The organism is Caulobacter sp. AVps18, assembly GCF_058681425.1.
Genome location: NZ_CM178737.1, coordinates 1234157 through 1290745 on the forward strand (window position 1 = coordinate 1234157; position 56589 = coordinate 1290745).

Here is a 56589-nt window from a genome sequence, read left to right on the forward strand (position 1 = left end):
GCGTGTCCCAGGCCCAGCGGGGCCATCTGGCGCACGAAGCTCATCTCGCCCGGCTTGGGCAGTTCGGCGCGCAGCTGGGCCAGGATGTCCAGCTTGCCCTTGGCTTCCAGCTGGTATTCCAGTTCGATCTGGTGATCGAAATAGTCCTCGATGGCACCCTTGCCGCGCCCGGTTACGAAGACGAAGTGCTCGATGCCCGCCGCCCGGCCTTCCTCGACGACATAGGACAGGATGGGCCGGTCCACGACATTGAGAAGTTCTTTCGGCGTCGTCTTGGTGCCCGGCAGTACGCGGGTGCCGAGACCGGCGACGGGAAGGACGGCCTTGCGAACAGGTTTCATGAAGCGCCTCTAAGCTTGATCTCAAAGTGGTCTAGGCGAGACCGGGCCCGCGCTCCACCACTGTTCGGTGAAAAATGCCCGATACGGCTGCACCGATCCTTAACGCGGCGATGATTTCCCGGCGACGCGAAATAGTCTAGCACTCCCGCACCCTCCGTTCGGAAGCTTCCCCATGTTTCGCGCTCTCGGCATCGTCATCGCCCTCCTCGCCACCCTCGGCCTTGCGGGCTGCGGGCCCAGCGAGAAGATGAAGGCCCGCGCCGCCAATCTGACGGCGGCCGAAGCCTTCCTGGCCAAGAATGCCAAGCTTCCGGGCGTGGTCACTCTACCCAGCGGCCTGCAATACAAGGTCGTGCGCTCGGGACCCGCCGAAGGCCGCAAGCCCACCCGCGCCGACGAGGTGAAGGTGCACTATGAGGGCAAGCTGCTGAACGGCGAGGTGTTCGACAGTTCCTACGAGCGCGGCGCGCCGGCCTCGTTCCCGCTGGACGGCCTGATCACGGCCTGGATCGAAGCCTTGCAACTGATGCGTCCGGGCGATGAATGGACACTCTATGTGCCGCCGGGCCTGGGCTATGGCGAGCGCGACAAGGGCCCGATCCCCGGCAACAGCGTGATGATCTTCCGCATCGAGCTGCTGGATGTGCTGCGCGCGACGCCGACGCCCAAGTAGGTGGCGGCCTAGTCGGTAAAGACGACGGTCTTGCGGCCGTTCAGCAAGACGCGGTCTTCCAGGCGATAGCGCAGGGCGCGGGCCAGCACCCGGCGCTCGATGTCGCGGCCCTTGCGGATCAGATCCTCGGGGGTATCGCGGTGGCTGATGCGCTCGACGTCCTGCTCGATGATCGGGCCTTCATCGAGATCGCCGGTCACATAGTGGGCGCTGGCCCCGATCACCTTCACGCCACGCGCATGGGCCTGATGATAGGGCTTGGCGCCCTTGAAGCCGGGCAGGAACGAGTGGTGGATGTTGATGCAGCGTCCGGCCAGCTTGGCTGAGAGGCCGTCCGACAATACCTGCATGTAGCGCGCCAGCACGACGATGTCGGTCTTTGTGTCCTGGATCAGCTTCCAGAGCGCGGCTTCTTGCTCGAACTTGGTCTCCTTGGTCACCGGCAGGTGATGGAACGGCAGGCCCGTCAGATCGACATTGGCGTAGGTCTCGGCCGGGTGGTTGGCCACGACGGCGGCGATCTCCATCGGCAGTTCGCCGATCTTCCAGCGATAGACCAGGTCGGCCAGGCAGTGGTCGAACTTGCTGGCCAGGATCATCACCCGGTAGCGGTCCGAGCGGTCGCGCAGGGTCCACTTCATCGACAGGGCGGTCGCCACCACCGTGAAGTCGGCGCGCAGGGCGACATGGTCGGCGTCGTCGGCGTCGAACACCACCCGCATGAAGAACTGACCGGTCTCCTGGTCGTCGAACTGCTGTGCGTCGAGAATGTTGCAGCCGCGCTCGAACAGGAAGGCGGAAACCTTGGCGACGATGCCGCGCTGGTCGGGACAGGAAAGGGTCAGGATCATGGTCCGCCTCGTCTAGAGGCTTGGCCGGTGGAAGAAAAGCGCCTCGCCACGCGCTCCGCGCATGAAATCGCTCTGAGACGGCAGAAATCCACCGGGTTTAGGCACGTTCGTGCCTTCCGCCTCGCCCGGCCGGACGATCTCCAGGGGGCCATCTAGGCGAGGCCGGGAAAACGGCGCTAGGCTGGGGTCATGGCATCCTCTTCCGAAGCGCTTTCCGCGCGCGCGATCGACATTCTGGCCAGGCTGGTGGCGTTCGACACCACCTCGCGCCTGTCCAACCTGGCCCTGATCGAATGGGTCGAGGCCTATCTGTCTGCTCTGGGCGTGGCCTCGCGGCGGGTGCCCAATGTCGATGGGACCAAGAGCAACCTGATCGCCACCATCGGCCCGGCGGTTCCGGGCGGGGTGGTGCTGTCGGGCCATACCGACGTGGTGCCGGTTGATGGACAGCCCTGGTCCACCGATCCGTTTGTGCTGACCGAGAAGGACGGCCGGCTCTATGGCCGGGGAACCTGCGACATGAAGGGCTTCCTGGCCCTGGCCCTGGCCGCCGCGCCGGACCTGGCGGCCGCGACGCTGAGCAAACCCGTTCACCTGGCCCTGTCCTATGACGAGGAGGTCGGCTGCCTGGGCGCGCCGGACATGATCGCAGTGATCGCCCGCGACCTGCCGCGTCCTGCCCTTGTGGTCGTGGGCGAACCCACCGACATGGTCGCCGTCAACGGCCACAAGGGCATAGCCAGTTTCCGCGTCACCGTTTCGGGCCGCGAGGCCCATTCCAGCCTGACCCATCTGGGCGTGTCGGCCAATATGGCGGCGATCAAGCTGATGGCCGGGCTGGTTGAGCTTTCGGAAAAACTGGCCCGCGAGGCCGATCCCGCCTCGCCGTTCACCCCCAAGGGCGCGACCCTGACCATCGGTCAGGTCAATGGCGGCACGGCGGTCAATATCCTGGCCCGCGAATGCGTGTTCATCTTCGACCTGCGGACACCGCCTGGGCTGGATCCCGTGGCGATCCTGGCCGGGTTCTTCGCGGCGGCGACGGCGATGGACGCCGAGCTGAAGGCCCGCGCGCCCGAGGCGGGGGTTAGGGTCGAGCGCCGCTCGCTGACGCCGTCCTTTGCACCCGAGACTGACGGCGCCGCCGAGGCCTTCGCCCGCCGCATGGCCGGCGACAACGGCCCGTCCCGCGTCGTGCCCTATGCCGCCGAGGCGGGGCAGTTCCAGGGGGCAGGCTTCTCCACCGTGATCTGCGGTCCTGGCTCCATCGACCAGGCCCACCAGCCCGACGAGTTTGTCGAGATCAGTCAGATGCAGCGCGGCGCGGCCTTCATGGCGCGGTTGGTCGAGGATCTTTCGGCTTACGGATGATGAACCGTCGCCCGATGAAGGCGGCCGGATCAATCGACATCACCCGCAAAATGGCCAGCGAGCCGACCCTGCGGGTCGCCTGCACGGCGCGGCGGTCGGCCAGCACGGCGGCCAGGGCGTTGCGCTCAAGCGCCGCGCCAATGCCCCGCACCACCGGCGCGGCGTCGCCCCGGCGCAGGTGCAGAAGCAGCAGCGCCGCGGTCACCGCCACGTGCAGCGGCGTGGTCAGCCACAGCAACACCGGCGGGGTGTTCTTCACGAAGGTCCAGACCCGATTGCGTGAGCCGTGGAAGATGGCGAACTCCGAGCGCACCCCGGTGCTGGCCGAGCCGACATGGGCCACGCGGGCCTTGGGCAAGAGCCGGGTCTGCCGGCCGGTCAGGCGCAGGCGGTAGCCCAGATCGACGTCCTCGCAATAGCAGAAGAACCGCGCATCGAAGCCGCCCAGCGCCAGGAACAGGGCCCTGTCGATGAACATCGCCGCGCCACAGGCCGAGAACACCTCACCCTCGCGCAACGACGATGGAAGGCGGCGCCGATAGCCGCCCCGGAACGGGATGCCCGCCGAAGTCATGTTGTCACCGGCCCCGTCCAGCAGTCCGGGGTCCTCGACCGTGGTCTGCAACGAGGCGAAGCTCTCCACGCCAGGGTGGCGCGCCGCGCCATCGACCAGGGCCGCCAGCCAGTCCGGCTCGGGATAGGCGTCGGGATTGAGCAAGGCCAGCCAGCGACCTCGCGCCCGTCCCGCCGCCAGGTTGTTGCCCACTGCAAAGCCGAGATTCTCGCCCGGCTCGATGAAGATCAGGGAGGGGTCTGCGGCCGCCGCCGCCTGCGCTGCCCCATCGGTCGAGGCGTTGTCGATCAGGATGACCTCGAAGTCGCTGAAGGTCTGGGCCTTCAGCCCGGCCAGACAACGCTCCAGAGTCGGGCCGCTCTGGTACGCGACGATGATCACACTGACCGTCGGGACGGGCTTGTCATCCTGCGTCACAGGCGGCATCGGTGGTCGGCTCATTCCAGCAGGGTTCCCGTCATGAAAATCACGCCCCTGGCGATTCCCGAGGTCCTGCTTATCACGCCCGCCCGTCATGGCGACGAGCGCGGCTGGTTTTCGGAGACCTTCCGCCAGTCGGCCCTGGACGAAGCCGGATTCACGGGCGGCCAGTTCGTGCAGGACAACCACGTGCGTTCGACCAGGCGGGGCATCCAGCGTGGCCTGCACTTTCAGCGTCCGCCCAAGGCCCAGGACAAGCTGCTGCGCTGCACGGTCGGCGCGATCTATGACGTGGCGGTCGATATCCGCAAGGGCTCGCCGACCTACGGTCAATGGGTGGGGGCAGAACTGTCGGCTGAGAACCACCAGCAGCTGCTGGTGCCCAAGGGCTTCGCCCACGGCTACACGACCCTGACCGACGCGTGCGAGGTGCTCTACAAGGTCACCGACTACTACGCGCCCGAGTTTGAAGGCGCAGTGCGCTGGAACGATCCGGCCATCGGCATCGACTGGACACTCCCCAATAGCGAGATCGGCGCCAATGCGCGCGACGAGGCGGCCACCCTGCTGGGCGATCTCGATTCACCCTTCACCTACGGCATGCGATGACCGGCTTCACCGACCTCTACTGGACCTCGGGCGAAGGCCTGCCGCTGCACGCCCGGGACTACGCGCCAATTGGCGAAGCGACGGGTCTGCCGGTGATCTGCATTCACGGCCTGACCCGCAACGCCCGGGATTTCGAGGACCTGGCGCCGCTGATCGCGGCCAGGGGGCGGCGGGTTCTGGCGGTGGATGTGCGCGGTCGGGGCCTGTCGGCGCGCGATCCGCAACCGCTGAACTATCATCCGGGAACCTATGCCGGCGACATCAGCGCCCTGCTGGACGCGACGGGGATTGATCGCGCCGTCTTCATCGGCACCAGCATGGGCGGGCTGATCACCCTGGTCCTGGCCGCTTTCAGGCCGCAGGCGATCGCCGGCGCCGTGCTCAATGACGTCGGGCCCGAACTCTCGCCTGTGGGTCTGGCCCGCATCGCCGCCTATGCCGGCGGCGCCAGCCGGTTCGAGACCTGGGCCGAGGCGGTCGGCTATGCCCGCGCGATCAATGAAGCGGCCTTCCCCGCCTATGGCGACGCCGACTGGGACCGCTTCACCCGCCGCCTGTTCGACGAGACCGACGGCGGCTTCGTGCTGGCCTGTGACCCGGACATCTCGGCACCGATCAAGGCCGCCGCCGCCGCCCAGAAGGACGGCGCCTCGGCCCTGCCACCCGACATGTATCCGCTGTTTCGCGCCCTGACCAAGGACCGCCCGGTGCTGCTGGTGCGTGGCGCGATCTCCGACCTGGTCGATCTGCCGATTGTCGAGCGTATGCAGGCGGTCGCGCCGGAGATGACGGTGGCCGAGGTTCCGGGCGTGGGCCATGCGCCGATGCTGACCGAACCCGAGGCCTGGGCGGCTATCGCCGACCTGCTGGACAGCGCGCCCTAGGGCGTTGCCCACTCGGCCAGGACCCCGGGATCGGTCTCTGGAAAGCTCGCCCGCAGGCTCTCGATCCGCTCGGGCACCAGCTGCCGCACCGCCCACACCGCTGCGCCCCGTACGACCGGCGAAGGATCGGCCAGCAGCGGCTCGACCACGTCCATCAGGCCCACCTCACCGCTGTTGCCGATGGCGTAGAGCACGTTGCGGACAAAGCGGTCGCGGCCGATGCGCTTGATCGGGCTTTTCGAGAACAGGGCGCGGAACGCAGGGTCGTCCAGCTGCGCCAGATCCGCCAGCCGCGGGCTTTTCAGGCTGTCGCGGGCGTGAAACTTCACTTCGCCGGACACCTGGGCGAACTTGTTCCACGGGCATACGGCCAGGCAGTCGTCGCAGCCATAGATGCGGTTGCCCAGGGCGGGGCGGAACTCGACCGGGATCGGGCCGGCCAGCTCGATGGTCAGGTAAGAGATGCAGCGCCGCGCATCCAGCCGGTGGGGGGCCGGAAAGGCGTTGGTCGGACAGATGTCCAGGCAGGCGCGGCACGAGCCGCAATGATCCACCTCGGCGGCGTCGGGCGGCAGGGGCAGGGTGGTCAGCACCGAACCGAGAAAGAACCACGAGCCCAGAGACCGCGAGACCAGGTTGGTGTGCTTGCCCTGCCAGCCCAGACCGGCGCGCTGGGCCAGGGGCTTTTCCATCAGGGGGGCGGTATCGACGAACACCTTCACCTCGTGACCGAAGCGGCGGTGCATCCAGCCGGCCAGCAGCTTCAGCCGCTTCTTGACCACCTCGTGATAGTCGTCGCCCTGGGCATAGACCGAGATGGCGGCCCGGTCCGTGTGCTCCAGGGCGGCCAGCGGGTCGTGCTCGGGGCCATAGTTCAGGCCCAGCACCACAGCCGATTTCGCGTCGGTCCACATGGCGGTGGGATGGCTGCGACGCTCCAGGGTCTCTTCCATCCAGCCCATCTCGCCGTGGAAGCCCTCGGCCACGAAATCGGCCAGCCAGGCGCTGTTGGGCCAGGCGGCGGCCGCGTCGGCAAAGCCGCAGGACGAGAAGCCCAGGCGCAGGGCCTCGGCGCGGATCTCTGCCTTCAGGCTTTCGGGGGAGGTGTCAGAAATCGAGGTCGTCATAGTGGCCGGCCGGCGCGAGGCCGGGCCAGCGGTCGGCCAGGATCGGCCGGAAGCACGGCCTCGACTTCAGCTTCATGTACCAGGTCTTGGCCGCCGGGAAGTCCTTCCACGGCACGTCGCCGAAATAGTCGATCACCGACAGGTGGGCGGCGGCGGCGAAGTCGGCCAGGCTCATGCGGCGGCCGGCCAGCCAGTCGCGGGTCTGCAGCAGGCTGTCGACATAGGCCATGTGCTGGCGCAGGGCGTCGCGGCCGCGCCGCAGGGCCGAGAGGTCCGGTGCGCCCAGCCGCAGCAGGCGCTTCTCCATCTTCTCGTGCAGCAGGAAGCCATTGACCTCGTTGTCGAACTTGCGGTCGAACCATTGCAGCAGCCGGCGGGCCTCGGCGCGGTCGCCGGCCTCACGGCCCAGCAGGGCCGGTTCGGGCTCCTGTTCCTCGATATGCTCGAGGATGGCGCGGGTCTCGCAGACGATGGTCTTGCGCTCGTTGCGGATCTCGACCAGTACCGGGGTCACGCCCGACGGGTTGAGGGCCAGGAATTCCGGCGCGCCTTCCCAATAGCGAACCTGAACCTCGGTGAAGGCCAGACGCTTTTCGCCCAAGGCCAGGCGCACCTGCCGCGAGGCGGGGTCCAGGGGGAAATGGTGAAGGGTTCGCTCGACGCTCATGCCCACGCGCATTCAGGCTGCATCATCAGATCGATGCGCCGGTTTGTTTAACAAGAGATTGCTGAACGCTGGTCACACTGGGGAGACCGGGCCCGGCGCGACGTTTTGGCCGGGTTCGACGGCTATTGCGTGGCGTTCATCCGACCTATCAGGGCGGTGGTGCTCTGGCCCGCCTTCAGATCGGCCAGCACGACCCGGCCGCCATAGCCCAGCACGAGGTCGGCGCCGACCACAGTCTCGACCGTATAGTCGGCGCCCTTGACCAGCACGTCGGGCCGGAAGGCCTCGATCAGGTTCAGAGGCGTGTCCTCGCCAAACAGCACCACCAGATCCACCGACGACAGCGAGGCCAGCACCGTGGCGCGGCCGGTTTCCTTTTGCACGGGGCGGGTGGGGCCTTTCAGCTTGGAGACCGAGGCGTCGGTATTGAGGCCGACGATCAGCCGGTCGCAGGCGGCCCTGGCCTGATCCAGCAGCGAGACGTGGCCGGGGTGCAGCAGGTCAAAGCAGCCGTTGGTGAAGCCCACTTTCAGGCCACGCGCTCGCCAGCCGGCGACGATGTCGCGGGCCTGATCGAGACCCGCGACCTTGACCTCGGCCGGCTGGCCGGCGGCAGAGCGGGCCAGGGCGGTCAGTTCGGCGGCGGTGACCACATCGGTGCCCAGCTTAGCCACGACGAGGCCGGCCGCCAGATTGGCCAGTCGCGCGGCGTTGCTGAGCGAGGCACCGGCCGCCAGGGCCAGGGCCAGGGTCGCGGCCACGGTGTCGCCGGCCCCGGAGACGTCGAACACCTCCACGGCGGTGGCCGGCAGGTGGACCGGCGCCTCGCCGCGCACGTTCAGCGTCATGCCCGCCCCGCCCCGGGTGATCAGGGCGGCAGCCAGGCCGGGGGCCTGGGCCAGGATGGCGGCCCCGGCCTCTTCGGAGGCTTCGTCGCTGGCACCGCTGACGCCCGTCGCCTCGGCGGCTTCCTTGCGATTGGGCTTGACCAGGGTCGCGCCGTCATAGCGGGCCAGGTCGCGGCTCTTGGGGTCGACGATGACGGGCTTGCCGGCGGCGCGGGCCGCATCGATGGCGGCGCGGGTCACGGCGTCGGTCAGCACGCCCTTGGCATAGTCGGACAGCACCACGACGTCGGCAGCCGCCAGGCGGCGGTTGAAGGCGGTCAGTAAGGCACCGGGCTCGGCAGGGCCGCGATCCTCGCGGTCCACCCGCAGCATCTGGTGCGAGCCGGAAATGTAGCGGACCTTTTCGGTGGTGCGGCGCGCGGGATCGATGACGAGCTCGGCGTCCAGCCCGGCTTCGTCCTGCAGCATGGCGGTCAGGGCGCGGCCGGCGTCGTCGTTGCCGATCAGGCCGATCAGCACAGCCCGGCCCCCCAGGGCCGCGACATTGCGTGCCACATTGCCGGCCCCGCCCAGCATGGCCATCTCGCGCTCGACGGCGATCACCGGCACCGGCGCCTCGGGCGAGATCCGCTCGACCGCGCCATAGATGAAGCGGTCCAGCATCACGTCACCCAGCACCAGCACGGTCTTGCCGGCGAAGGCGTGGGGCAGTTGGGCCAGGGTGTCGTCCATGAAGCGGCGGCTCGTGTCTGAGAAGGTCCGGCGCTTACTAGCCGTGATGGGCTTCTGCGAACAGCCCGCCATGGCTCTCGGCCTTGCCGCGCGGGTCGGGGTGAATGATGATATCGGCGGCCGGAAAGGCTTCCAGCAGCCGGTTTTCGGCTGCCACCATGATCGCATGGGCCTCGGCCAGCGAGATGCCGGCCTCCAGGTCGGCATGCATCTGCATGTGCACATAGGGGCCTGAGGCGCGGGTGCGCAGCTGGTGGATCCCCAGCAGGCGTGGGTCTTCGCTTGCCAGGGCAATGATCCGCCGGCGGTCTTCTTCGGGCAGTTCGCGGTCCATCAGCTGGTGCGAGGCCTCGCGGAACACGCCGATCGCGCCCCAGATCAGCCACAGGGCGACGATCAGACCCGCGGCGGCGTCGATCCAGTAGAGACCCAGCCACGAGGCCGCGCCGATCCCGATCAGGGCCACGGCGTTGGAGCCGAGGTCGGCGGCGTAGTGGGCCCGGTCGCCGGAGACGGCGATCGAGCCGGTCGATTTCAGCACCTTCGACTGGGCGATGATCAGGCCCAGGGTCAAGACGATGGAGACCCCCATCACCGCCATGGCGATCAGGCCCTGCTCGACCGGGCGAGGGTTCAGCATGGCGCGGATGGCTTCCTGACCGATCAGGGCCCCGGAAGCGAACACCAGGCCGCCCTGCATCAAGCTTGAGAAAGCCTCGGCCTTGCCGTGCCCGAAGCGGTGCTCGGCATCCGGCGGCTCGGCCGCGTAGCGCACCGCGAAGAAGGTGATCAGCGAGGCGACCAGATCCAGGCCCGAGTCCGACAGTGAGGCCAGCATCGCCACCGAGCCGCTGGCCAGCCAGGCCAGGGTCTTGACCACGATCAGCACCGCCGCCACCGCCACCGACAGGGCGGTGACGCGGCGGGTCAGGGCCTGGGTTTCGGGCGAGAGGGCGGACAGGGTCATGGCGCTTCCTTAACAAGCGGAGGCGCCTCGCCCCAGCGAGAACGACTCGCGCGAGTCGTTCTCGAAGGTGTCGAGCGTCAGGCCGCTTCCCGCACCCCCGGTCCGACATAGACCGACTGCGGCCGGATCAGCTTGCCGCCGGCCACTTGCTCGCGGGCATGGGCGATCCAGCCGGCCGTGCGACCCATGGCGAAGATGCAGGTGAAGCTGAACGGGGGCAGGCCCAGGGCTTCCAGCAGCAGGGCGGTGTAGAACTCGACATTGGTGTCCAGCGGCCGGTCGGGCTTGCGCTCGCGCAGGATCTGCAGGGCCGCCTGCTCGACGGCCTCGGCGAAGGCGACCCGGCCGGGCAGGGCTCCGGCGGCGTCCGACAGCCGGCGCACGGCAGCCTTCAGGGCGTCGGCGCGGGGATCGCGGACGCGATAGATGCGGTGGCCAAAACCCATCAGCCGGTCGCCGCGCGCCAGGGCTTTTTCAAGCCAGGGGCGAGCATTTTCCGGGGTTCCAATGGCGTCCAGCATGTCGATTACCGGACCCGGCGCGCCGCCGTGCAGCGGGCCCTTCAGGGCCGACAGCCCGCCCAGCACCGCCGAGGTCAGGCCCGCGCGGGTCGAGGCGATGACCCGGGCTGCGAAGGTCGAGGCGTTGAGGCCATGGTCGCAGACGGTGACGAGATAGGCGTCCAGCGCCCGGGTTTCTGCGTCGCTGGCCGGCTGGCTCCGGGTCATCCGCAGGATGTCGGCGGCGTGCGACAGGGCCGGATCGGGGGCGACCGGCGCCTGTCCGGCGGCGACGCGCAGCACGGCGGGGGTGAAGACGGCCGGGGCGGCCAGCAGCAGCAGGGCGGTGGCCAGGTCATCGCCGTCGGGCAGACGGGCCAGCAGGGCGCGCATCGCCTCGACCGGATCGCGCTTGGCCAGGCCCTCGTCCAGCGCCCCGACCTGCGCGAACACCTCGACCCGGGCCGCGCCCAGGGCCGGGGCCAGATCGGCCGGCAGGTCATCGAAGAAGCCGTCGAACAGCAGGTGAGCGGCGTCCTCGAAGCGGACGGCGCCGGCCAGATCCTCGACGGCATAGCCGCGAATGACCAGCCGGCCGTGGGCGCCATCGACATCGGACAGAACGGTATGGGCGGCGATCACGCCTTCCAGCCCCTGGGCAAGACCTTGCGACATTGGAGGTCTCCTTTCGCCGGGCAATTCGCGCTGCCAAACCTTGATCGTCAATCTTGATCAATATAATCAATCTATATGGCGAGTGACTGGCTGGATGCGGAACAGGTGCTGGAACGGCTGGGGATCCGGCCCCAGACCCTCTACGCCTATGTCAGCCGGGGCCGGATCGAGGCCGCCGCCCATCCGCACGACCCGCGCCGCAGCCTCTATCGCGCCTCTGACGTGGCGGCCCTGGCCCAGCGCAAGGCGAGGGGTCGGCGCGCCGCCGATGTTGCCGCCGAGGCCATCGCCTGGGGCGAGCCGGTGCTGGCCTCGGCCATCACCACTGTGGCGGGCGGCCGGCTCTGGTATCGCGGCCGCGACGCAGCGGTGCTGGCGAGGGATCACACGCTGGAGCAGACGGCGCGGCTGCTGCGTGGCGGTCACGGCGCGGCCCTGAAAGGGGCGCGGACCGGCGCGGTGGTGGCCGGAGACACGGCGCGGGCCCGGCTGTTCACGACCCTAGCCCTCCGGGCCGGTCAGGAAGCTCCGGCCCGGGGCCGTGCGCCGCTCGCCCTGGCCCTGGAAGCGGCGGCCCTACTGGACCAGGTGGTCGATGCGGCGGCGGGCGCGAACACCGAAGGGCCGGCGCATCAGCGTCTGGCCAGGGCCTGGGGCGTCGATGCAGCGGGTGCTGACGTGCTGCGCATGGCGCTGGTGCTGCTGGCCGATCACGAGCTGAACGCCTCGACCTTCGCGGCGCGGGTCGCGGCCTCGACGGGGGCGTCGCTGTCGGCGGCGGCTTTGGCGGGGCTTTGCGCCCTTTCGGGACCGCTGCACGGCGGTATGGCTGCGCGGGTCGAGGCCTTCGTCGCCGAGGCCGATCGGACGGGCGCCGCCAAGGCCGTGAGCGCGCGCCTGGCGCAGGGATCATCGATGCCGGGCTTTGGGCATCCGCTCTATCCGGACGGCGATCCGAGGGCGCGGGCCTTGCTGGGGGCGTTCACGCCGCCGGCGCTGCTGGTCGATCTGCGACGGGAGACCGAGGCCGCGACCGGTCTCCTGCCCAATATCGATCTGGCCCTGGTTGGCCTGTCGCGGGCGCTCACCCTGCCGGCCGACGCCCCCTTCATCCTGTTCGCCGTGGCCCGCACGGCGGGGTGGCTGGCCCATGCGATTGAGCAGGGTCAGACGGGGCGCCTGATCCGGCCGAGGGCGCGGTATGTGGGCGAGGCGCTGGTGGTAGAGGGCGGCGGGGGTTGAGGTTGGGATTGAAGACGGCGGGGGTGGGGATGCAAAGGGTGAAGGCGCCGAAAGCGGACGGGCTGAAGATCTGAGAAGGGTGGGAAGCTGCCGGTACGCGGAGCGACCGGCCAACTAAGCTCGCATCGCGACTAGCGCTCTCGGTAGGCTCTAAACTTTCCTTTGTTCTTTACGGAGGCGCGCCCCGCATCGGCATCTACCACTATGTTGCGGCAGGAGCAGGCGGTTGCGTTTTCAGGCCGCGATGGCACGCTGTCGCCGCAAACCCCGCACTCGTAGAGGATGTTTGAGGCCGCCGGATACCCGAACAGCATCTCGATGGTCAGATAACGTCTCGACACGGCAAGCCCCCGAACAGGTTCAACTTTCGCCCGAGGTCGACGCGAGATCAATGTCAGCTCAGGGTGGGTTTCCACAAAGTGATCGAAGGGAGTGCGGCACGATGGCAAAAATATTCTCTGGCTTCGGGATCGACATTTTTCTGGAAGGTGGAAGGTTCTTTATCGAGTTCGATGATGGGCGTTCGGCAAGCCGTACCAGACGGATTGAGGTGAGCGATGCTGAAGCACAACGAGCACGCCTGGGTCGTGTCCCGGGACGTGGTGTAGCTCGTTGGCGATAGCGTAGCCGCTCGCGACGCGCGCCTTCCCCATGGCGCCGTAGCGAGCGAGCGGCGTAGCGGTGGTCATCCACGATCTTCGGTAGGGTTGGGTTGCGAAGCTCAACCTGAACCAAGGACCGAAGATGACCGAAGACACAATCGCCCTTCGCGGGCTGATGGAGAAGAGCGGCGACAGCGATTTTCTACGCGAGATGATCGGGTTCGCCGCCCAACGCCTTATGGAGCTGGAGGTGGGCGGCCTGACTGGGGCTGCGCACGGCGAGAAGAGCCCCGAGCGGCTGGCGCAGCGCAACGGCTACCGCGATCGCGACTGGGAGACGCGGGCGGGCACGGTGGAACTACGGATCCCAAAGCTTCGCAAGGGCTCCTACTTTCCGGGCTTCTTGGAGCCGCGGCGGCTGGCCGAGAAGGCACTGACCGCGGTGATCCAGGAGGCCTACATCCAGGGGATCTCGACCCGCTCGGTGGATGACCTGGTCAAGGCGATGGGCATGAGCGGCATCTCCAAGAGCCAGGTCTCGCGGCTCTGCGAGGAGATCGACGAGCGCGTCCAGGCCTTCCTGACCCGGCCGATCGAGGGCGACTGGCCCTACCTGTGGATCGACGCCACCTATGTGAAAGACCGCACCGCCGGGCGTATCGTGTCCAAGGCCGTCATCGTCGCCGTGGGCGTCAACGCCGATGGCCGGCGCGAGGTGCTGGGCCTGGCGGTGGGCCCTTCCGAGGCCGAGACGTTCTGGACGGACTTCCTCAGAAGCCTGGCCCGGCGCGGCCTGCGGGGCGTCAAGCTGGTGACCTCCGACGCCCACGAGGGTATCAAGGCGTCGGTCTCCAAAATCATGAACTGCACTTGGCAGCGTTGCCGCGTCCACTTCATGCGCAATGTCATGGCTCACGCCGGCAAGAGCGGTCGCGCCATGGTCTCGGCCTTCATCGGCACGGCCTTCGCCCAGGACGACGCCCAGGCCGCCAAGACCCAATGGCGCGGCGTCGCCGACCAACTGCGGCCCAAACTCCCCAAGCTGGCCGGCTTCCTCGACCAGGCCGAGACCGATGTCCTGGCCTACATGACCTTCCCCGCCGCCCACCGCACCAAGTTGCACTCCACAAACTCCCTGGAGCGGCTCAATGGCGAGATCAAACGCCGGACAGAGGTCGTAGGCATCTTCCCCAACGAGGCCGCCATCATCCGGCTCGTCGGCGCCATTCTGCTCGAGCAGAACGACGAATGGGCCGTCCAACGATGCCGCTACATGACCCTGGAAAGTGTCGCTCCCTTGAGCGATGATCCCATCGTCAGCCTGCCCATCATGGCGGCCTGACCAATCCGGCTCAGCCGGAGAGCGCGGTGATCACGCCGACGCAGTTACACCACGCGATGGGACACGACCCACGCCTGAGCGAACGCGATGCCTACGAAGTCCTGTTGGGCAGAACCCGAAGGTCCGACTAGGGTGTGAAAGCATGCTTTGCCTTCCCTCCGACAAACGGACGCACAGCGTCCCGCTCATCCCTAAATCTCTTGGAGGCTGCAGCGTGCTGGTCTGGAAAGGTCAGTCCGCCGACACCGCCTTCGGCGGCCGCGTCGCGGCGACGCGCAGCGTCGTGCTTGAGTGACCTTTCCAGACCAGCGATCGTCTCGCCGTGAGATTTAAGGATGGCTCCCTTCGGCGCGAAGGGGGGGCGGGACGCGCGCTCCCAAGTCCTCCCCCTGAAGGGGGAGGCGGCCGGAGGCCGGTGGGGGAAGACCGCAAGGCGTCAGCAGCACTTCCCCCTCCGTCGGCCCGAAGGGGCCGACACCTCCCCCGCTAGGGGGAGGACTTGAGGGGATTGAACGCCCTCCATCCCCGTTCTTCCCAGAACAAACCCCAGCCTAATCAATAACCTGTAAAAAACTTGATCGCGCCAATCCTCGGCGCTCAAACCACCCCCATACTCAATCTCACCTGACAGCACGGGAAGGGCGCACGTACGGCGACCGTTGCGGCTGTCAGGGGTGGTCGAGCGGGAAGCGCCCGTCGGCCGTCGTCTGAAGGCCCGGCAGGGTCTGGTGGAGCGGATCGGTCCTTGCGGGGGCCGGACGCGTTGAAGCCGGACCGGGACCGCCGGGAACGCTCTTTGGCGACGCCCGCACGATGCGCAACAGGCATGGGCTGAAATCGCCCATGCGGTCTGGACGGGGTCGCTATCCCCTCCACCCGTCGGGGGCCTAACGTCGGAAGCGGGTTAAAACCCCGCGCCCCGAGGGCTCACCGGATAACGGCTGCGCGGAGCGTTCGTCTTCGTCGAAACGGTATTCAACTATCCTATCCTCCGGGCGAGGCCCGGACGCTCCGCGACCCTTCCCACACCTTCAGCGGCGATCCGCGTGAGGCGGCGAAGCCGTGTCCGCCAGACTTGCCCCCTACGGACCGCTATAGCGGTCGTCTTCCCCCGGAGGGGGAAGATGGGATCCGCGCCTCTTCATCTTCCCCCTCCGGGGGAGGAGCGCGAAGCGCGGAGGGGGCCAGTCCTCCGCGCTCACGAGTGCCTAGGCCGCGACCTCTTCCGCCACCAGCGGCTGCGGCAGACGGCTGACCATCTCCTTGGGGCACACCTGCCAGAACAGGTCGCGCACCCGGTCCCAGTCGCGCAGCAAGGACCCTGCGAAGGCCGAGTCGGTTTCGCGAGCATGTTCGGCGACCAGCGACCTCAGCACGCCTTCCCAATAGGGCGAGGCCAGGCGCTGGACGACGATGCTCTCGGGGTTGATCCGCGCCTCGAACCGGCTGTGCTGGTCGAGGACGAAGGCCATTCCACCGGTCATGCCGGCCCCGAAGTTGCCGCCCGTCGGGCCCAGGATCACCACCTGGCCGCCGGTCATGTATTCGCAGCCATTGGCACCGCAGCCCTCGACCACCGTGGTGGCGCCCGAGTTACGGACCGCGAAGCGCTCACCGGCCTGCCCTGCCGCGAACAGTCGGCCCGAGGTGGCGCCGAACAGCACGGTGTTGCCCAAGAGGGCGTTGCTTTCCGGGGCCGCCAGATGGCGCGAGGGCTTGATGACGATGGTGGCACCCGACAGGCCCTTGCCGACATAGTCATTGGCCTCGCCGGTCAGTTCGATGCGCAGGCCCTGGACCGCGAAGGCCCCCAGGCTCTGGCCGGCCGAACCCTTGAGCTGAACGGTCAGGTGGCCGGCGGGCAGGCCCTTCATGCCGAACTTGCGCACGATATGGCTGGAGGTGCGCGAGCCGATCGAGCGGGCGGTGCTGCGAACCGTATAGGTCAGCTGCATCTTCTCGCCGCGTTCCAGCAGGGGCGCGGCGTCGCGGACGATCTGGGCGTCGAGTGTGTCGGGCACTTCATTGCGGCCGACCACGGTGTTGTAGGGCTTGTTCTGGCCGGGATCGGCGCGAACCAGCAGGGGGTTGAGGTCGAGGTCGTCGAGGTGCTCGCCGCCCCGGCTGACCTGGGCCAGCAGGTCGGTGCGGCCGACGATTTCCTGCAGGCTCTTGAAGCCCAGCCCGGCCAGGATCTCGCGGACCTCTTCAGCGATGAAGCTGAACAGGTTGATGACCTTTTCCGGCGTGCCGGTGAACTTGGCGCGCAGGGCCTCGTCCTGGGTGCAGACCCCCACCGGGCAGGTGTTGGAATGGCACTGGCGCACCATGATGCAGCCCATGGCCACCAGGGAGGCAGTGCCGATGCCGAACTCCTCGGCCCCCAGCATGGCGGCGATGACGATGTCACGACCCGTGCGCATGCCGCCGTCGGCCCGCAGGACGACAGAGTGGCGCAGGTTGTTGAGTGTCAGGACCTGGTTGGCCTCCGACAGGCCCATTTCCCACGGACCGCCGGCATATTTCACCGAGGTCTGGGGCGAGGCGCCCGTGCCGCCGACGCCGCCGGCGACCAGGATCACGTCGGCTTTCGCCTTCGCAACGCCGGCCGCGATGGCGCCGATACCGGTCATGGCCACCAGCTTGACCGTCACCCGGGCGACCGGGTTGATCTGCTTGAGGTCATAGATCAGCTGGGCCAGGTCTTCGATCGAGTAGATATCGTGGTGCGGCGGCGGGCTGATCAGCATGACGCCGGGGGTCGCGTGGCGCAGCCTTGCGATCATCTCGGTGACCTTGAAGCCGGGCAGCTGGCCGCCCTCGCCGGGCTTGGCGCCCTGGGCGACCTTGATCTCCAGCTCGACGCACTGGTTCAGATATTCAGCGGTGACGCCAAACCGACCCGAGGCCACCTGCTTGATGGCGCTGTTGGGGTTGTCGCCGTTGGGCAGGGGCTTGTAGCGGGCGCTGTCCTCGCCGCCCTCGCCGGAGACCGACTTGGCCCCGATGCGGTTCATGGCGATGTTCAGCATGCCGTGGGCTTCTGGGCCGAGGGCCCCGAGGCTCATGCCGGGCGTGACGAAGCGCTTGCGGATCTCGTTGACGCTCTCGACGTCGTCGGTCGAGATCGGGTTGCGGTCCGAGCGCCAGTCCAGCAGGTCGCGCAGCTGGATCGGCTTCTGGGTGCGCAGGCCGTTGGACCAGCGGCGATAGAGTTCATAGTCGCCAGTGTCGCAGGCGCTCTGCAGGGTGTGGATCAGGCGGGCTTCAAAGGCGTGGGCCTCGCCCGACTTGCGCAGCTTGTAGAGACCGCCGACCGGCAGGGTGACGGCGGCGCTGTCCCAGGCCTTGCGGTGCAGCTCGACGGCCTTGCTCTCGATGCCGGCCAGGCCGATGCCCGAGATGCGCGAGGGCATGCCGGGGAAGAACTCGGCGGCCAGGGCCCGCGACAGGCCGACGGCTTCGAAATTGTAGCCGCCGCGATAGGACGAGATGACGCTGATGCCCATCTTGGAGATGATCTTCAGCAGGCCCGCCTCGATGGCACCCTTGAAGTTCAGGCACACGTCACGCAGCGTCTTGTCGCCGATCAGGCCGCGCTCGAGGCGATCCTGGAAGGTTTCCTGGGCCAGATAGGCGTTGACCGCCGTGGCCCCCACCCCGACCAGCACCGCGAAATAGTGGGTGTCGAGGCACTCGGCCGAGCGGACGATGATCGAGACGTAGGAGCGCAGGCCCTTGCCGACCAGGTGGGCGTGAACGCCGCCGGTGGCCAGGATCATCGGCAGGGCGACGCGGCCCTCATTGCTGGCCTCGTCGGTCAGGACGATGGCGCCGCAGCCGCGCAGGACGGCGTCCTCGGCCTCGGCCCGGATGCGGTCGAGGTTGGCGCGCAGGGCGTCGCCGGCCCGGGCCTCGGGGGCGGGCAGGGGCATGGTGCAGTCGATGACCGCGACGTTCTTCTCGCCCAGCAGCTCGTGGATGCGCACATACATGCCGGTGGTCAGCACCGGGCTCTGCAGCACATACACATCCGCTTGCGCGGCATCCTGGGCCAGAATGTTGCCCAGGTTCTTGAACCTGGTTTTCAGGCTCATGACGTTGGTTTCCCGCAGCGGATCGATCGGCGGGTTGGTCACCTGGCTGAAGTTCTGGCGGAAGAAGTGGCTGAGCGGGCGATACTTTTCCGACAGCACGGCCAGCGGGCTGTCATCGCCCATCGAGCCGACAGCTTCCTTGCCGTCCTCGACCATGGGGGCGAGGATCATTTCCAGGTCTTCGAGGCTGAAGCCCGCGGCGGCCTGGCGGCGGGTCAGTTCCTCGCGGCCATAGGCGCGGGGTTCGGGACCGGGGGCGATCTCCTTTTCGAGATCGACCATGTTGCCCAGCCATTCCGTATAGGGATGGCGGCCGGCCAGTTCGTCGATGATCTCGTCTTCGCCATAGAGGCGGCCTTCCAGCAGGTCGATGGCGATCATCCGGCCCGGCGCGATGGCCAGCTTGCGGGTGATGCGGCTCTCGGCGACGCCGCACATGCCGGCTTCCGAACCCATGATCACCAGGCCATCGTCGGTATAGGTCACGCGCAGCGGACGCAGGCCCGAGCGGTCCTTGCCGGCCACGACCCAGCGGCCGTCGGTGGCGCACAGGGCGGCGGGGCCGTCCCACGGCTCCATCACGGCGTTGCAATAGCTGTAGAGCGCCTGGTGCGAGGCGCTCAGGCTGGGACCCGAGGCTTCCGGCGCCAGCAGGGCCTTGGCCATCGGCGCGTCGCGACCGGCGCGGACCAGCACCTCGAAGGTGTTGTCCAGCGAGGCCGAGTCGGACCCGCCCGGCTGGATCACGGGCTTCACGTCATCCCCGAACTCGCCGAAGGCCTGGGCGGCCATCTTGATCTCGTGGGACTTCATCCAGTTGATGTTGCCCTTGATGGTGTTGATCTCGCCATTGTGAGCCAGCATCCGGAACGGCTGGGCCAGACGCCATTCGGGGAAGGTGTTGGTCGAATAGCGCTGGTGGAAGATCGCCACATTGGCAGCGAAGCGCTCGTCCTTGAGGTCGGGATAGAATTCGTCGATGGCCTCGGCCAGGAACATGCCCTTGTAGATCAGCGACTTGGCCGACAGCGAGCAGATATAGAAGCCCGACAGGTTCTGGGCGTGGACGCGCTTTTCGATCCGCTTGCGGCACAGGAACAGGGCGCGCTCCAGCGCCTCGCCTTCCAGGCCGGCCGGGGCGGCCAGCATGATCTGCTCGATTTCCGGACGGGTGGCATTGGCCTTCTCGCCGATCACGGCGGTGTTCACCGGCACCTGGCGCCAGCCATAGATGTAGAAGCCGAAACGCAGGGCCTCGGCCTCGACGATCGTGCGGCAGGCCTCCTGGGCCCCGAGATCGGTGCGCGGCAGGAAGATCTGGCCGACAGCGATGGCCCCGGCCCGCAGGGCGTGGCCGGTGCGGCGCACCTGGTCGGTGAAGAAGTCCTGCGGGACCGACAGCAGGATGCCGGCGCCGTCGCCGGTCTTGCCGTCGGCGTCGACCGCGCCGCGGTGCCAGAGGGCCTTCAGGGCCTTGATCGCCAGTTCGACCACTTCGCGGCGCGGTGTGCCGTCGATGGCGCAGACCAGGCCCACGCCGCAGGCGTCGCGCTCGGTGGTCGGGTCATAGGCGTGACCGTCGATCAGGGCCTGGCGGTTCTTCAGATAGAGGTCGATCTGGCTCATCGTCTGGTCTCTCGTTCCTTCCCCCCATGCGGGAGAAGGTGGCGCGAAGCGCCGGATGAGGGGTCGAAAATCCGATCGGATAAGCCGGTGTGACCCCTCACCCGGCTGCTCCGCAGCCACCCTCTCCCACAGGGGGAGAGGGGTTTATTCCGCCGCGATCAGGGTCGCGGAAACCTTGGCCGCCAGATAGCGGTGGATGGCGTCGGCGGCGTCGCGGCCGTCCTTGATCGCCCAGACCACCAGGGAGGCGCCGCGCACGATGTCACCGGCGGCGAACACGCCGTCCAGATTGGTCATCTGGTTGCGGACATCGGCCTTCACCGTGCCCCAGCGGGTGGTCTTCAGGTCGGGGGCCGACCAGCTTTCCGGCAGGTTCTCGGGCTCAAAGCCCAGGGCCTTGACCACCAGTTGGGCCGGACGGTCGAAATCCCCGCCCTCGATTTCTTCGGGGCTCTGACGGCCCGAGGCGTCCGGGGCGCCCAGGCGCATGCGGATGGCCCGCACGCCCGTAGCGCCGCCGGCCTCGCCCATGACGGCGCGCGGGGCGGCCAGCCATTCGAAGGTCACGCCCTCTTCCTCGGCATTGGCCACTTCGCGCAGCGAGCCGGGCATGTTGGCCTTGTCGCGACGATAGAGGCAGGTGACCGAGGTCGCGCCCTGGCGGATGGCGGTGCGCACGCAGTCCATGGCGGTGTCGCCGCCACCGACCACGACCACGTCCTTGCCCGACGCGTTCAGAACACCACTCTCATAGTCCGGTACGCTGTCGCCCAGGCTCGTGCGGTTCGACGCGATCAGATAGTCGAGGGCCGGAACCACGCCCTGGTTGCCCGATCCGGGCACCACCAGGTCGCGGGCTGCATAGACGCCGACGGCGATCAGAACCGCGTCGTGCTGGTCGCGCAACTCCTGCAGGCTGGCATCGCGGCCGACCTCGAAGCCGAGTTTGAACACCACGCCGCCGTCGGCGAGGCGCGAGGTGCGCCGCTCGACGACGTCCTTTTCCAGCTTGAAGCCGGGGATGCCGTAGATCAGCAGGCCGCCGGCCCGGTCGTGGCGATCATAGACGGTGACGTCGTAGCCGGCTTCGCGCAGCATCTCGGCGGCGGCCAGGCCTGCCGGGCCCGCGCCGATCACGCCGACCGACTGACCGCGCGCCGCGCCGGCCACCAGCGGCTTGACCCAGCCCATCTCCCAGGCCTTGTCAGTCAGGTAGCGTTCGACCGAGCCGATCGTCACGGTGCCGTGACCCGACTGCTCTATGACGCAGTTGCCTTCGCACAGTCGGTCCTGGGGGCAGATTCTACCGCACACCTCCGGCATGGAATTGGTGGCTTGCGACAGCTGGTAGGCTTCTTCCAGACGGCCCTCGGCGGTCATCCGCAGCCAGTCGGGAATGTTGTTTTGCAGGGGGCAGTGGGTTTGGCAGAACGGGACGCCGCATTGCGAGCAACGCGAGGCCTGCTCGGTCGCTTTGGCATCGATGAAGTCGGCGTAGATCTCGTGGAAGTCGCCGCTGCGAGCGTCCGCCGCCCGCTTTTCAGGCGTGCGACGCGCGACCGTCGTGAATTTCAGCATGCGCTCGGCCATGCGACTTCCCTCGTTCCCGCACTTGGGGGAAAAATTGCGTATAGCGGGCTCATAAGGACTCTTTTCCGCAAGAAGAATGCGGTGGTCCTAAAAATAGACAAATATATACAGGATGCGGTGCCTGCTCTTGCGAGCGGATCGCAGTGCGTCGGCTATATGGTCCACTTTGTGGATGAACTTGGTATTTACCGTGTCGAGCGCACCCGAGTGGGCTGCGCTACAGAGGGATTACGATGTCGGACTGGCTGATCGCGATCATATTGGGCCTGATCGAGGGCCTGACGGAATTCATTCCCGTCTCCTCGACCGGCCACCTGCTGCTGGTGGGCCATTTCCTGGGCTTCCACAGCCCGGGCAACACCTTTCAGGTGCTGATCCAGCTGGGCGCGATCCTGGCGATCACCGGGGCCTATTTCGGGCGACTCTGGAACCTGCTGACCACGGCACCGAGCAGTCCGGCGTCACGGCGGTTCATCCTGGGGGTCTTCCTGGCCTTCCTGCCGGCGGTTGCCGTGGGCGTGCTGGCCCACGATTTCATCAAGACGGTGCTCTACGAGTCGCCGCTTCTGGTCTGCACCACCCTGATCCTCGGCGGCTTCGCCCTGCTGGCCCTGGACCGCATGAAGCTTGAGCCCCGCTACACCGACGTGGCCGATTATCCGCTGAAGACCGCCTTCATCATCGGCCTCTTCCAGTGCCTGGCCCTGGTGCCCGGCGTCTCGCGCTCGGGCGCAACCATCGCCGGCGCCCTGCTGCTGAAGTGCGACAAGCGCTCGGCCGCCGAGTTCAGCTTCTTCCTGGCCATGCCGACCATGGCCGGCGCCTTCGCCTACGACCTCTACAAGAACATCGACAAGCTCAGCACCAACGACCTGGGCCTGATCGGCCTGGGCTTCGTGGCGGCCCTGATCTCGGGCGTCTTCGTGGTCAAGACGGTGCTGGACTTCATCAGCAAGCACGGTTTCGCGCCGTTCGCCTGGTGGCGCATCGCCGTCGGTGTAGTGGGCCTCGGGCTGCTCTACATCCCGCGCTGATCACCCGGCGCTCGGTCAAAAAAGAAGGGGCGGACGCTGCGGCGTCCGCCCCTTTTTCGTCGGAGTGACAGGAGCGCTAGAACGCCCCCGCCGGGGTCGGGGCGTACTGGCCGCCCTTGCGGTAGCGGTAGAGGTAGGACGGCACGATCGCCTCGATGCTGGTCGGCACGATCCCGGCCTGCGCCAGGCCCGGCAGGCCATGGTCGGCGACGTTGTCGCTCTTCAGCATCTCGACCTGGTCGGTGGTCAGCGGCGGGGCGATGGGCAGGATGCCTGCCATCAGGTCGCCGACCTGGCCGATCAGCGAGGCGGCGAACCACGGCACCGGCAGCAGCAGGCGGTCGCGGCCGGTCTCGGTCAGGATCAGCTGCAGGATTTCGCGCATCGTATAGACGCCAGGGCCGCCCAGTTCATAGGTCACGCCCTCGGCCGCCGGGCTGCTGGCCGCCTGGGCGATCAGGGCGGCCACGTCGCCGACAAACACCGGCTGAAACCGCGTGTCGGCACCGACCAGCGGCAGGGCCGGGCTGATCGCGGCCATCTGGCCAAACTTGTTGAAGAAATTGTCCTCGGGACCAAACACCACCGACGGGCGGACGATCACGGCGCCGGGGAATACGGCGCGAACCGCCTCTTCGCCCTCGGCCTTGGTGCGGGCGTACTTGGCTTCGGACGCCACGTCGGCGCCGATGGCGCTGATCTGCACGAAGCGGGTGACGCCGGCCACCTTGGCGCGCTCGGCGATGGTCCTGGCGCCCATCACATGGACGGCCTGGAATTTCTGCCGGCCCGACTCGTAGAGAAGCCCCACCAGGTTGACGCAGGCCTCGGCGCCTTCCAGCGCCCGCGTCACCGAGGCGACGTTGCGGACATTGGCCTGGACCACCTCGATCTGGCCGACATCGCCCAGCATCCGCATCTTGTAGGCGAGGTTGGGCTGGCGCACAGCCACGCGAACGCGGTGGCCCGCCTTGGCGAGCTGCCGCACGACCTGGCTGCCGACGAAGCCGGAGCCGCCGAACACCGTGACCAGACCTTGCATCTTCAATCCCCGTCGCTTGCGATGACGCGGGGGATAGACGACCACGAGGGGCTTCGCAACGAAATGCGCAATTAGTCCGTATTTGTCGATTGACGAGGTCAGAAGCTTTCCCTAAACGTCCCGGCCTCGCGGCGATCTACGGATTGCTCTGCGGGCCCAGGTGGCGGAATTGGTAGACGCGCTGGCTTCAGGTGCCAGTGACTGAAAGGTCGTGGAGGTTCGAGTCCTCTCCTGGGCACCACCCCTTACCAACCCTCGAAAGAGGTGCGGGGTGGAGCCGATACTTCCTTCCGATAGAATTCTGTTTCATCGTGACTATAGTGTCGCGCGCCCTGACGGGTGCGCCGGCCTGACCGGCGTCTGTCGCGGTTTCGCGCTGCCGGAGAGCTCAGAAGACCTTGGCCAATTTTGTTCATGAGGGCGACCTGCCCGACGGCGTTTTCGCCGGCGCCGATGCCATCGCCATCGATTCGGAGACCATGGGCCTGCGCCTGGGTCGTGACCCCCTGTGCGTGGTGCAGCTGTCGGACGGCAAGGGCGACGCCCATCTGGTCAAGCTGGACCGGGCGACCTACGACGCGCCCAATCTCAAGCGGGTGCTGACCGATCCGGCGATCCTGAAGCTGTTCCACTTCGGCCGCTTTGATATCGCCATGTTCCTGCTGCACCTGGGGGTGATGACCGCCCCCGTCTATTGCACCAAGATCGCCTCGAAGCTGGCCCGCACCTATACCGACCGGCACGGTCTCAAGGACGTGACCCGCGAATTGATGGGCGTGGAGCTGTCCAAGGTCCAGCAGAGCTCTGACTGGGGCGCGGCCAGCCTCAGTCCCGACCAGGTGGCCTATGCCGCTTCGGACGTGCTGCACCTGCATGGCCTGCGCCTGAAGCTGAACGCCATGCTGGAACGCGAGGGCCGCATGGCCCTGGCCCAGGCCTCCTTCGATTTTCTACCCCACCGCGCCGCCCTCGACCTGGCCGGCTGGGAAGATGTCGATATCTTCGCTCACAGCTAGGATCCTCCGATGGTCGCGGCCGCAGCCACCACCGGACGTCACGTCGCCCGGGACCTGCAGAAATGGCGGCGGCGCTCGCGGCTGATCCATCTGCTGCGCGTCGTGTTGCCGGCCGGGGTGGCAGCCATCCTGCTGGGCGTGGCCGGCCAGGTGGCCTGGCGCTCGATCGAAGCGGCCAAGCGCGCGCCAGCCGAGTCGCCCACCCAGATCCGCATGATCGCGCCGCGCTTCTATGGCCAGTCCAGCGATGGGCGCAGCTTCATGATCACCGCCCGCGCAGCTGTGCGCGACGACAAGGACCTGATGAAGGTCTATCTGGAGTCGCCGACCCTGACCCTGGGCATCGACGAGCCCCAGCCCACCCGGGTGACGGCCAAGACCGGGATCTATCGCGAAGACACGCTGAAACTCTCGCTCAAGGGCGATGTTCGGCTGGACGACGGTGGCGGCTATCGCTTCGCGTCCGACCAGGCGCTGGTCGATACCATGACCGGTAACATCACCGGCGAGACCAGTCTGACGGGCGAAGGGCCAAAGGGGCAGGTGCAATCCAACGCCTACTCCGTATATGACAAGGGCGACCGGATCGTTTTCAGGGGTGGGGTTCGCACCCGGATTGATCGGCAGTAAGAGTACCCCCGACCAGGGTCGCTGCGGCGACAGATGAGGACTTCGACTTGATGCAGCGTTGGATGGCGGCGGCGGTGACCGCACTGATCCTGGTGAGCGGGGCGGCCCATGCCCAGATCGCCAACGACTCCAGCGCGCCCGTAGATGTGTCTGCGGACGAGCAGGAAGTCATCAACAGCCAGTGCAAGCAGATCTTCCGCGGCAATGTCGAGGTGCTGCAGGACAAGGCGCGCCTGCGTGCGGCGGTCATCAATGTCTATAACAAGCGCAAGCCTGGCGCGGGCGCGGGCGCATGCGGCGAAGTCGAGCGCCTGGAGGCCGACGGCGATGTATTCTACGTCACCGCCGATCAGACCGTGCGCGGTGACCATGCGGTCTATACCTATGTCAATGAAACGATCGTGATCACCGGCGATGTCATCGTGGTGCGCGGCCAGGACGTGGCCCGGGGCGACAAGATGACCGTCCTGACCAAGACCAACGACGTCAAGCTGGAGTCCAACGCCAAGGGCCGCGGCAAGACCGGCCGGGTGCGATCGGTGATCTATCCCGAAGAGTCCAAGACGCCCGCCGAACCCAAGCGCTAGGCCCAGCCCGATGAAGATGACGCCCCTCGGCAGCTATGCGGCTCCCGATTCAGACGGCCTGATGGTCGATTCCATCGGCAAGTCGTTTGGCGACCGTCCGGTGGTCAAGAGTGTCTCCCTGCGCCTCAAGCGTGGCGAGGTCGCCGGTCTGCTGGGCCCGAACGGGGCCGGCAAGACCACCTGTTTCTACATGATCACCGGCCTGATCGCCGCTGACTATGGCTCGATCTATCTGGACGGCGAGGACATCACGGCCCAGCCCATGTTCCAGCGCGCCCGGCTTGGCGTAGGCTATCTGCCGCAGGAAGCCTCGATCTTCCGGGGCATGACGGTCGAGCAAAACGTGATGGCCGTGGTCGAGATGCGCGAGAAGAACCAGCGCAAGGCCAATGAGGCTGTGACCAGCATCCTCGAAGAGCTGCACATCACCCATATTCGCAAGTCGCCGGCCGTGGCCCTCTCCGGCGGCGAGCGTCGGCGGGTGGAAATTGCCCGCGCCCTGGCCAGCGAACCCTCGTTCATGCTGCTGGACGAGCCCTTCGCCGGCATCGACCCGCTGGCCATCGCCGATATTCGCGAGGTGATCGGCTATCTGAAAAAGCGCGGCATCGGCATCCTGATCACCGACCACAATGTTCGCGAGACGCTGGATATCATTGATCGGGCATCAATCATTCATGCGGGCGAGGTGCTGTTCGAGGGCTCGCCGCAAGAGATCATCGATGATCCCGAAGTGCGTCGCGTCTATCTGGGCGACTATTTCGTCGAGCGAGCCTGACGGAAACTACAGTCTATTCAAAGGTTTGAAGGCTGGCCCATGGCCGAGGCCTTCGTCTTTGCGCGTCGCGAGTGTGGACGGAAAGTCGCACCGGCCCGTTTATTGCAGGCGTTGGCGAGCCGTTAACCAGCCCTACCGTTCAATGGTGGTCGAAGCTTCGTTCGATTTGCCAGGAGGGCGCATTGGCGCTCAGCCACAGACTAGAGCTCCGGCAGGGCCAGGGTCTCGTCATAACCCCGCAGTTGCAGCAGGCGATCAAGCTGCTGCAACTGTCCAACATCGAGCTGGACGCCTTTGTCGAGGCCGAGCTGGAGCGTAACCCGCTCCTGCAGCGCGACGAGGGTGAGAGCGAGGCTGCGCCCGAAATCGACCGTGAACCGGCGACCAGCGATGTGGGCGTCGATGCGGTGCAGGATTCATCGGCCAGCCGTGAGATGGACGCCACGCCCGACGACGTGTCGCCCGGCGAGCGCGCCTCGGGCGACGGCGAGCAGGCCGAGCAGGCCGGTGGTCAGATCGACTGGTCGCGGGCGGGCGGCGGCGGCTCATTCGAGGGCGACGAGGGTTATGAGAGCGCCTTGACGGCGGTTCCCACCCTGGCTGAACACCTCACCCGCCAGTTGGCCCAGGCCGGGCTGCCGGCAAGCGAACAACTGATCGCCAATGTGCTGATCGACGGCGTGGATGCCGGCGGCTATCTGCGCCTGGATCTCCCCGAAACCGCCGAGCGACTGGGCTGCGACCTGGCCCTGGTTGAGCGTGTGCTGGGCGTGGTGCAGGGCTTCGAGCCCACCGGCGTAGCGGCCCGCGACGTCGCCGAATGCCTGGCCCTGCAGCTTAAGGATCAAAATCGCTACGATCCTGCCATGGCTGCCCTGCTGGCCAATCTGGACATGCTGGCGCGTCGTGACATGGCCGGCCTGCGCCGCCTGTGCGGTGTGGACGAGGAAGACCTCAAGGAGATGGTCGCCGAGATCCGCGCGCTTACGCCGCGTCCCGGCGCGGCGTTCCATACCGAACCGGCCGAGACCCTGGTGCCCGATGTCCATGTCCGCGAGGGTCTGGGCGGCATGTGGCATGTCGAGCTGAACACCGACACCCTGCCCAGGGTTCTGGTCGACCAGCGCTACCACGCCCGGGTGTCGGGCGGCGCGCGCGGCGATCAGGAAAAGACGTTTGTCTCCGACTGCCTGGCCTCGGCCAACTGGCTGGTGAAAAGCCTGGACCAGCGCGCCAAGACCATCCTGAAGGTCTCCAGCGAGATCGTGCGTCAGCAGGACGGCTTCCTGGCCTATGGCGTCGAGCATCTGCGCCCGCTGAACCTGAAGACCGTCGCCGACGCCATCGGCATGCACGAGAGCACCGTCAGCCGGGTCACCTCCAACAAGTACGTCGCCACGCCGCGCGGGGTATTTGAGCTGAAGTTCTTCTTCACCTCGGCCATCCAGTCGTCCGAGGGCGGAGAGGCCCACTCGGCCGCCAGCGTCCGTCACAAGATCAAGGGTTTGGTCGAGGCCGAGCGTAGCGGGGCCGACGTGCATTCCGACGACGCCATCGTCGAGATCCTGAAAGGGGCCGGTGTCGATATCGCCCGTCGCACCGTGGCCAAATATCGCGAGGCCATGCGTATTCCGTCGTCTGTGGAACGTCGGCGGTTGATCAAGGAAACCTGCTGATCAATTCCACCTTCTGACACGGTCTTAACGACCTCTAAGCCCGCTCTGGCGTTATAGGATCGTCGACGAGGAGCGTGCATGACGACCAAAAGCCTGTCCGACGTGATTGCGGGGTTCGGCGAAGACGCACGTCCCAGTCTGACCGTCGGCCAGATGCTGGAATCGTTCGACAGCCGTGCCTTCGGTGCGACGCTGTTCATTTTCGGCCTGCTCAACACCCTGCCCCTGCCGCCGGGCTCCTCGACCCTGCTCAGCCTGCCCATCCTTTTGCTGGCCCCGCAGATCGCCTGGGGCGCAGACACGCCGTGGCTGCCGCGCAAGATGGTCGATCGACCCCTGAAACGGGACGACCTGAGGGGGCTGTTTCGCAAGCTGACCCCCATCGTAAAGCGCATGGAACTTGTCACCCGGCCGCGTCTGACCTGGATCTTCATGCCGCTGGGCGAGCGCATGATCGGCGTGGTCTGCACCTTGCTGGCGCTGGTGCTGGTTTTGCCGATCCCGCTGGGGAATATCGCCCCCGGTGCGACCGTGGCGATCCTGTCCCTGGCCCTGCTGCAGCGGGACGGTCTGCTGGCCCTGCTGGGCTATCTGATGGCCGCGCTCAGTGTTGGTCTGCTCTTCGTCAGTGCGGGCGTTGTAACGGCCGCCCTGAGCCGGCTGGTCTCGTTTTTTTCAACACTTTTTTGAGCATATTGAGGCGCTTGACACCGGCCTCGGACGGGCGCGTTGTAAGGGCATGCAAGTCCAAATCTCCGGCAAGCATGTCGACGTTGGCGAGGCTCTGCGAGCGCGAGTCTCCGACGAAATCACCCTGAGCATCGGCAAGTATTTTGACCGCGGCGGCAACGCCGACGTGGTCATCAGCAAGGAGGGCCATGCCTTCCGGGCCGACTGTTCGGTAAAGCTGGCTTCGGGTCAGCAACTGATCAGCCATGGAGCGGGGAATGACGCCCACGCGGCGTTTGACGCAGCCCTGGCCAAGATCGAGACGAGGATCAGGCGCTACAAGCGACGACTGAAAAGTCACTCTATCGCGGCCAGCGCCAAGCAGGCCGAAAACGCGGCGATGTACGTGCTTCGCGCACCGGAAAATGACGAACGCGAAGAGGACGACTGGGGAATTGAGGACGACCACCCCGCCGGTGCCCCTTCAGCGATGATCATCGCCGAGGGTGAAGCTTCCTTGAAGATTATGACCGTTTCGATGGCGGTCATGGAACTGGACTTGACCGAGTCCCAGGCAATCGTGTTTAGGAACGCCGCCCACGACGGATTGTCCGTGGTGTACCGGCGACCAGACGGAAATATCGGCTGGATCGACCCCGAACGCACGAAGTCGCTGAACGGGAACGGGTCAACCGGACGCTAACGGGATCATGTCATGATCCCGAACGCTAAGGCGGACCTGCAGCGACGGTGTTGCGGCGGCCGATAGCGAGCGAGCGTTGAAGTCCATGACCATCGCCGATCTTCTGGATCCCGCAGCGGTGACGCTTCGCGTCAGTGCGCCGGGCAAGCGCCAGGTTCTGAGCGTTATCGCCGACGTCGCCGCCCGCGTGCTGGGCGTCGACGCCGATGCGGTTCTGGACGGTCTTATGGAGCGCGAAGCGGCCGGCTCCACTGGAGTCGGCCACGGCGTGGCTATCCCCCACGCCCGGATTGACGGTATCGAGCGGGTGCGGGCCATTTTCGTGCGGCTGGAGACGCCGGTCGCCTTCGGATCGGTCGATGACAAGCCTGTCGATCTGCTGGTGGCCCTGCTGGCCCCGCGCGACGCCAGCGCCCAGCATCTGCGGGCCCTGGCGCGTGTGTCGCGGATGATGCGTCAGCCCGAGCTTCGCGAGCAGTTGCGCCAGGCCCGCTCGGCCGATGCGGTCAACGTGCTGCTGGCCCACGAAGTGACCAGCTCGGCCGCTTGAGGCCTTCAGGGCGGCGGAGGCCGCCCTGTTTCTGAATCAGTGAACGGAGACCGGCGCCAGCTCGTGGGCGATGGCGGCGGCAATGGCGGTGTCGCGGTCGACCATCACGGCCAGACGGGCGCCGTCAGCGCGGCATACCGCATACAGGGTCTGCTCGGGGCGCAGGTCGAACTCGATCACGTCCGAAGGCGCGTCCGCGAGAATTTCCTCGGCCTTGATCGGACGGACATAGACCAGGTCAGGCCCGCCGAGGGCCGCGAAGGCCTCTGCCGTGAAGGTCGGGGTACGGGGGTTGGGTGTCATGTTGAGCACCTCCTTCTTGAACAGGGAACGCGCCGGATGCGGCCCGGTTCAGCGAATCTACGGTCGCCGGGGCCTCAAGGACGCGATGGAAATTGTAAATGCCGCCTGGTCAGGCGATCGAGCGTATCGGAATGCGCTTGATCGACCGCTCGGGCTTTGGGCGCGCCAGATCGATGTGGAGGAGGCCATGCTCCAGCGTCGCGGTGCTGACCTCGATGCCCTCAGCTAGCACAAAGGTGCGAACGAAGCCCCGCGCCGCGATGCCGCGGTGAAGAAAGGCGCGATCAGTTTCTGACCGGGTTTCAGGTTCCCGCTTTCCCGCAACCACCAGCTGGCCGCCCTCGACCGTCACCTGCAGCTGGTCGGGCGAAAAGCCGGCCACCGCCAGGGTGATCCGAACCCCGCCCTCTTCGCCCTGTTCGACATTGTAGGGCGGATAGCCTTCGGACGCGGCCTTTGCCGCACGCTCGATCAGGTCTCGTGTGTGTTCGAAGCCCAGCAGGAAGGGGCTATCGAACAGTAGGGTTCGGGTCATCGCGAAGTCCTTCGCAAAAGCGACTTCGTTCGCGCCATCAGCCCCTGCAACGGCAACCAATGGAGCAACGCGAGGCTTAGGTGGAGATTTTGGCGGGGTCTTCAAGGGCTAAGGCCATGTTCGTCGAGCAGGCATCCGCCCAGAATGTCACAGCGCCATGTTACAACCGGCTCGACTTGGTTGCCGACCTCGCGGTAAGGCGGACGGCAGAGGTTTCAGAGGGCTTGGGCTTGGCGACTTATCCGGTAATCATGTGTGGCGGCTCGGGCACGCGCCTTTGGCCCGCCTCTCGTCCGTCCAGGCCCAAGCAATTCATTCCGCTGCTCGGACCGCTTTCCAGTTTCCAGCAAACCATTCTGCGCCTGACGGGCGTCGAGAACGCCAGCCAACCCGTGATCGTCGCCGGCCAGATTCACGCCGCCGCCATCCGGGCGCAGTTGGCCGCCTTGGGCGTCGAGGCGACCCTGTTGCTGGAGCCCGAGGCCCGCGACTCCGCACCGGCCATGGCCGCCGCCGCGGCCTGGGTCGCTGACCAGGACCCCGAAGGCGTCATGGTGGTCTGCGCCTCGGATCATCACGTGCCGGACGCCGAAGCTTTCCGCGCTGCCGTCAATGTCGCCGCCCGCGCCGCCGCGGATGACGGACTGATCGTCACCCTGGGCGTTCGCCCCAGCGCCCCGTCCAGCGCCTACGGCTATATCCAGCCCGGCGAAGGGGTCCAAGCCGTCAAGCCTGTCGCCGCCTTTGTCGAAAAGCCCGGCGAGGCCCTGGCCAAGACCTATGTCGAGGCCGGCTATCTCTGGAACAGCGGGAACTTCGTGGTTTCGGCCAAGACCCTGCTGGCGGAACTGGACGCCTTTGCGCCCGCCGTATCCGACGCCGCGCGCCTTGCCGTCAGCCAGGCGGCCCCCAAGGGCGGTGGCCTGCTGATGGGTCCGGGCTTCTCGGGCGCTACCAAGATTTCAATCGACTATGCCGTGATGGAAAAGACCGGGCGGGCCGCCGTGCTGCCGGTCGATTTCGAATGGTCGGACCTTGGTGCGTGGGATGCCATCCAGGCCGCCGCCGCCAGCGCCGAGGGCGACGCTTCCGGCAACGCCGTCAGTCCGGGCGTCATCGTCCAGGGCGCGAGCAACTGCCTGGTGCGCAACAACGGGTCCAGCCAGGTGGTGGCCCTGATCGGGGTTTCCGACCTTGCCGTCGTCATCGAGAACGACGCCATCCTGGTCTGCGGCCTGCAGGCCGCTCAGGACGTCAAGGGCGCAGTCGATCAGCTGAAGGCCCTGCGCCACGGCGCTGTTGATATCGCTTCGGCCGGGGATCTTAGAGCCCTCGCCGATCGTCTTACCAACTGGATGATGACCCAGGCCCTGCCGGTGTGGTGGACGCTGGGCGCCGACCATGGCGACGGCGGTTTCGTCGAAGCCATCGGACAGGACGGCGCGCCGCTGTCCATCCCGCGGCGTGGCCGGCTGAACGGCCGTCAGGCCTATTCCTTCGCGACGGCGGGTCGGCTGGGCTGGGCTGGACCCTGGCGTCAGGCGGCCCTGCACGGGCTGGACGCGGCCCGTGCGCGGTACAAGCGCCCCGATGGCCAGTTCCGCACCCTGGTGGGCGCTGACGGGGCTGTGCTGGACGACGCTGCGTTCCTCTATGACCAGGCCTTCTTCCTGCTGGGCACGGCGTCGCTGCAAGCCGCGACCGGCGGTGAGATCGCGCTTGAGGCTGAGGCTCTCGCCCTACTGGACCTGATCGAGACCCGCCGGGGTCCGGCCGGCGGCTTCATCGAGACCGGCGACGACCCCAATCTGTCAAACCCGCTGATGCACCTGTTCGAGGCCGCCCTGGCCTGGGGCGAGACGGGCGCCAGCCCGCGCTGGGCCGGGATTGCCGACGAGATCGCCGAACTGGCCCTCAACAAGATGATCGACAGCGGCAGCGGCGCGATCCGTGAATATTTCGATCCGGCCTGGGCTCCTGCGCCGGGTGACGCTGGCCGTCGCATTGAGCCGGGTCATCAGTTCGAATGGGCTTGGCTACTGACCCGCTGGGGTCTGGCGCGCCAGAACGAAACGGCCCTGGTCGCCGCCCGCCGCATGTATGCTGCGGGCCGACGTGGCGTGGATCTGTCGCGCGGCGTGGCCATCGACGCCCAGTTCGACGATTTCTCGGTTCTGAGCCAGCAAGCGCGCCTGTGGCCGCAGACCGAATGGCTGAAGGCGTCGCTGATTCTGGCCGATACGGCGGGCGAGGCCGACCGTGGCGACTATCTGTCCGACGCCCGCTCGGCGGCTATCGCCCTGTCGCGCTATCTGGACACGCCGACGCCGGGCCTGTGGCGCGACAAGCTGACCCCAGAGGGCCAGTTTATCGACGAGGCCGCTCCGGCCAGTTCGCTTTACCACCTGGTGGCGGCGATCCAGGAGTTGCAGCGCGCCCGTACCTGACGGCGCGCGAGGCTCTTTCAGCGACGGTGACGAATGGCATCCGCGCCCCCTTCGACGGGGCGCGGACCGGCCTGCCCATGCATGGCGTGGCTTGACGCGTGTCTGGCTGAATATCTGGGGGGAGGGCAGACATGGAAACGGCCGCTCCCTTTAGGGAAGCGGCCGTCTTGGTGGAGCTTAGCGGAGTCGAACCGCTGACCTCTTGCATGCCATGCAAGCGCTCTACCAGCTGAGCTAAAGCCCCAGGTCCTTGGTTTCCCAAGAGAACCTTGGTGTTTCTCGTCGTCTCCGAACGGGTCGGCTCCGGCGAGGCGCGATGTCTATGCCGGGAGGATTTTTGGATCAACCCTCCCGGCGAACTTTTTTCGAAGAATTTTCCGAACGTCGTTCTGGGTCTTAGCGATCGTCGTCGTCAGCGCCCGGAAGGCCTTCGATTTCGTCGTCGAGAACGTCTTCATCCTCGTCTTCGAGGAAGGGCACGTCATCGGCTTCGTCTTCGGTCAGGTCTTCGTCCTCGGCGAAATCAACGCCCAGGTCATCACCGCCCGCAGGGGTCGGCGCGCCGGGATCGGAGTCTTCGTCGTCGGCCTCGATGACGTCCGGCTCGACCTTGTCGATTTCCGGGGTCTCATCGACCTCGTCCTCGAAGCCGTCCTGTTCCTCCTTGACGGCGGTGACGGGTTTTTCGTCCTCGGCGTCATAGTCGGGAGTCACGGCCCGGGCGCGGACGCGGCGCGATTTCAGCGCCTCTTCCGGGTCGAACGACTCGCCGCACTTGGGGCATAGAGCCGGGCGACGGCCCAGGTCATAGAATTTCGATTGGCAGTTGGGGCAAATTTGTTTTGCACCCAGTTCGGGATTGGCCAAGAGGCGACCCTTCGATCCAGATGGGAAAAGCGGCCGGTCACTTGCCATGGCCAAGGGCCGCTGTCAAAAGCAATCCCCTTCGCGAACCCCACCATGAATACGGAGCCGGTTACGGCATGACGGCGGCTGGACTGAAAAGCGGACCCAGCGGAGCCCTTCGCGGGACCGTGAGGGCGCCGGGCGACAAGTCGATTTCCCATCGCTCGATGATCCTGGGCGCCCTGGCGACCGGGACGACGACGGTCGAGGGGCTACTCGAGGGCGACGACGTTCTGGCCACGGCCCGGGCCATGCAGGCCTTCGGCGCGCGTATCGAGCAGGAGGGTGGCGGTCGCTGGCGCATCGAAGGCAACGGCGGTTTCTCCGAGCCGTCGGACGTCATCGACTGCGGCAATGCCGGCACGGGCGTGCGTCTGATCATGGGCGCGGCGGCCGGATTTGCCCTTTGCGCCACCTTCACCGGCGACGCCTCGCTGCGCGGTCGGCCGATGGGCCGGGTGCTGGATCCTCTGGCCCGCATGGGCGCAACCTGGCTGGGTCGCGACAAGGGGCGGCTGCCGCTGACCCTCAAGGGCGGCAACCTGCGCGGCATGAGCTACCGTCTGCCCATGGCCTCGGCCCAGGTGAAATCAGCCGTGCTGCTGGCCGGCCTGCATGCCGAGGGCGGCGTCGAGGTGATCGAGCCGGAAGCCACCCGCGACCATACCGAGCGCATGCTGCGCGGCTTCGGCGCCGAAGTGATCGTCGAGGACCAGGACGGCGTACGCCACATCCGTCTGCCCGAGGGCCAGAAGCTGAGTGGAACCCATGTGGCGGTGCCCGGTGATCCGTCTTCGGCGGCCTTTCCGCTGGTGGCCGGGCTGATCGTGCCGGGCTCGGACGTCACGGTCGAGGGCGTGATGCTCAATGAACTGCGCACCGGCCTGTTCACGACCCTGCAGGAGATGGGCGCCGATCTGGTGATCTCGAACGTCCGCATGGCCAGCGGCGAGGAGGTCGGCGACATCACCGCCCGCTATTCGCAGCTCAAGGGCGTCGTGGTGCCGCCGGAACGCGCGCCCTCGATGATTGATGAGTATCCCATCCTGGCCATCGCGGCGGCCTTCGCCGACGGCGAGACGGTGATGCGTGGCGTGGGCGAGATGCGGGTCAAGGAAAGCGACCGCATCAGCCTGACCGCCAACGGCCTGATCGCGTGCGGTGTCCAGGTGGTCGAAGAACCAGAGGGTTTCATCGTCACCGGAACGGGCCAGGCCCCGCGCGGCGGCGGCACGGTGACCACCCACGGCGATCACCGCATCGCCATGAGCCACCTGATCCTCGGCATGGCCGCCCAGCAGGGCGTGGCTGTCGACGAGCCGGGCATGATCGCCACGAGTTTCCCCGGCTTTGCCGACCTGATGCGTGGCCTCGGCGCCGATCTGTCGGAAGCCTAGGCCGTGCCGTTCGTGATCGCCGTCGACGGTCCGGCCGCCTCGGGCAAGGGTACGGTCGCCAGCCGGCTGGCGTCGCTCTACGGCTACGCCATGCTGGACACCGGCCTGCTGTATCGCGCCGTCGGGGTGCGCCTGCTGACGGCCGGCGGTGATCTGGACGACCCGGTCGCCGCCGAGGCTGCAGCCAGGGGCCTGGATCTGGCCGAGCTGGAAAGCGCCCAGGTGCGCACCCGCGTCGCCGGTGAGGCCGCCAGCCGGGTGGCGGTGCATCCCGGCGTGCGCGCCGCCCTGTTCACGCTGCAGCGGGACTTCACGATGCGCGAGCCCGGCAGCGTGATCGACGGCCGCGACATCGGCACCGTCATCGCCCCAGAGGCACCGGCCAAGCTCTACGTCACCGCCAGCCCCGAAATCCGCGCCGAGCGCCGCTGGAAACAACTGTCGGGACAGGGCGAAAGCGTAGCCTTCGAAGACGTGCTGGCCGACATCCGCAGGCGCGACGAACGCGACGGCGGCCGGGCCAGCGCGCCCATGACCCAGGCGCACGACGCCGTCTTGCTCGATACGTCGGAAATGACTATAGAGCAGGCCTTCGATGCGGCCCGCCGCATTGTCGAGACGGCGCGCGCCCGGTCGGGAAACCTCCCGGGCTAATCCAACCGCCCGCCTCGCCGCCGCTTAGGAAGCTGCGGATCGCATCAAAAATCACCCAACCCGGAATCCCCAGAACCGTCATCCGACGGCCTTCACCAATGGGGCCTCCCTCAACACGAGACTAAACATCAGCATGGCTGACGATATGAGCTTCAACCCGACGCGCGACGATTTCGAAGCGCTGCTGAACGATTCCATGGGCGGCCGCGACTTTGCCGAAGGCACCGTCGTCAAGGGCATCGTTGTCGGGATTGAAAAGGACTTCGCGATCATCGACGTCGGTCTGAAGACCGAAGGTCGCGTTCCCCAGAAGGAATTCGGCGTTGATGACGCCGGCAAGCCCACCATCAAGGTCGGCGACCACGTCGAAGTCTTCCTGGAGCGCCTCGAAAACGCCCTGGGCGAAGCGGTCATCAGCCGCGAAAAGGCCAAGCGCGAAGAAGCCTGGACCCGTCTGGAAGGCGTTTACGCCCAGAACGTTCCGGTGCTCGGCGCCATCGTCGGTCGCGTCAAGGGCGGCTTCACCGTCGACCTGGGCGGCGCCTCGGCGTTCCTGCCCGGTTCGCAGGTCGACATCCGCCCCGTGCGCGACGTCGGCCCGCTCATGGGCAAGGAACAGCCCTTCGCCATCCTCAAGATGGACCGTCCGCGCGGCAACATCGTCGTCTCGCGTCGCGCCATCCTGGAAGAAGCCCGCGCCGAGCAGCGCACCGAACTGGTGTCGCAGCTGCAAGAGGGTGAAATCCGCGAAGGCGTCGTCAAGAACATCACCGACTATGGTGCGTTCGTTGACCTGGGCGGCATCGATGGCCTGCTGCACGTCACCGACATGAGCTGGAAGCGCGTCAACCACCCGTCGCAAGTCCTGGCCGTTGGCGACACCGTCAAGGTCCAGATCGTCAAGATCAACCCGGACACCCAGCGCATCAGCCTCGGCATGAAGCAGCTGCAGTCGGATCCGTGGGATGGTGTCGAAGCCAAGTACCCGGTCGGCGCCAAGTTCACGGGCCGCATCACCAACATCACCGACTATGGCGCGTTTGTTGAGCTGGAAGCCGGCGTTGAAGGCCTGGTCCACGTCTCGGAAATGTCCTGGACCAAGAAGAACGTCCACCCCGGCAAGATCGTCTCGACCTCGCAAGAAGTCGACGTGGTCGTGCTGGACGTCGATCCGTCCAAGCGTCGCGTGTCGCTGGGCCTGAAGCAGGCTCTGGCCAACCCGTGGGATTCGTTCCTCGAAACCCACCCGGTCGGCTCGACCGTCGAAGGCGAAGTCAAGAACGCGACCGAGTTTGGTCTGTTCATCGGCCTCGACAACGACATCGACGGCATGGTGCACCTGTCGGACATCGACTGGAGCGCGTCGGGCGAAGAAGCCATGGCTCGCTACAAGAAGGGCGACATGGTCAAGGCGAAGGTTCTCGACGTTGACGTCGAGAAGGAACGCATCTCGCTGGGCATCAAGCAGCTGGGCGGCGATCCGATGTCGGGCGACACCTATCGCAAGGGTCAGACCGTCACCGTGACCGTGACCGAAGTGACCACCGGCGGCATCGAAGTTCGCTTCGGTGAAGACGACGCCCTGATGACCGCCTTCATCCGCAAGTCGGACCTGTCGCGCGATCGTCAAGAGCAACGTCCGGAACGCTTCGCCGTCAACGACCGCATCGACGCCCAGATCACCAACATCGACAAGGCGGCTCGCCGCGTTTCGATGTCGATCAAGTCGCTGGAAATGGCCGAAGAGAAGGAAGCCATCGAGCAGTTCGGCTCGTCGGACTCCGGCGCTTCGCTGGGCGACATTCTGGGTGCCGCCCTGCGCGAGCGGGCCACCCCGAAGGAATAGTCTTCGCTCTCACTTGAGAGATTGAAGTCAGCGGCGGCCGGGGAAACCCGGCCGCCGTTTTCTTTTTCGGTTGAACGCTTTGCTGACGTCCTTAGGTTGTGACGCCTGGGTTCGGCGTTGGGGGGTGCGTGGTGTTCAAGACTTTGGCGGCTCTCGTCGCGATCCCGGTGATGGCGCTAGCCCTGGCCGCTCCCATCGCCGCCCGGGCCGACGAAAAGCCCCGTTACGCACCGCCGGCCAAGTGGGTGCAGGTCGCCGAGATTCCGGTCGTCCCCGATGATCCGCAGGCCCCGGCCATCCAGGCCTTGCTCGACGACAACCAGTCGCTGCACGAGGCCGACGGCTCGGCCAACTACAATCGCCGCGTGGCTCGGGTGGTGAAGACCGAGGGCCTGGCCAACGCCGGCTCGCGCACCCTGACCTGGGACCCCCTTCGCGAGCGGGTCACGATCCACGCCTTGGCGATCGTTCGAAGCGGTCAACGCATCGATGTGCTGCAGGGCGGCAAGGACGTGCTGGTCCTGCGCCGCGAGAAGAACATGGAACGGGCCATGCTGGACGGGCGCATGAGCGCCAGCATCCAGATCAAGGACCTGCAGGTTGGCGACCTGATCGACTGGTCCTACACCCAGGAACGCCGCGACCCGGTGGTCGGCGGCCGCACCAGCGATTTCGAGCGCATGGGCTGGGCGGGCAAGATCGGCCGCTATCGCTCGCGCCTGCTGTGGGACGAGAACGTGCCCCTGGCCTGGAAGGCCTCGACGGGCTTTCCCGAGCCGAAGATCAGCAAGAGCGGCAAGATCAACGAACTGCTGGTCGACGTCTCGGGCGTATCGACGCCCAAGCCGCCGGTCGGCGCCCCGGTCCGCTTCCAGCGCCTGGGCGAGCTGCAGGCCACCACCTATCGCGGCTGGGACGACGTCTCGGCGCGCATGGCGCCGCTCTATGCCAAGGGCGCGACCCTGGCCCCCGACTCGCCGATCCGCGCCGAGGCCGCCGCGATCGCCGCCGCCTCGACCGATCCCAAGGTCCGGGCGTTCGCGGCCCTGCGGCTGGTCGAGGACAAGACCCGTTACCTGTTCCTGGGCATGGGCGACGGCGGCTACAAGCCCGCTCCGGCCGACGAGACCTGGTCGCGGCGTTTCGGCGACTGCAAGGGCAAGACGGTCCTGCTGCTGGCCCTGTTGCGGGAGCTGGGCATCGAGGCCGAGCCGGTCCTGGTGATGGCCGGCCCCGGTGCCGACGGCCTGGATCAGCGCGTGCCGGCCGCCGCCCAGTTCAACCACGTGCTGGTCCGCGCCCGCATCGCCGGCAAGGCCTATTGGCTGGACGGCACCCGCAGCGGCGATAAGGGCGTTCTGGATGATCTCGAGCCGCCGCCCTTCCGCTGGGGCCTGCCGGTCCGCGAGACCGGCGCGACGCTGGAGCCGATCGTTCAGGAGCCGCTGGCCAAGGCCAATCGCGAAATGACCCTGCGACTGGACGCTTCGGCCGGCCTCGACAAGCCTGCCGCCGCTACCCTGACCTTGCTGATGCGCAAAGACTCGGCGCGAAGCCTGGCGCGGTCGATCGAGAGCACGCCCAAGGCGGACCTGGAACGTAGTCTCAAGCAGAGCCTGTCCAGCTCGATGAGCTGGATCAATTTCGACCGCATCGACTGGAAGGTCGCCGCGGACGGCGATGTCACGGTCACGCTCGAAGGTCAGGCTGATCTGGACTGGCGGATGAACGACGACCTGGGCGTTCGCGAGTTTCGCTTGCCCGGTTCGGGCGACGGCAAGGTCACGACCTTCCCGCGACGGGAGCCCGGCCCCAACAGCGACGCGCCCTTCGTCATCAATTTTCCAAGCTTCACCCACACCATCACCGAGGTCGTGCTGCCCGCCAAGGGCGCGGGATATGTCGTGAAGGGACCAAATCTGGAGTCGATGATCGCCGGAGCGCAAGTTCGCCATTCGAGCGGAATCGTCGATGGCGTGGCGCGGTTCGACCGCAGTACGCGCAGCATGGCGCAAGAAATTCCCTTTTCTGACGCTGAAGAGGCAAACAAGACCCTTAGACGGTTAGCGGGCGAGGCTCAGATCGTGCGCGCGCCAAAAGGGGTCTGAAATTGAATCGCAATCGGCCTCTTGAAGACTCAAGCCTCGTTGGGCAAAGGTCCGATCGCGCCAGTTCCTCCCACGGCGCCGGGGATATCGATGATCAAGTCTGAACTCATCGCCAGGCTCGCGAATGAAAATCCGCACCTGACGCAGAAGGACGTCGAGCGCGTGGTCAGTGTCATCCTGGAGCGCATGATCGGCGCCCTCGAAGATGGCGGTCGCGTCGAGCTCCGGGGCTTCGGTGCCCTGTCAGTGCGCTCACGCCCGGCGCGCTCAGGCCGCAATCCGCGCACCGGCGAAACCGTCGATGTTCGCGCCAAGCACGTGCCGTTTTTCAAGAGCGGCAAGGAACTGCGCGCCCGCCTCAACGCCGACGAGTAAGCGTAGCCGGTCTTGACCGGCACAGGCGAACGCCTTCACCTCTGCGCCGTCAGTCCTGGCGCCGAGGAGCCCCATTATGAGCATTATCAAGGAATTTCGCGAGTTCATCGCGCGCGGCAATGTGATCGACCTCGCCGTGGGCGTGATCATCGGCGCGGCCTTCAACGGCATCGTCAAGAGCCTGGTCGACCAGGTGATCATGCCCCCCATCGGCCTGCTGACCGGCGGGCTCGACTTTTCCAAGCTGGAATGGGTGCTCAAGCCCGAAAATCCCGCCACCGAGGCGGTTGAAAAGGTGGCCATCCAGTACGGCGCCTTCATCAACACCCTGATCCAGTTCGTGATCGTGGCGGCGGTGGTGTTCCTTCTGGTCAAGGTGGTCAACGGCATTCGCCGCGCCGATGCCGCCGAACCCGCGCCCGAGGCCCCGGCGGCTCCGACGCCGCAGGAAACCCTGTTGACCGAGATCCGCGACCTGCTGGCCGCAGCGCCCAAGGCTGCTGCGAAGACTCCGGCGAAGCCGAAGCCCGAGGCCTGAAGCTGAAACTCTTCCTCCCGGCTGAGCGTGAAGCGCGCCGAGCCGGGAGGAAAAGATTGACGTTTTATTCCCCCGTCAGGGTCGGGCTGTCGAGGTCCAGCTTGGCGGCGGGGATCACCGATACGCCCGGCAGGACCTTGGCCAGGGCTTCGCCCATCGCCTTGGCGTCACCGGCCACGATAACGCTGGCCTGGGTCGGGTCCAGATAGGTCTTGGCGAAGGTCTGGACGTCTGCGGCGCTGACCGCCTCGACCTTGGACGCATAGCTCTGGATCTCGGTCAGCGGCACGCCATAGATCGCCAGATTGCCCAGCACGTCTGCCAGGCCGCTGGAGGTGCCCAGGTCGCGGCCAAAGCCGCCGACCAGCACCGACTTTCGGGCCGTCAGTTCGGCGGCTGAGGCAGGCTCGGCCGCCAGGCGGGTCAGTTCAGAGCGCAAAAGGCTGATCACCTCGGCGGCCGACGGGTTCTTGGTCTGCACCCGGGCCGAGAAGCCACCGAAGGCGCCCTGCGGGGTCAGGCTGGAGCTCGCACCATAGGACAGGCCGCGCTTGATGCGGATTTCCTGGTTCAGGCGCGAAGAATAGCCCACGCCCAGCACGGCATTGGTCACCAGGCCCGAATAGTAGCTGGGATCGGCGCGGGTGATGGCCGGCTTGGCCAGGGTCACGGCCGCCTGGCCCGTGCCCGGCAGGTCGATGACCACATTGCGGGGCTTGTAGTCCTTGGGCGCGGCGGTTGCGGCCGGCGGCGGCGTTGCGGGTTTCTTCCAGCCGCCAAAGGCGCTTTGCGCGAGGGCAAAGCCCGCCTCTGGCGTCAGGTTTCCGGTCAGGACCAGAACGGCATTGTCGGGACGCCAGGCGGCGGCGTGCAGCTTGACCAGGTCCTCGCGCTTGATCTTGGTCAAGGAGCCGGGGGTGCCGCCGGCCACATGGCCATAGGCTGAGCCGGCATAGAGCACCGGGGCGGTGGCATAGGCCGCCAGGCTGCCCGGACGCTGATAGGCCACCGACAGTCCATCCAGGGTCTCGGCCCGCACACGGTCCAGTTCCTCGGTCTTGAAAGCAGGGTTCTGGGCCACGTCGGCCATGATGGCCATGGCGGGTGCCGCCTTGTCAGCGGTGACGTTCAGGGTCAGGGAGGAGGCCTCCCAGCCCGAACCGGCCGCCAGATTGGCGCCCAGGGCTTCGGTCTGGCGGGCGATGTCGACGGCGCCGCGGGTCTTGGTACCCTCTGTCAGAAGGTCGGCGGTCAGGCTGGAGGTCCCGGCCAGGCCGGCTGGATCGGAACTGGCGCCGCCACGCACGGTCAGGTCGGCGGTGATCAGCGGCAGGTCGCTGGAGCGGGCGACGATCACCCGCAGGCCGTTGGCCAGGGTCTTTTCCACCGGCGAGGGCATGACGGCGGCGACGGGGGCTGCGATCGCCGGAATCGGCTGACGCTCGCCTTCAGGGGCCAGCGTGACGACCACGCCGTCGAACTTCACCGAGGCCACCTTGGGCGGCAGGGGGGTGTTGTCCTTCTCGCCGGCCGGACGAGCGCTTTCGGGCAGGTAGCGGATGGCGGTCCGGCGATTGTCGGCCAGCCATTTTTTCGCAACGCGCTGCACGTCGGCGGCGGTCACTGCCTGAAGCTCCGCCAGGTTGGTGTTGGCGCGGGCCGCGTCGCCGTCGGTCAGCAGGGCATAGCCGATGGCGAAGGCGCGACCATCGATCTCTTCACGGCGGCGCACGGCGTCGGCCAGCAGGCCGGTCTTGGCCTCGGCCAGCTCGGCCTGGGTCGGCGGGGCGTCGCGCAGGCGCGCCACCTGGGCCAGCAGGGCCGCTTCGCCCTGCTCAACCGTCTTGCCGCCCGCCATCACGGCACCGACATAGAAGAGGCCCGGCTGGGCGTTGGTGGGGCCCGACGAGAAGGTCGATTGGGCGATCTTCTGCTCATAGACCAGGCTGTCATACAGGCGCGAAGACTTGCCGGCCGTCAGGATGGCGTCCAGCACGGTCAGGGCCGGGGCGTCCTTGTCGGACGCGGCCGGGGCCAGCCAGGTGATCGCCAGGGCCGGCAGCGGCACATTGGGGCCATAGGTGTTGACGGTCTTTGGTCCGGTGCGCGGCGGTTCGACCACCGTGACCTTGGGCAGGGGCGTCGCGGGAGCTTTCAGCGGGCCGAAGTATTTGTCGGTCAGGGCCGCCAGCTGGGCCTCGTCGAAATTGCCGGCCACGATCAGGGCGGCGTTGTCGGGCCGATAATAGGTGGCATGGAAGGCGCGCACGTCGTCGACCGTGGCGGCGTCCAGCTCTTCGATCGAACCGATGCCCGGGCGCTTGTAGGGATGGGTCGTGAACGACTGCTGCGGCACATAGAGGCCGAAAAAGCGGCCATAGGGGTCGGCCAGGATCCGCTGGCGAAGCTCTTCCTTGACCACGTCGCGTTCGGAATTGAAGGCCGCCTCGTCAATGACCAGCGAGCCCATGCGATCGGCCTCAGCCCAGATCAGGCGCTCCAGATGGTTGGCCGGGACCACCTCGAAATAGTTGGTGAAGTCGTCATAGGTGGAGGCGTTGTTGAAGCCGCCCACATCCTCGGTCAGCCGGTCCAGCGTCTCGTTGGGCATGTTGCGCGTGGCCTTGAACATCATGTGTTCGAACAGGTGCGCAAAGCCCGAGCGGCCCTCGGGGTCGTCCTTGGAGCCGACGCCGTACCAGACCTGGACCGAGACGTTGGGCGTGGTGGTGTCGCGGGCTGTGAACACCTTCAGGCCATTGGCCAGAATGCGTTCCTTGTAGACGATCGGCGGGACCGCCACCGACGCGCCGGCAGCGGGTGCCGCGAAGGCCATGGGCGAGAGAGCGGTGGTCGAGAGGGCCAGCGCCACAAGGGCAGCCTTGGCGGCGGGACGGATCATGCGGAAAGCTCCAGGCAACGCGATGGCCGCGACCCTAGCACCGCCGTGGAGAAGCGAAACCTTACCGTCCTGTCATGAACGGTCGCCCGGCGGCTCGAGGATGAAGCGGGCGCGTACGGCAGGGGTGGGAACCATACAGACCGCCTTCTTGCCCATCAGGCGGTAGCGGTTGGCGGCGATCCAGTCATAAGCGGCGTCCATCGGGCGGCGCGGCAGGTGGTCGATGAAGGCCAGCCAGCGCCAGGGGGCGTTTAGCCGGCGCAGCAGGGCGCCGATGGCCGCAGTCTTCTCCATCGGTGTTCCCCGGTCGAAGAACACGAAGCTGGCCGGATCCTCGGGGTCGATGCCGTGGGCGGCGGCCAGCTGGCGGCCATAGGGCGACTGGATCGGGGTGAAGTGCACCACGCCCTCGCGGTCCAGCTTCAACACCAGGGCCACTGAGCCCGAACAGAAATTGCAGACGCCGTCGAACAGCCACAGCGCGTCCAGAGGGTCGGGAGTCTGTGAGGTCATCCGGGCGTCATGCACTCGCGGCGCAGAGCCCGCAAGGCATCGGGCACGTCGCGGCGCATCAGGCCGCTGAGCACGGCGGTCGGCACGGCAAACGGCGCGGCCGCCGACATCTGGTAGGTGACCCGTGTGCCGCTCCCGCCCTGGATCGGTTCCAGTGTCCAGCTCCCCTCGCACGCCCGGATATCGCCGCCGACGCAGGTGAACCGGATGGAGCGCTGGGGGTCGTACTCCACTCGCGAGGTCGAGTGCAGGCTGGGCAGGAAGAAGCTCCACTTGACCAGATGCTCGCGCAGTTCAGAGCGGCCGTCAGGCGCGCGCGAGATCACTCGGCAGCGCTTGACGCCGGGCGTCATGCGGGCGGCGCGCTCGCAATCGAGGATGGTGCGCCAGACGACGGCCGGCGGGGCGGCGATGTCGATGGCCGCCTTGACCATGCCGCGCCCCTGCATGTCGGCATGGGCCTCGATGGGGATCTCGCCTGCGCGCAGGCGGTCGGCCCAGCCGGCCTCGGCCAGGGCCGGTCCCGCCAGGGCGAGCAGGACGAAAAGAGGGGCGAGCCGGCGCATCATGCTGAGGCTAACGCGCCGGCGAGGTTTCGGTTAGGCCCCCGCTCTATTTTTAACCAGATCATCGACCACTGACGGATCGGCCAGGGTCGAGGTGTCACCCAGGCTGGAGAGTTCGTTCTCGGCGATCTTGCGCAGGATGCGGCGCATGATCTTGCCCGAGCGGGTCTTGGGCAGGCCGGGGGCGAACTGGATGACGTCCGGCGCGGCGAAGGGGCCGATCTCGTGACGAACCCACAGCACTAGGGCCTTGCGCAGCTCGTCGCTGGGGGTCTGGTCGGCATTGAGGGTCACATAGGCATAGACGCCCTGGCCCTTGATGTCGTGCGGGTAGCCGACCACGGCCGCCTCGGCGACGGTTTCGTGGGCGACAAGGGCGCTCTCGATCTCGGCCGTGCCCAGGCGGTGGCCCGAGACATTGATCACGTCGTCCACCCGGCCGGTGATCCAGTAATAGCCGTCGGCGTCGCGGCGGCAGCCGTCACCGGTGAAGTACTTGCCGGGATAGGTCGAGAAATAGGTCTCGAAGAAACGCTGGTGGTCGCCATAGACCGTCCGCATCTGGCCGGGCCAGCTGTCGGTGATCACCAGATTGCCCTCGGTGGCACCGTCCAGGACCTGGCCCTCGGCGTCGACCAGCTGCGGCTTGACGCCGGGTAGCGGCTTGGACGCCGAGCCCGGCTTCAGGGCCGTGGCCCCGGGCAGGGGGGTGATCAGCATGCCGCCGGTCTCGGTCTGCCACCAGGTGTCGACGATCGGCAGTTTCGCCTTGCCGACCACGCGGTGGTACCAGAGCCAGGCTTCCGGATTGATCGGCTCACCGACGCTGCCGAGCAGGCGCAGGCTGGACAGGTCGTTCTTGGTGACGTGCTCGTCACCCTCGCGCATCAGGGCCCGCAGGGCCGTGGGGGCGGTATAGAAGATGTTGACCTGGTGCTTGTCGATCACCTCCCAGAAGCGGCTGGGGGTCGGATAGTTGGGCACGCCTTCAAAGATCAGGCTGGTGCCGCCATTGGCCAGCGGGCCATAGACGACATAGGAGTGGCCGGTGACCCAGCCGACATCTGCGGTGCACCAGAAGACCTCGCCGGGTTTGTAATCAAATACCGCCCAGAAGGTCCACGAGGCCCAGGCCAGGTAGCCGCCGGTGGTGTGCAGCACGCCCTTGGGCTTGCCGGTCGAGCCCGAGGTATAGAGGATGAACAGCGGATCTTCGGCGTTCATCGGCTCGGGCGGGCAGTCGGGGGCCACGGCGTCGCGGACGTCCTGCCAGACGATGTCGCGGTTCTTGACGATGGGCACATCGGCCCCGGTCCAACGGATCATCAGCACCTTGCCCACCCACGGGCAGTGCTTCAGGGCCTCGTCGACATTGGCCTTCAGCGGCACGCGCTTGCCGCCGCGCTTTCCCTCGTCGGCGGTGATCACGAAGTGCGAGGCGCAGTCCTGGATGCGGCCGGCGATGCTGTCGGGCGAGAAGCCGCCGAACACCACCGAATGCACCGCCCCGATACGGGCGCAGGCCAGCATGGCCACGGCGGCCAGCGGGATCATCGGCAGATAGATCGTCACCCGGTCACCCTTGCGGACGCCCTGCACCTTCAGGACGTTGGCCATGCGGCAAACCTCCTCGTACAGCTGGCCGTAGGTCAGGGTTTCCGAGGTGCCGGGCTCGTCGCCTTCGAACACCAGGGCCACCTCGTCCTTCTTGTGCGGCAGGTGACGGTCGATGCAGTTGGCGCTGACGTTCAGCACCCCGTCGGCGTACCAGCGGATGCGGAAATCGTCCTTGTTGAACGAGACGTCCTTGATCTCGGTGGGGGCCTTGATCCACTCCAGCCGGGCGGCGATGTCGCGCCAGTAGCCTTCTGGGTCGGCCTCGATGCGGGCGACAGCGGCGTCATAGGCGGCGGCGTCGATATGCGCCTCGCGCGCCAGGGCTTCTGGAACCGGGAAAACCTGTCCTTCGCTCACGCCGTCTACTCCCTTTGGTTCTTGTCGTTGAGATAGGCGAAGCTCAACGCACGGCGCAAGAAGACCCCTGATCTTTCTCGTCGGCGTTTCGGGCAGAGCTTCGAAAAAGGCTCGCTCCGGCCTGGGGCGGAGCGAGCCTGTCGTCGTCAGAAGAAGCCGACAGCCTTGGGGCTGTAGCTGACCAGCATGTTCTTGGTCTGCTGGTAGTGGTCGAGCATCATCTTGTGGGTCTCGCGGCCGACGCCCGACTGCTTGTAGCCGCCGAAAGCCGCGTGGGCGGGATAGGCGTGGTAGCAGTTGGTCCAGACCCGGCCGGCCTGGATGCCGCGGCCGAAGCGGTAGCAGCGGTTGGCGTCGCGGCTCCAGACCCCGGCCCCGAGACCAAAGGCGGTGTCATTGGCGATTTCCATCGCCTCGGCCTCGTCCTTGAAGGTGGTCACGGCCAGGACCGGGCCGAAGATCTCCTCCTGGAAGATCCGCATCTTGTTGTGACCCTCGAACACCGTCGGCTCGACATAGTAGCCGTCGGCCAGCAGGCCCGGCAGGATCTTGCGCTTGCCGCCGGCCAGCAGCCTGGCCCCCTCGTCACGGCCGACGTCCATATAGCCGAGGATCTTGTTCATCTGCTCTTCGGAGGCCTGGGCCCCGATCATGGTGGCCGGATCCAGCGGGCTGCCCTGCACGACGGCGTTCACCCGCTTCAGCGCCCGCTCCATGAACCGCTCATAGATCGACTCCTGGACCAGCGCCCGGCTAGGGCAGGTGCAGACCTCGCCCTGATTGAGGGCGAACATGGTGAAGCCCTCCAGGGCCTTGTCGAAATAGTCGTCGTCCTCGCGGGCCACGTCGTCGAAGAAGATGTTGGGCGACTTGCCGCCCAGCTCCAGGGTCACCGGGATCAGGTTCTGGCTGGCATACTGCATGATCAGCCGGCCGGTGCTGGTCTCGCCGGTGAAGGCGATCTTGGCGATGCGCGGGCTGGAGGCCAGCGGCTTGCCGGCCTCGACGCCGAAGCCGTTGACGATGTTCAGAACCCCGGGCGGCAGCAGGTCACCGATCAGTTCGGCCAGGACCATGATGCTGGCCGGGGTCTGTTCGGCGGGCTTGAGCACCACGCAGTTGCCGGCCGCGATTGCCGGGGCCAGCTTCCAGCAGGCCATCAGCAGCGGGAAGTTCCAGGGGATGATCTGGCCGACCACGCCGAGCGGCTCGTGGAAGTGATAGGCGATGGTGTCGTGGTCGATCTCGCTGATCGAGCCTTCCTGGCTGCGGATGCAGCCGGCGAAGTAGCGGAAGTGGTCGATGGCCAGCGGCAGGTCGGCGGCCATGGTCTCGCGGATCGGCTTGCCGTTGTCCCAGGTCTCAGCCGTGGCCAGGGTCTCGAGATTGGCCTCCATGCGGTCGGCGATGCGCAGCAGGATCAGCGAGCGCTCGGCCGCGCTGGCCTTGCCCCAGGCGTCCTTGGCGGCATGGGCGGCATCAAGGGCGCGCTCGATGTCCTCGGCCTGGGAGCGGGCGATCTCGCAGATCTTGCGACCATGGATCGGCGAGGAATTGTCGAAATAGCGGCCGTCGGCCGGGGCTACCCACTGGCCGCCGATGAAGTTGTCGTAGCGGGCCTTGAAGGGCGGACGCGCGAGCGAGTCGATGAACTCGGGCTTGGTCATGGTTTCCTCCTATGCGCCGTGATCGGCGTTCTAAAGGAAAGGCTAGGCGCGGATCGGGGGCCTGTGAGCCGGGGCGGCGCGCGGGGCCGGGCTCACCTGTCGCAGGAATGCGACAGATTCAGGCCTCTCTCGACGGCCGGTGCAGGTCCAGACGGTTCATCTTGCGGTGCAGGGTGGCGCGGCTGATACCCAGGGCCCGGGCGGCGCCCGAGACGCTGCCGCCAGCCTGGCTGAGCGCGCGTCGCAGGGACGCCCGCTCGGCCTCGACCACCTGCGGCCCTTCCGGACCGGCCAGCAGGTCGGCGGCGGGCGCGCCCCACTGGATCATCTGGTCGGTCAGGCGGGCCACCTTGCGGGCGGCATGGGTGGCCCCGATCACCATGTCGTCGCGGTCGACGGCGACCAGCGGGGTGCTCGAGCGGGCCCCGGCCTCGCCCAGCACCATGACCCGGGCATTGGCGAAGGTCTGGCGGAAGGCCTCGGCCTCGATGCGACGGGCCGCGTCCAGCACGGCCGAGCGCAGCAGGTCCACCATGTCGCCCAGGCCCGGGCGACAGGACGAGACGTCCAGCGCCCCGGCCAACTGGCCCCAAGGGTCGTAGATCGGGGCCACGGTGCAGGACAGGCCGATGTTCTTGGTGTGGAAGTGCTCGTCACGATGAATGGTCAGAGGGCGCTGTTCGGCCAGGCACGTGCCGACCCCGTTTGTGCCCTCGCTTGCCTCGCTCCAGACTACCCCGGTCCACAGGCCCCAGCGCCGGAAGGTGTCGTCATCGGCCGCCCCGCCCCGGCGATCGACCGGCGCGCCGCTGGCATCGGTCAGCAGGACGCAGCAGCCGGCATGGCCCACGGCCCGGAACAGGCTGTCCAGGCTGGACTGGGCGGCCGGCAGGATGACGCCGAGGCTGTCACGGGCCTGGCCCAGCTCGGCATCTGACAGGACATGCGGCGAGACCCGACGTTCGGGGTCGAGGCCGTGCACAGTGACACAGCGTCGCCATGAGGCGGCGACAGTCGACAGCGCGGCCTGCGAACTGTCGAGGCTTGCCAGCACGCGGTGGGCGTGGCCCTGGGGTGCCATGGGGATCCTCCCGGCATTTTGGCGCATCCTGCGACCCGGAATGGGCCAAAAGCAAGACACGTACTGCCCCTTACCCCCGGGACGGGTTCACGTTATGCCGTGAGCTCTGCTTGTCCGGAGGCCCTCCATGCTGCTCGCCCTTTCCACCTGGTCCGAGATCGAGACCTTCCTGAAGACCAGCAAGACCGTCGTCGTGCCCATCGGTTCCAACGAACAGCACGGTCCGACGGGCCTGCTCGGCACCGACTGGCTGTGCCCGGAAATCATCGCCCACGAGGCCCAGAAGCAATCGGACAGCGTGCTGGTGGCCCCGACCTTCAATATTGGTATGGCCCAGCATCACCTGGCCTTTCCGGGCACCATCTTCCTGCGGCCCTCGACCTTCATCGCCGCCATCGGCGACTGGGTGCGCTCGCTGGGCGCGCACGGCTTTGAGCGGATCTATTTCCTCAACGGCCACGGCGGCAATGTCGCCTCGATCGAGGCGGCGTTCTCGGAGATCTATGCCGATTACAGCTTTCGCGGCGCGCGGGCGCCGTTTGCGCTGAAGCTGAAGAACTGGTGGGACCTGGCCGGGGTCAACGCCCTGGCCAACCGGCAGTTTCCAGTGGGTCACGGCAGCCATGCCACCCCATCCGAGATTGCGGTGACCCAGTGGGCCTATCCCGAAACCATCAAGACGGCGGCCTATGAACCGCAGATCGCGCCCACCGGCCCGATCCGCGAGGCCCTGGACTTCCGGGCCCGTTATGCGGACGGCCGCATGGGGTCTGACCCGGCCCAGGCCAGCCCGGAAAAAGGCGGCGAACTGGTGGCCCTGGCGGCCAAGGCGCTGATCGAGGACCTGACGGCCTTCTCGGCGGAACGGGCGCCGGCCTAAGCCGCCTGACGCCGGGCCGGGCTGTTGCGGTCGATCCGCAGCTCGCCCATCCGCTCGGCCAGACGCGTAGCCTCCTGGGCCAGAGCGTGACTGGCGGCGGTGGTTTCCTCGACCATGGCCGCGTTCTGCTGGGTCACCTGATCCATCTGGTTCATGGTGGTGTTGACCTCGGCCAGGCCACGGGCCTGTTCCTGCGCCGAGGCCGCCATCGCGCTGATCAGGGTGTCAATCTCGTCCACTTCGTCGGCGATAGCGCGCAGGGCGTCGCCGGCCCGGCCGACATATTCGACTCCCTGGCCGACCTCGGCCGCGCTGTTGGCGATCAGGGTCTTGATCTCCTTGGCGGCGTCGGCCGAGCGCTGAGCCAGGGCCCGCACTTCCTGGGCGACGACCGCAAAGCCACGACCGGCCTCACCGGCCCGCGCCGCTTCAACGCCGGCGTTCAGGGCCAAAAGGTTGGTCTGGAAGGCGATTTCGTCGATCACACCGATGATCTGGCCGATCTGGCTGGAGGACTTTTCGATCGCCCCCATGGCGCTGACGGCCTGGTCGACGATGGCGCCGCTGGCACCGGCCGCGCTGCGGGCCCGCTCGACGACCTTGCGGGTCTTGGTGGTCCCCTCGGCGGTTTGGCGGACCGTGCTGGTGATCTCGTCCAGGGCGGCGGCGGCCTCTTCCAGGCTGGCGGCCTGGTGCTCGGTGCGGCGCGACAGGTCGTCGGCGGCCTCGGTGATCTCGGCTGTGCCGCCATGGATCATCGAGACGGCCTCCAGCGAGGCGGCGATAACCCGCGACAGCTTTTCGACGGCGGCATTGTAGTCATCGCGCAGGCGCTCATACCCCTCGGGGAAGCGCTGCTCGATCCGGTGCGACAGGTCGCCGTCGGACAAACAGCCCAGGGCCTCGCCAAGACTGCCCACGATGATCTTCTGGGCCGCGTCCTGTTTATCCCGGCGTTGTTCGGCCGCCGCCCGTTCGGCTTCCAGGGCATGACGCACATCCGAAGCCTCCAGTTCTTTCTGGCGGGCCTCGACGGCGTCGCGGAAGGCATGCAGGGCCGCGGTCATCTCGCCCAGCTCGTCATCATGCCGGCTCTTCGGGATCTGGGTGGTCAGGTCGCCCTTTGACAGGCGGCGCAAGCAGGCGGTGATCAGGTTCAGTGGCGAGATCAGGGCCTTCTGGGCTGCGACCATCAGGCTTATCGCCAGCAGGGCGGCGCTGAGCAAAAGGGCTCCCATGGCGTACTGCCCGGTACGGCTCAGCGACTCGGCGGCGCTGGCATCGCGTGTCGAAGCCTGCTCGATCTTTTCGGACGCTGACTCCATCGCCCCTTCAAGGGCCTCGAACTGGGTCATGAAGCCCGGAAGCTTGGCGCGGGTGGCGACCGGATCGGCATCGGCCACGGCGACCAGGTCCTGGGCGGAGGCGATATAGGCCTTGAGCGGCGCATCGACCTCGGCGAGAGCGGCCCTGACAGCCGGGTCGCGGGCGATGGCCTGGCCCTCGTGGATGGAATTGTTGAAGGCGGAGACGTGCTCGGCCATCGCGGCACGGACATCGGCGATACTGATGCCCAGGCTGGGATCACTGGACATGATCGCCTGGCTGACATCAGATTTCAGGGTGTCGTGCATCATGTCGGCATGCATGTGCAGCCGCATGTTGCGGGTGGAGATCTCCGCGCGATCGAGGGCTGAGCCGAGGCTCAGGGCGACCCACAGGCCTGTACCGGCGGTAGCGGCGCACAGCAGGGCCGCTCCTGCGCTGGCGCCCATGATCTTTTGACCGAGTGACGCCACAACAACCCTCCCTAGCAGACGCGGGAGGGTGGCGGCGGCATCGTTAACGCCGGTTTACCTGGAGCTACCCACGGGGGAGCGACCGATTGTCGCGGCGCTCTGGGGTTGTGTGCGGTTGCACATCAAGCGGTTCGAACGCTGTCGCCGTCCACGATGACTGGCCACGGCGTCAGGCGCTGGCCCGGGCAGGGACCGGCCACGCAGACCCCGTCCTCGATCCGGAACAAGGCGGCGTGGCCGCCGCACAGGATCAGGTCGTTCTCGCGGGTGAGATAGCGCCCGGCGAAACCGGCCAGGGGCCAGCCGGCGTGCGGGCAGCTGTCGACATAGCCCACGATGGTCTCGCCATGGCGCACGACGAAGCCGGCGAACAGGGCGTCGTCCTGGCGGAAGCGGAACCCCTTGGCACCGGGCGAAGGAATCTCGTCCAGGGCGCAGAGGACCGCGCCGGGCGCGGGGCGGGCGGGATTGTCGGGATCAGTGCGCATGCTCAGGCCCTGTCATCCCGGCTCTTGGCTGTGCAACGGCCGGGATGACAGGCCATGCTCAGAGCGCGCCGATGGCCAGACGCCAGGGGCGGACCTCGACGCTCTCGAACACGCCGGCGGCGGTGAAGGGGTCATTGTCGGCCTGGGCCTGGGCAGCGGCAATATCTTCGGCCTCGACGATCAGCAGCGAGCCGATCGGATTGCCGTCTTCGCCCAGCAGGGCGCCGGCCAGCTTCAGGCCCGGCGAGTCCTTCAGATAGTCCAGATGGACGGGCCGGGTGGCCAGACGGGTGTCCAGCGCGCCGGGCTTGTCCTTGCAGGTGATGGCGAAGAGGGGCATCGGCGTTCCTTGTTGGCGTGTGGATTCAGGCTTCGGATTTGAGCGGGCGTGACAGCAGGCCCAGAATGGCGGCGTCGACCTCGACTTCGCCGGCCAGGATGGCGGCCACGGTCTGGCAGATCGGCATTTCGACGCCGAGCCGATTGGCCAGGGCGCGCACGGCCGGCGCCGAGGCGACGCCTTCTGCTACCGACAGTTTGCCGGCCAGGGCTTCGGTCAGGGTCATGCCGCTGCCCAGGGCCAGGCCTACGCTCATATTGCGTGATTGCGGGCTCGAGCAGGTCAGCACCAGGTCGCCCAGGCCGCACAGGCCCGCGACCGTTTCGGCCCTTGCGCCCAGGGCCACGGCCAGGCGGGTCAGTTCGGCGAAGCCCCGGGTGATCAAGGCGGCGTGGGCGCTGCGGCCGAGACCTTTGCCCTCGACGATGCCGCAGGCGATGGCCAGCACGTTCTTGACCGCGCCGCCGGCCTCGGCCCCGATCATGTCGGCCGCCAGATAGGGGCGGAAGGTCGGGGTGGCGATGGCCCCGGCGATGGCCCGGCCCAGGGCCTCGTCCTCGCAGGCCAGGGTGACGGCGGTGGGCAGGCTGCGGGCCACTTCTCCGGCGAAGCTGGGCCCTGACAGCACAGCCAGCGGCGCGCCCGGCAGGGTCTCGGCAGCGACCTCGGTCATCAGCTTCAGGGTGCCCTGCTCGACGCCCTTTGAGCACAGCACCACAGGCACGCCGGGGCGCAGGTGCGGACCCAGGGCCTTGAGGGCCGAGCGCAGATGCTGGGCGGGCGCGACGGCCAGGATCAGGTCGCAGTCGGCCAGGCCGGCCATGTCGGCCACGGCGGCGATCTCGGGCTCCAGGGCGATGCCCGGCAGAAACAGGCTGTTCTCGCGCTTTGCGGCGATGCTTTCGACGACCTCGGTCTCGCGCGCCTGCAGGGTGACCTGCAGACCCGCGCGGGCGCAGACCTGGGCCAGGGCTGTGCCCCAGGCGCCGGCACCGATGACGCCTGCGTGCTTAAAGGTCATGCCTTGGCTCCCTTGCGACCGAAACTGTTGCTCGGATTGGATAACGCTGCGGCCTCGTCCAGCGGCCAGCGCGGACGGGCGACGGCGTCGAGATCATCGCTGATGCCCAGGGCCAGCCGCTCGGCACCGGCCAGGGCGATCATCGCCGCATTGTCGGTGCAATAGGCCAGGGGCGGGGCGTCGAACGAAAAGCCGTTGTCGTCGCAGTTCTTGCGCAGCGCCGCCTTGACCGCGCCATTGGCCGCCACCCCGCCGGCCACCACGAAGCGCAGGGGCTGGTCTGGGTGGCTCTCTCTATAAAGCTTCATCGCCCGGTCAGTGCGCTCCGACAGCTGGCGGGCTATGGCGGCCTGGACGGCGGCGGCCAGGTCGGCCCGCGACGGCTCATCCGTGATCTTCTCGGCCTGTCGCGCGGCGGCGGTCTTCAGTCCCGAGAACGAGAAGTCGCAGTCCTTGCGACCCAGCAGGGCGCGGGGCAGCTCGAACTTGGACGCATCGCCGGTGGTCGCCAGCTTTTCCAGTGCCGGACCGCCCGGATAGGGCAGGCCCAGAGACTTGGCGATCTTGTCGAAGGCCTCGCCGGCCGCGTCATCGATGGTGGTGCCCAGGCGCGTGCAGGCCCCGACGCCGGCCACCTCCAGCAGCTGGCAGTGGCCGCCCGAGACCAGCAGCAGCAGGAAGGGATAGGGAATGTCGGCCCCCAGCCGGGCCGAAACGGCGTGGCCTTCCAGGTGATTGACCGCCACCAGCGGTACGCCGCGAGCCAAAGCGACGGCCTTGCCGAAAGCCAGCCCAACCATCACGCCGCCCACCAGGCCCGGCCCTGCCGTGGCGGCGACGCCGTCGATGGCATCAAAGCCGATCCCGGCCACACGCATCGCCTCGGCGGCGATGGCGTCAATGGCCTCGACATGGGCGCGGGCGGCGATTTCCGGCACCACCCCGCCGAACGGGGCGTGCTGTTCGAACTGCGTGCCGATGATCGAGGACAGCACGCTGACCGTCCCGTCGTCCGCGCGGCGCACGACCGAGGCCGCAGTCTCGTCGCAGCTGGTCTCCAGGCCAAGGATCGTCAGAGTGGTCATTATGTTGCGGGCTTTCCGCCGGTCCTGTAGCAGCAGGGCTTCAAATCGTGTCCCCGCAGGTAACGTTCAGACCGTGTCCCGGCAACCTCCCATCCGCATCGGCGCCCGTGGCTCCAAGCTGTCCCTGGCCCAGTCTGGCCTTATGCAGGCCCGGATCGCGGCCGCCCTGGGTGGCAAGCCTGGCGAGGAAGAGGCCTATGCGCCGCTGATTCCCATTGTCACCACCGGCGACCGTATCCAGGATCGTCGCCTGATGGAGATCGGCGGCAAGGGCCTCTTCACCAAAGAGATCGAGGAAGCCCTGCTGGACGGCCGCATCGACTGCGCCATCCATTCGCTGAAAGACATGCCCGCCGAGCTGCCGCCCGGCCTGATCCTGGCGGCAACGCCCGAACGCGAAGATCCCCGCGACGCGTTTATCAGCAACCTCTGCGACCGGCTTGAAGACCTGCCCCACGGCGCGCGACTGGGCACGGCCTCGCTGCGTCGTCAGGCCCAGGCCCTGCATGTGCGGCCCGACCTGCAGATCGTCATGCTGCGCGGCAATGTCGACACGCGTCTGGCCAAGCTGGAGCGGGGCGAGGCCGACGCCATCCTGCTGGCCCAGTCGGGCCTGAACCGTTTGGGCCTTGGCCATCTTCCCAAGAGCTGGCTGGATCCGGTCGCGGCCCCGCCGGCCCCGGGGCAGGGCGCGCTGGTCATCGAGACCCGGCTTGAAGACGTCAACGCCGACTGGCTGGA

49 protein-coding genes and 2 tRNA genes (2 of these 51 only partly in view) are annotated in these 56589 nt (G+C 67.2%); 25 read left to right on the forward strand and 26 right to left on the reverse strand.

The window, feature by feature from the left end:
- Positions 1-341 carry the 5' portion of a UTP--glucose-1-phosphate uridylyltransferase gene (locus tag ACW179_RS05935; RefSeq protein ID WP_492063377.1) on the reverse strand. Its footprint begins 526 nt before the window's first position, so the window shows 341 of its 867 coding nt (coding positions 1-341); it begins with the start codon at positions 339-341; its stop codon lies beyond the left edge, outside the window.
- Between the two features lie 172 nt (positions 342-513).
- On the opposite strand from ACW179_RS05935, the gene bamJ reads away from it, so the two are divergent.
- Positions 514-1014: a BamJ family beta-barrel-assembly machinery protein gene (gene bamJ, locus ACW179_RS05940; RefSeq protein ID WP_492063378.1), complete on the forward strand. Its 501-nt coding sequence runs from the start codon at positions 514-516 to the stop codon at positions 1012-1014.
- An 8-nt stretch (positions 1015-1022) separates the two neighbouring features.
- Here the strand turns inward: bamJ and purU are convergent, their stop codons facing one another.
- Positions 1023-1865 (reverse strand): formyltetrahydrofolate deformylase, encoded by an 843-nt coding sequence (purU, locus tag ACW179_RS05945; protein WP_492063379.1) that lies wholly within the window; start codon positions 1863-1865, stop codon positions 1023-1025.
- 189 nt (positions 1866-2054) lie between these two features.
- Here purU and argE point away from each other — a divergent pair, with 189 nt between their 5' ends.
- A complete protein-coding gene (gene argE, locus ACW179_RS05950) occupies positions 2055-3236 on the forward strand; it encodes an acetylornithine deacetylase (RefSeq protein WP_492063380.1) in 1182 nt (393 codons plus the stop codon).
- On the opposite strand, the gene ACW179_RS05955 is transcribed toward argE, so the two are convergent.
- Positions 3196-4236 (reverse strand): glycosyltransferase family 2 protein, encoded by a 1041-nt coding sequence (locus ACW179_RS05955; protein ID WP_492063381.1) that lies wholly within the window; start codon positions 4234-4236, stop codon positions 3196-3198. The genes argE and ACW179_RS05955 overlap by 41 nt on opposite strands.
- 33 nt (positions 4237-4269) lie before the next feature.
- Between ACW179_RS05955 and rfbC the strand changes: the two genes are divergently transcribed.
- Positions 4270-4839 carry a dTDP-4-dehydrorhamnose 3,5-epimerase gene (gene rfbC / locus ACW179_RS05960; RefSeq protein ID WP_492063382.1) on the forward strand — a complete coding sequence of 190 codons (570 nt, stop codon included), beginning with the start codon at positions 4270-4272 and terminating at the stop codon, positions 4837-4839.
- Positions 4836-5723 carry an alpha/beta fold hydrolase gene (locus ACW179_RS05965; protein WP_492063383.1) on the forward strand — a complete coding sequence of 296 codons (888 nt, stop codon included), beginning with the start codon at positions 4836-4838 and terminating at the stop codon, positions 5721-5723. The genes rfbC and ACW179_RS05965 overlap by 4 nt, the downstream gene beginning before the upstream one ends.
- On the opposite strand, the gene queG is transcribed toward ACW179_RS05965, so the two are convergent.
- From queG to ACW179_RS05990, 5 genes are all read right to left on the reverse strand, one after another.
- Positions 5720-6850: a tRNA epoxyqueuosine(34) reductase QueG gene (gene queG / locus ACW179_RS05970; protein ID WP_492063384.1), complete on the reverse strand. Its 1131-nt coding sequence runs from the start codon at positions 6848-6850 to the stop codon at positions 5720-5722. The two genes, ACW179_RS05965 and queG, sit on opposite strands and share 4 nt — an antisense overlap.
- Positions 6831-7517: an FtsZ-binding protein FzlA gene (gene fzlA, locus ACW179_RS05975; RefSeq protein ID WP_492063385.1), complete on the reverse strand. Its 687-nt coding sequence runs from the start codon at positions 7515-7517 to the stop codon at positions 6831-6833. Before fzlA ends, queG begins: the two co-directional genes overlap by 20 nt.
- Before the next feature lie 122 nt (positions 7518-7639).
- A complete protein-coding gene (gene rfaE1, locus ACW179_RS05980) occupies positions 7640-9097 on the reverse strand; it encodes a D-glycero-beta-D-manno-heptose-7-phosphate kinase (protein WP_492063386.1) in 1458 nt (485 codons plus the stop codon).
- Positions 9098-9134: 37 nt separating this feature from the next.
- Positions 9135-10064 carry a cation diffusion facilitator family transporter gene (locus ACW179_RS05985; protein ID WP_492063387.1) on the reverse strand — a complete coding sequence of 310 codons (930 nt, stop codon included), beginning with the start codon at positions 10062-10064 and terminating at the stop codon, positions 9135-9137.
- A gap of 77 nt (positions 10065-10141) precedes the next feature.
- Positions 10142-11239 carry a citrate synthase/methylcitrate synthase gene (locus ACW179_RS05990; RefSeq protein WP_492063388.1) on the reverse strand — a complete coding sequence of 366 codons (1098 nt, stop codon included), beginning with the start codon at positions 11237-11239 and terminating at the stop codon, positions 10142-10144.
- A 75-nt stretch (positions 11240-11314) separates the two neighbouring features.
- Here ACW179_RS05990 and ACW179_RS05995 point away from each other — a divergent pair, with 75 nt between their 5' ends.
- Both ACW179_RS05995 and ACW179_RS06000 read left to right on the forward strand, forming a co-directional pair.
- Positions 11315-12481, forward strand: a complete 1167-nt coding sequence (locus tag ACW179_RS05995) for a citrate/2-methylcitrate synthase (RefSeq protein WP_492063389.1) — start codon at positions 11315-11317, stop codon at positions 12479-12481.
- Positions 12482-13225: 744 nt separating this feature from the next.
- On the forward strand, positions 13226-14425 hold the full coding sequence (locus ACW179_RS06000) for an IS256 family transposase (RefSeq protein ID WP_492059584.1): 1200 nt from the start codon (positions 13226-13228) through the stop codon (positions 14423-14425).
- A 1208-nt stretch (positions 14426-15633) separates the two neighbouring features.
- On the opposite strand, the gene gltB is transcribed toward ACW179_RS06000, so the two are convergent.
- Positions 15634-20148: a glutamate synthase large subunit gene (gene gltB / locus ACW179_RS06005; RefSeq protein WP_492063390.1), complete on the reverse strand. Its 4515-nt coding sequence runs from the start codon at positions 20146-20148 to the stop codon at positions 15634-15636.
- Between the two features lie 144 nt (positions 20149-20292).
- Positions 20293-21738, reverse strand: a complete 1446-nt coding sequence (locus tag ACW179_RS06010; RefSeq protein ID WP_492063391.1) for an NAD(P)-dependent oxidoreductase — start codon at positions 21736-21738, stop codon at positions 20293-20295.
- 233 nt (positions 21739-21971) lie between these two features.
- On the opposite strand from ACW179_RS06010, the gene ACW179_RS06015 reads away from it, so the two are divergent.
- Positions 21972-22772: an undecaprenyl-diphosphate phosphatase gene (locus ACW179_RS06015; protein ID WP_492063392.1), complete on the forward strand. Its 801-nt coding sequence runs from the start codon at positions 21972-21974 to the stop codon at positions 22770-22772.
- Between the two features lie 76 nt (positions 22773-22848).
- Here ACW179_RS06015 and ACW179_RS06020 read toward each other — a convergent pair whose 3' ends face one another.
- Positions 22849-23814 carry a complex I NDUFA9 subunit family protein gene (locus ACW179_RS06020; RefSeq protein WP_492063393.1) on the reverse strand — a complete coding sequence of 322 codons (966 nt, stop codon included), beginning with the start codon at positions 23812-23814 and terminating at the stop codon, positions 22849-22851.
- A gap of 154 nt (positions 23815-23968) precedes the next feature.
- Between ACW179_RS06020 and ACW179_RS06025 the strand changes: the two genes are divergently transcribed.
- The 9 genes from ACW179_RS06025 to ptsN all read left to right on the forward strand — a co-directional run bounded on the left by ACW179_RS06025 (position 23969) and on the right by ptsN (position 30423).
- A tRNA-Leu gene (locus ACW179_RS06025) sits at positions 23969-24055 on the forward strand.
- Positions 24056-24212: 157 nt separating this feature from the next.
- Positions 24213-24830, forward strand: a complete 618-nt coding sequence (locus ACW179_RS06030; RefSeq protein ID WP_492063394.1) for a ribonuclease D — start codon at positions 24213-24215, stop codon at positions 24828-24830.
- A gap of 9 nt (positions 24831-24839) precedes the next feature.
- Positions 24840-25460, forward strand: a complete 621-nt coding sequence (gene lptC, locus ACW179_RS06035; RefSeq protein ID WP_492063395.1) for an LPS export ABC transporter periplasmic protein LptC — start codon at positions 24840-24842, stop codon at positions 25458-25460.
- A 50-nt stretch (positions 25461-25510) separates the two neighbouring features.
- Positions 25511-26047 (forward strand): LptA/OstA family protein, encoded by a 537-nt coding sequence (locus ACW179_RS06040; RefSeq protein ID WP_492063396.1) that lies wholly within the window; start codon positions 25511-25513, stop codon positions 26045-26047.
- Positions 26048-26063: 16 nt separating this feature from the next.
- Positions 26064-26825: an LPS export ABC transporter ATP-binding protein gene (gene lptB / locus ACW179_RS06045; protein WP_492064261.1), complete on the forward strand. Its 762-nt coding sequence runs from the start codon at positions 26064-26066 to the stop codon at positions 26823-26825.
- A gap of 182 nt (positions 26826-27007) precedes the next feature.
- Entirely contained in the window at positions 27008-28501 is a 1494-nt protein-coding gene (gene rpoN, locus ACW179_RS06050; protein WP_492063397.1) for an RNA polymerase factor sigma-54, read from the forward strand.
- 78 nt (positions 28502-28579) lie between these two features.
- Positions 28580-29191: an exopolysaccharide biosynthesis protein gene (locus tag ACW179_RS06055; RefSeq protein WP_492063398.1), complete on the forward strand. Its 612-nt coding sequence runs from the start codon at positions 28580-28582 to the stop codon at positions 29189-29191.
- A 49-nt stretch (positions 29192-29240) separates the two neighbouring features.
- Positions 29241-29873, forward strand: a complete 633-nt coding sequence (gene hpf, locus ACW179_RS06060; protein WP_492063399.1) for a ribosome hibernation-promoting factor, HPF/YfiA family — start codon at positions 29241-29243, stop codon at positions 29871-29873.
- Between the two features lie 85 nt (positions 29874-29958).
- Positions 29959-30423 carry a PTS IIA-like nitrogen regulatory protein PtsN gene (gene ptsN, locus ACW179_RS06065; protein ID WP_492063400.1) on the forward strand — a complete coding sequence of 155 codons (465 nt, stop codon included), beginning with the start codon at positions 29959-29961 and terminating at the stop codon, positions 30421-30423.
- Positions 30424-30459: 36 nt separating this feature from the next.
- Here the strand turns inward: ptsN and ACW179_RS06070 are convergent, their stop codons facing one another.
- Together ACW179_RS06070 and ACW179_RS06075 are read right to left on the reverse strand one after the other, a co-directional pair.
- The gene (locus ACW179_RS06070; protein ID WP_492063401.1) at positions 30460-30726 is read right to left on the reverse strand and encodes a DUF1150 family protein; all 267 of its coding nucleotides are present in this window, start codon (positions 30724-30726) and stop codon (positions 30460-30462) included.
- A 109-nt stretch (positions 30727-30835) separates the two neighbouring features.
- Positions 30836-31261 carry an Hsp20 family protein gene (locus ACW179_RS06075; protein WP_492063402.1) on the reverse strand — a complete coding sequence of 142 codons (426 nt, stop codon included), beginning with the start codon at positions 31259-31261 and terminating at the stop codon, positions 30836-30838.
- A 230-nt stretch (positions 31262-31491) separates the two neighbouring features.
- Here ACW179_RS06075 and ACW179_RS06080 point away from each other — a divergent pair, with 230 nt between their 5' ends.
- Positions 31492-33708 (forward strand): AGE family epimerase/isomerase, encoded by a 2217-nt coding sequence (locus tag ACW179_RS06080; RefSeq protein ID WP_492063403.1) that lies wholly within the window; start codon positions 31492-31494, stop codon positions 33706-33708.
- A 168-nt stretch (positions 33709-33876) separates the two neighbouring features.
- On the opposite strand, the gene ACW179_RS06085 is transcribed toward ACW179_RS06080, so the two are convergent.
- Together ACW179_RS06085 and ACW179_RS06090 are read right to left on the reverse strand one after the other, a co-directional pair.
- Positions 33877-33952 (reverse strand) — tRNA-Ala (locus ACW179_RS06085).
- A gap of 152 nt (positions 33953-34104) precedes the next feature.
- Positions 34105-34575 (reverse strand): TIGR02300 family protein, encoded by a 471-nt coding sequence (locus ACW179_RS06090; protein WP_492063404.1) that lies wholly within the window; start codon positions 34573-34575, stop codon positions 34105-34107.
- A 116-nt stretch (positions 34576-34691) separates the two neighbouring features.
- On the opposite strand from ACW179_RS06090, the gene aroA reads away from it, so the two are divergent.
- The 6 genes from aroA (at position 34692) to mscL (ending at position 41532) form a co-directional block, all read left to right on the forward strand.
- On the forward strand, positions 34692-36011 hold the full coding sequence (gene aroA / locus ACW179_RS06095; RefSeq protein WP_492063405.1) for a 3-phosphoshikimate 1-carboxyvinyltransferase: 1320 nt from the start codon (positions 34692-34694) through the stop codon (positions 36009-36011).
- 3 nt (positions 36012-36014) lie between these two features.
- A complete protein-coding gene (cmk, locus tag ACW179_RS06100) occupies positions 36015-36665 on the forward strand; it encodes a (d)CMP kinase (protein WP_492063406.1) in 651 nt (216 codons plus the stop codon).
- Positions 36666-36798: 133 nt separating this feature from the next.
- Positions 36799-38511: a 30S ribosomal protein S1 gene (gene rpsA, locus ACW179_RS06105; RefSeq protein WP_492063407.1), complete on the forward strand. Its 1713-nt coding sequence runs from the start codon at positions 36799-36801 to the stop codon at positions 38509-38511.
- A gap of 131 nt (positions 38512-38642) precedes the next feature.
- Positions 38643-40619 carry a DUF3857 domain-containing protein gene (locus ACW179_RS06110; protein ID WP_492063408.1) on the forward strand — a complete coding sequence of 659 codons (1977 nt, stop codon included), beginning with the start codon at positions 38643-38645 and terminating at the stop codon, positions 40617-40619.
- Between the two features lie 90 nt (positions 40620-40709).
- On the forward strand, positions 40710-40994 hold the full coding sequence (locus ACW179_RS06115) for an integration host factor subunit beta (RefSeq protein ID WP_492063409.1): 285 nt from the start codon (positions 40710-40712) through the stop codon (positions 40992-40994).
- Between the two features lie 76 nt (positions 40995-41070).
- A complete protein-coding gene (mscL, locus tag ACW179_RS06120; protein WP_492063410.1) occupies positions 41071-41532 on the forward strand; it encodes a large-conductance mechanosensitive channel protein MscL in 462 nt (153 codons plus the stop codon).
- Between the two features lie 64 nt (positions 41533-41596).
- On the opposite strand, the gene ACW179_RS06125 is transcribed toward mscL, so the two are convergent.
- From ACW179_RS06125 to ACW179_RS06150, 6 genes are all read right to left on the reverse strand, one after another.
- Entirely contained in the window at positions 41597-44434 is a 2838-nt protein-coding gene (locus ACW179_RS06125) for a M16 family metallopeptidase (protein WP_492063411.1), read from the reverse strand.
- A 72-nt stretch (positions 44435-44506) separates the two neighbouring features.
- On the reverse strand, positions 44507-44947 hold the full coding sequence (locus ACW179_RS06130; protein WP_492063412.1) for a thiol-disulfide oxidoreductase DCC family protein: 441 nt from the start codon (positions 44945-44947) through the stop codon (positions 44507-44509).
- On the reverse strand, positions 44944-45516 hold the full coding sequence (locus ACW179_RS06135; RefSeq protein WP_492063413.1) for an SRPBCC family protein: 573 nt from the start codon (positions 45514-45516) through the stop codon (positions 44944-44946). Before ACW179_RS06135 ends, ACW179_RS06130 begins: the two co-directional genes overlap by 4 nt.
- 30 nt (positions 45517-45546) lie before the next feature.
- Entirely contained in the window at positions 45547-47487 is a 1941-nt protein-coding gene (acs, locus tag ACW179_RS06140) for an acetate--CoA ligase (protein ID WP_492063414.1), read from the reverse strand.
- Positions 47488-47633: 146 nt separating this feature from the next.
- Positions 47634-49154 carry an aldehyde dehydrogenase gene (adh, locus tag ACW179_RS06145; protein WP_492063415.1) on the reverse strand — a complete coding sequence of 507 codons (1521 nt, stop codon included), beginning with the start codon at positions 49152-49154 and terminating at the stop codon, positions 47634-47636.
- A gap of 118 nt (positions 49155-49272) precedes the next feature.
- Complete coding sequence (locus ACW179_RS06150; protein WP_492063416.1) at positions 49273-50235, reverse strand: GAF domain-containing protein; 963 nt, start codon at positions 50233-50235, stop codon at positions 49273-49275.
- 127 nt (positions 50236-50362) lie between these two features.
- Between ACW179_RS06150 and ACW179_RS06155 the strand changes: the two genes are divergently transcribed.
- A complete protein-coding gene (locus tag ACW179_RS06155) occupies positions 50363-51115 on the forward strand; it encodes a creatininase family protein (RefSeq protein ID WP_492063417.1) in 753 nt (250 codons plus the stop codon).
- On the opposite strand, the gene ACW179_RS06160 is transcribed toward ACW179_RS06155, so the two are convergent.
- The 5 genes from ACW179_RS06160 to tsaD all read right to left on the reverse strand — a co-directional run bounded on the left by ACW179_RS06160 (position 51112) and on the right by tsaD (position 55848).
- On the reverse strand, positions 51112-52914 hold the full coding sequence (locus tag ACW179_RS06160) for a methyl-accepting chemotaxis protein (RefSeq protein ID WP_492063418.1): 1803 nt from the start codon (positions 52912-52914) through the stop codon (positions 51112-51114). The genes ACW179_RS06155 and ACW179_RS06160 overlap by 4 nt on opposite strands.
- A 122-nt stretch (positions 52915-53036) precedes the next feature.
- Positions 53037-53402 (reverse strand): Rieske (2Fe-2S) protein, encoded by a 366-nt coding sequence (locus ACW179_RS06165; protein ID WP_492063419.1) that lies wholly within the window; start codon positions 53400-53402, stop codon positions 53037-53039.
- 58 nt (positions 53403-53460) lie between these two features.
- Complete coding sequence (locus tag ACW179_RS06170) at positions 53461-53742, reverse strand: YciI family protein (protein ID WP_492063420.1); 282 nt, start codon at positions 53740-53742, stop codon at positions 53461-53463.
- A 25-nt stretch (positions 53743-53767) separates the two neighbouring features.
- Positions 53768-54763: an NAD(P)H-dependent glycerol-3-phosphate dehydrogenase gene (locus ACW179_RS06175; RefSeq protein WP_492063421.1), complete on the reverse strand. Its 996-nt coding sequence runs from the start codon at positions 54761-54763 to the stop codon at positions 53768-53770.
- Positions 54760-55848: a tRNA (adenosine(37)-N6)-threonylcarbamoyltransferase complex transferase subunit TsaD gene (gene tsaD / locus ACW179_RS06180; protein WP_492063422.1), complete on the reverse strand. Its 1089-nt coding sequence runs from the start codon at positions 55846-55848 to the stop codon at positions 54760-54762. The genes ACW179_RS06175 and tsaD overlap by 4 nt, the downstream gene beginning before the upstream one ends.
- A gap of 73 nt (positions 55849-55921) precedes the next feature.
- Between tsaD and hemC the strand changes: the two genes are divergently transcribed.
- Positions 55922-56589, forward strand: partial view of a hydroxymethylbilane synthase gene (gene hemC, locus ACW179_RS06185; RefSeq protein WP_492063423.1) — the 5' portion only. 289 nt of this gene lie beyond the right edge of the window; only the first 668 of its 957 coding nucleotides appear in the window; it begins with the start codon at positions 55922-55924; its stop codon lies beyond the right edge, outside the window.

What these genes read in the sequence shown, in the direction of transcription:
- ACW179_RS06155 (WP_492063417.1), top strand. Translation starts at nt 50,363, where the DNA reads ATGCTGCTCGCCCTTTCCACCTGGTCCGAGATCGAGACCTTCCTGAAG.
- queG (WP_492063384.1), bottom strand. Translation starts at nt 6,850, where the DNA reads ATGACGACCTCGATTTCTGACACCTCCCCCGAAAGCCTGAAGGCAGAG.
- ACW179_RS06010 (WP_492063391.1), bottom strand. Translation starts at nt 21,738, where the DNA reads ATGGCCGAGCGCATGCTGAAATTCACGACGGTCGCGCGTCGCACGCCT.
- ACW179_RS05965 (WP_492063383.1), top strand. Translation starts at nt 4,836, where the DNA reads ATGACCGGCTTCACCGACCTCTACTGGACCTCGGGCGAAGGCCTGCCG.
- gltB (WP_492063390.1), bottom strand. Translation starts at nt 20,148, where the DNA reads ATGAGCCAGATCGACCTCTATCTGAAGAACCGCCAGGCCCTGATCGAC.
- ACW179_RS06070 (WP_492063401.1), bottom strand. Translation starts at nt 30,726, where the DNA reads ATGACACCCAACCCCCGTACCCCGACCTTCACGGCAGAGGCCTTCGCG.
- ACW179_RS06020 (WP_492063393.1), bottom strand. Translation starts at nt 23,814, where the DNA reads ATGCAAGGTCTGGTCACGGTGTTCGGCGGCTCCGGCTTCGTCGGCAGC.
- ACW179_RS06115 (WP_492063409.1), top strand. Translation starts at nt 40,710, where the DNA reads ATGATCAAGTCTGAACTCATCGCCAGGCTCGCGAATGAAAATCCGCAC.
- lptC (WP_492063395.1), top strand. Translation starts at nt 24,840, where the DNA reads ATGGTCGCGGCCGCAGCCACCACCGGACGTCACGTCGCCCGGGACCTG.
- rfaE1 (WP_492063386.1), bottom strand. Translation starts at nt 9,097, where the DNA reads ATGGACGACACCCTGGCCCAACTGCCCCACGCCTTCGCCGGCAAGACC.
- bamJ (WP_492063378.1), top strand. Translation starts at nt 514, where the DNA reads ATGTTTCGCGCTCTCGGCATCGTCATCGCCCTCCTCGCCACCCTCGGC.
- ACW179_RS05955 (WP_492063381.1), bottom strand. Translation starts at nt 4,236, where the DNA reads ATGCCGCCTGTGACGCAGGATGACAAGCCCGTCCCGACGGTCAGTGTG.
- tsaD (WP_492063422.1), bottom strand. Translation starts at nt 55,848, where the DNA reads ATGACCACTCTGACGATCCTTGGCCTGGAGACCAGCTGCGACGAGACT.
- ACW179_RS06130 (WP_492063412.1), bottom strand. Translation starts at nt 44,947, where the DNA reads ATGACCTCACAGACTCCCGACCCTCTGGACGCGCTGTGGCTGTTCGAC.
- ACW179_RS06015 (WP_492063392.1), top strand. Translation starts at nt 21,972, where the DNA reads ATGTCGGACTGGCTGATCGCGATCATATTGGGCCTGATCGAGGGCCTG.
- ACW179_RS06075 (WP_492063402.1), bottom strand. Translation starts at nt 31,261, where the DNA reads ATGACCCGAACCCTACTGTTCGATAGCCCCTTCCTGCTGGGCTTCGAA.
- ACW179_RS06165 (WP_492063419.1), bottom strand. Translation starts at nt 53,402, where the DNA reads ATGCGCACTGATCCCGACAATCCCGCCCGCCCCGCGCCCGGCGCGGTC.
- fzlA (WP_492063385.1), bottom strand. Translation starts at nt 7,517, where the DNA reads ATGAGCGTCGAGCGAACCCTTCACCATTTCCCCCTGGACCCCGCCTCG.
- ACW179_RS05985 (WP_492063387.1), bottom strand. Translation starts at nt 10,064, where the DNA reads ATGACCCTGTCCGCCCTCTCGCCCGAAACCCAGGCCCTGACCCGCCGC.
- aroA (WP_492063405.1), top strand. Translation starts at nt 34,692, where the DNA reads ATGACGGCGGCTGGACTGAAAAGCGGACCCAGCGGAGCCCTTCGCGGG.
- adh (WP_492063415.1), bottom strand. Translation starts at nt 49,154, where the DNA reads ATGACCAAGCCCGAGTTCATCGACTCGCTCGCGCGTCCGCCCTTCAAG.
- ACW179_RS06170 (WP_492063420.1), bottom strand. Translation starts at nt 53,742, where the DNA reads ATGCCCCTCTTCGCCATCACCTGCAAGGACAAGCCCGGCGCGCTGGAC.
- ACW179_RS06055 (WP_492063398.1), top strand. Translation starts at nt 28,580, where the DNA reads ATGACGACCAAAAGCCTGTCCGACGTGATTGCGGGGTTCGGCGAAGAC.
- ACW179_RS05995 (WP_492063389.1), top strand. Translation starts at nt 11,315, where the DNA reads ATGGCGAGTGACTGGCTGGATGCGGAACAGGTGCTGGAACGGCTGGGG.
- hpf (WP_492063399.1), top strand. Translation starts at nt 29,241, where the DNA reads ATGCAAGTCCAAATCTCCGGCAAGCATGTCGACGTTGGCGAGGCTCTG.
- ptsN (WP_492063400.1), top strand. Translation starts at nt 29,959, where the DNA reads ATGACCATCGCCGATCTTCTGGATCCCGCAGCGGTGACGCTTCGCGTC.
- mscL (WP_492063410.1), top strand. Translation starts at nt 41,071, where the DNA reads ATGAGCATTATCAAGGAATTTCGCGAGTTCATCGCGCGCGGCAATGTG.
- rpsA (WP_492063407.1), top strand. Translation starts at nt 36,799, where the DNA reads ATGGCTGACGATATGAGCTTCAACCCGACGCGCGACGATTTCGAAGCG.
- ACW179_RS06150 (WP_492063416.1), bottom strand. Translation starts at nt 50,235, where the DNA reads ATGGCACCCCAGGGCCACGCCCACCGCGTGCTGGCAAGCCTCGACAGT.
- lptB (WP_492064261.1), top strand. Translation starts at nt 26,064, where the DNA reads ATGACGCCCCTCGGCAGCTATGCGGCTCCCGATTCAGACGGCCTGATG.
- ACW179_RS06135 (WP_492063413.1), bottom strand. Translation starts at nt 45,516, where the DNA reads ATGATGCGCCGGCTCGCCCCTCTTTTCGTCCTGCTCGCCCTGGCGGGA.
- ACW179_RS06125 (WP_492063411.1), bottom strand. Translation starts at nt 44,434, where the DNA reads ATGATCCGTCCCGCCGCCAAGGCTGCCCTTGTGGCGCTGGCCCTCTCG.
- ACW179_RS06000 (WP_492059584.1), top strand. Translation starts at nt 13,226, where the DNA reads ATGACCGAAGACACAATCGCCCTTCGCGGGCTGATGGAGAAGAGCGGC.
- ACW179_RS06175 (WP_492063421.1), bottom strand. Translation starts at nt 54,763, where the DNA reads ATGACCTTTAAGCACGCAGGCGTCATCGGTGCCGGCGCCTGGGGCACA.
- rfbC (WP_492063382.1), top strand. Translation starts at nt 4,270, where the DNA reads ATGAAAATCACGCCCCTGGCGATTCCCGAGGTCCTGCTTATCACGCCC.
- purU (WP_492063379.1), bottom strand. Translation starts at nt 1,865, where the DNA reads ATGATCCTGACCCTTTCCTGTCCCGACCAGCGCGGCATCGTCGCCAAG.
- ACW179_RS05990 (WP_492063388.1), bottom strand. Translation starts at nt 11,239, where the DNA reads ATGTCGCAAGGTCTTGCCCAGGGGCTGGAAGGCGTGATCGCCGCCCAT.
- argE (WP_492063380.1), top strand. Translation starts at nt 2,055, where the DNA reads ATGGCATCCTCTTCCGAAGCGCTTTCCGCGCGCGCGATCGACATTCTG.
- ACW179_RS06040 (WP_492063396.1), top strand. Translation starts at nt 25,511, where the DNA reads ATGCAGCGTTGGATGGCGGCGGCGGTGACCGCACTGATCCTGGTGAGC.